Source organism: Acinetobacter sp. GRABPA_MV_2 (assembly GCF_056725885.1).
Window position 1 is genome coordinate 57,672 of record NZ_JBWZNA010000004.1, and the last position, 57,671, is coordinate 115,342.

Consider the following 57,671-nt stretch of genomic DNA (forward strand, 5'->3'; position numbering starts at 1 on the left):
ATGGTGGCGTGGATGAACCGTGAATCACTTGCGCTCACAGCAGAAAAAAATCAGGCGGTGTATTTCTCTCGCTCTCGCCAAAAACTTTGGCACAAGGGTGAAGAATCAGGTCATTTCCAAACGGTTTATGAAATTCGTTTAGACTGCGACGGCGATGTAATCGTATTACAAGTTGAGCAACACGGCGGTATTGCATGCCATACAGGTCGTGAGTCTTGTTTCTACCGTAAACTTACCCCACAGGGCTGGGAAATTGTCGATGCACAATTAAAAGACCCTACTGCAATTTATGGCGATAAAGCCAAAACTGAAAGCCACGATCATGATCACACGACAGAACAAGTGGATGTACTTGCTCACTTAGGGCAATTAATGCAAGAGCGTAAACAAGCAGAAGCGGATACGTCATATGTTGCAAGCCTCTACAAAAAGGGCATCAATAAAATCTTAGAAAAAGTCGGTGAAGAAAGCGTAGAAACCATTATTGCTGCGAAAGACTACGCTGCTCAAAATACAGAAAGTAATTTAAATGACTTGATTTATGAAACTGCCGATTTGTGGTTCCATAGCATTGTCATGTTGGGTTATTTCGATCTTAATCCACAACTTATTATTGACGAATTAGCTCGTCGTCAGGGTTTATCTGGTTTAGTTGAAAAAGCTAACCGCAACAAGGTTTAAAATCACTCAGTGTCGAATATCGAAAAACCTAAAGCCACCTATGAGCAAGCAATTGCCATAGATAACGCACGTCTTGGGCAATCATTTAAAGTGATTGCTTATGCGGGTACAGGTAAAACTACTACCTTACAAATGATTAGTGATGCCATGCCTGAACGGCGCGGTATGTATCTAGCATTTAACAAGGCAATTGCAGGCGAAGCACAAAACAAATTTCATCGTAATGTAGATTGTCGTACTTTTCACTCCCTCGCTTTTCGCAGTGTGCCACGAGGTGTGACTGATAAATTACGCTTACCTCGCTTAAGCCCAAGCTTTATTGCAAAAGAATATCGACTACAACCTATAACTTTGCGACGCATGATGGGTGGACGTTATGAAAAATACGTCTTAATGCCAAGTCGCCTCGCAAGTCTTGTCGCCAATGCTGTCAGCTATTTTTGCTCGACCAGCTCGCAATACCCTGCTCCTCGACATATTCAGGCACCAAACTGGTTACATCCAGACGATATTACCGAGTTACAAACTCATCTTTACCCTGCTGTTGAACGCCGCTGGTTAGAGTCGATCGACCCAAATCATCAGGCAGGAATTGGTCACGATATTTACCTCAAACTTTGGGCATTGTCTGAACCGAACATTCCAGCCGATTATGTACTATTTGATGAAGCACAAGATGCCGATCCTTTAATGTTGGGCATTTTGCTTCGTCAAAAAAATACTCAGGTTATCTATGTTGGCGATGCACATCAGCAAATCTACGCGTGGCGTGGTGCAATTAATGCCATGCAGCAATTACCATTGCCAGAGTCTCGCCTCACCACTTCTTTTCGTTTTGGTGAAACGATTGCCGATGTTGCCAATGCATTGCTGGGCGGCTTAAATGAAACTGTTCCTCTGCTTGGTAATCCAAACCAGAAATCAAGTGTTGTAAATAAACCACACACTAAAATGCGTGATGCGATTTTGTGCCGTACCAATGCTCGTGCAATGGAACTTTTATTAGCTGGTTTAGTTCACGGCGATAAAGTAAGTTTGCAGGCTGACCATCAAAAACTAAACCGTTTTGTAGATGCTGCAAGCCTCTTAAAGCAAGGAAAACGGGTTACTGATGTACCTGAATTAGCATGGTTTAATTCATGGCATGATGTTCATGAATACTGTGAAACTAATGAAGGTAGTGATATTAAGCCATTGGTTAAACTTGTCGATGACCACGGTACCGACCCACTAAAAAAAGCGCTTGCAAAGATTACACCACTTGAGCAAGCTGATTATGTCATCTCTACAGCCCACAAAGCGAAAGGCTTAGAATGGAACCGCGTTCATATTGAAGATGACTATCAATTTAAAATTAATGGGTTAGAACACAAGATTACCGATGAAGAATTAAGATTACTGTACGTTGCCTGTACTCGTGCTAAAGTAAGTCTAAATATCCATCATCTTTATGATCTGATACAACAATTAAAACTAAGGGCGCCTTTAAGTCTTCGTCAGTCGGTTGGTTGAAGCGCTCATATTTAGGTGAGCCTATGAAACTTGAATCTGTCCAATTTAAACATATTGCTCTGTTTCACGACCTTAAAATACACTTTCACTATGAAAAACAGCCAATCACCTTAATTTTAGGTGAACAGGCAACTGGTAAAAGTATGTTGCTCAAACATACTTACCATGCTTTAACTTGGTTCCCTGCTCGCCTTAAAGATTTGCGCAGTCCCGGTATTGTCATGCCTGATCAAGACATTACTCAGTCACGTCTACAATCAAAAATTGAAGTGACTATTCAAGTTCCTTCAGAAATTGGTCATCTGCCAGAAAGTACCTCTGCTCAGCAGGTAGATTCTTCGCTGTGTAGCTGGAAACTTTTTAAAACCTTAAATGCAAGTGGGATTGGAGTGAGCCAAGTTGAAACTCAGCAACTTGACCAAACCATGGCTCTTTATCAACAAGTCATAAAAAAAGATCCATTACAAGGACTTCCCTTAATCGCTTACTACCCAGCCGAGCGATTTGTAAATGATATTAATCTGCTTAATAAAAATTTACCTGGCATTACTCAAGCCATTTCAGCCTATGATATTAGCCCACTACCGTTTACAACTTTTACACGCTTTTTTGAATGGCTACGAGAAATCAGTGATATTGAAAATGCTCAAGCTGCATATCTAGTACAACGGATTAGATCTAAACAGTCAGATCAGCAAGATCAAACAGAATTATTAAATGAGCTCCAAAAAGAGTTAGCAGGGCAACCTAAACAGCTCACTTCACCCAATCTCTATGCCCTCAAGAATGCATTGAATATAGTTTTGCCTGAGCTTAAAGACCTCTATCTACAGTATCAGCCTCGACTACAACTCATGGTCGACTATGAAGATCAAACTTTACCTTTTCAGCAACTTTCAAATACAACAAAAACTTGGATTGCTTTAGTAGGCGATATAGCCCGCCGACTTTGTTTACTCAATCCATTAAGCTTAAACCCTTGCCTTGAGGGGGATGGCGTTTTACTCATTGACCAGATTGATGCACAGCTCGACTCGACTCATTGCTCCGAGATCTTAAATCGACTTCATCAAGCCTTCCCACGCCAACAAATTATTGCAACAGGAAGTCGTGAAGAGCTCCTTGAACATGCTTCGACCTATCAATGTCTAAAATTAGAACACGGTAAAATTAGCCATCTTGATCTAAACACCACCAAACAACAGCTTGAACATATCTATACCTTACTTCAAAGAAGCGAGCCTTTAACACCATCTATAGAAGCACAGCCTCTGAGCTTAATAGACCCAACACCAGCACAGATTGAGGTTTTATTTCAGCAGATTCAGGGTTTGAATGAACAACAAAAAAATGAATTATTAAGAATGATTCATGCGGGAGACACACCGGAAGAGAGCCCTTCGGTTTAAGTTTTATAATCGAAAAAACCGCACTCACAAAATATATAGTTGAGTGAGTTTTTTGGGCACTAAAACAACTAGATGTTGTTACTACATGTAATAACATCAGATTTTTAATGCTTTTTTAGTGTACAATAAATTTCATTTTGCGTTTTTATTCTTCAAGTTGCGCAATACAACTTGTTTCTCGCTTTATTTTCTAATTTGGTTGGGTTTTCGGAATAATAAGCTTTGGAACTCTCTTTGAATTCCTATCTATTCTGAAATTAAAATTTCACCTTTAGGTTTCGGCCTAAATCATATATGGATACGAGTGTGCTACCGATAATTATCTTATTACCGTTAATATTAGGCACCACCCTTGTTTCATTGCTTCAACGGTTCTCGCGTGGAGTAACGGCTTTAGGGGCAATTGGAGTCAGTTTAACCAGTTTTGGTTTATTACTGACTCAAGCTAAAACTGTGCTTGGTGGTGCAAGCATTCAACAAAGCTGGGATTGGTTACCTCAATTAGGGATCAATCTGAGCTTCAGGCTCGATGCTCTTGGTTTATTATTTTCTCTTCTTATTACCGGTATCGGTACACTCATTTATATATACGCCTATTATTATTTAGGCCCTAAAAATTCATTAAGTAAACTCTATACTTTACTCATGCTGTTTATGGCAGCAATGCTGGGTATTTCGCTCTCTAATAATCTTATTATTTTATTAGTCTTTTGGGAGCTCACCAGTATTTCATCTTTCTTGTTAGTGGGTTATTGGAGCCATTATGAAGCTGCTCAACGTGGCTCTCGGATGGCGCTTACTATTACAGGAATGGGCGGTTTAGCAATGCTAGGTGGATTTGTTCTCTTGGGACAAATCACTGGGACCTATGAAATTAGCGAAATCATGGGCATGAAAGATGCAATCCAAGCTCACACTCTTTTTATTCCAATGTTATTGCTTATTTTGCTTGGCGCATTTACGAAGAGTGCTCAGTTTCCATTTCATTTTTGGTTACCTAACGCAATGGCGGCACCCACACCAGTGTCTGCTTACCTACACTCTGCGACCATGGTAAAAGCCGGGATTTTTCTACTTGCCCGCTTACTTCCAATCTTTATAGGCGCTGCGATCTATCACAATATCGTTACGTTTGTCGGCCTATTTACGCTCTGTATGGCAGCGTGTTTTGCCATTTTCAAAGAAGATTTAAAAGGACTGTTAGCCTATTCAACCATTAGTCATTTAGGGCTTATTGTTTGTTTACTTGGGATCGGTTCTCCTTTAGCGGTTGCCGCTGCTATTTTCCATATTATTAACCATGCAACATTTAAAGCAGCGCTGTTTATGCTTGCAGGGATTATTGATCATGAAACTGGCACACGTGATCTTCGAAAACTCAGTGGTATTTGGCAATTACTTCCTTTCACTGCCACACTCACCATGATCACCGCTGCCTCTATGGCAGGTGTACCACTTACCAACGGCTTTATTTCTAAAGAAATGTTCTTTACCGAGCTATTGGCAAATCTTTCAGGCTCAACGGTTATCTTTGCCAGTATCATTGCAACTCTGGCTGGTATCTTTGCAGTAAGTTATTCAATTCGCTTAGTGCATGGTGTGTTCTTTGACGGTCCAATCGGTAAACAAGTGCCAAATAAAGATGCACATGAACCACCAATCGGGATGCGTGCTCCAGCCATTCTTCTTGCTGTACTCTGTATCTTGGTCGGCATTCTGCCTTCGTTATTGGTAGAACCACTGGTCAATAGCGTAACTAGAGCAAGCTTAATGCAACCAGAATTTGCAGGTACACACCTTGCAATTTGGCATGGATTCAACGCTCCTCTTGTGATGAGTATTATTGCTTTAGTGGGCGGTACGCTGTTCTATTTTGCTTTAGCAAAAGACGGCATGATTCGTAAAATTGACCTTGATCCGCGCCTAGGTAGATTACAAGGCCGCATCTTATTTGATTTATTTTTAAAACATCTGTTGCTAACAAGCCGAAAAATCAAACAAAAAACTGAAAATGGCTCATTGCAAAGTTATTTGTTCTGGATCATCGCTTTTAGCATCATCATAGTGACAATGCCTTTACTCAATCAAGGCCTGAGCACAGGTACACGTGAACTCACCCATGCTCCATGGATTGCTGTAGTTCTTTGGCTGACGCTGTTTTCAGGCTGTTGGATGATGCTCTGGTTTCATCATGAACGTATTAAGGCGGTACTTATTAGTGGTGCAATTGGTCTAGTTGTAACGATGGTATTCGTTACTATGTCAGCACCAGACTTAGCACTGACTCAAATTACAGTAGATGTAGTAACCACTGTTCTCTTACTAATGAGCTTATCGTTACTTCCACAGCTAACACCGTATGAGTCTCTTCGTTCTAGACGTTTAAGAGATGCAGCTTTAGCAATTATTGGAGGTTTAGGAATTGGTTGGATTACGTGGCTCATTTTAACCCGTGATCACAATTCGATTTCTTGGTTCTTTGCCCAACAGTCTCTACCACTTGGTGGTGGCTCAAATATTGTAAATGTCATTTTAGTTGACTTCCGTGGCTTCGATACCTTCGGTGAAATTACAGTATTAGGCATCGCTGCGATTGGTGCTCTATGCCTTATGGATGGTATGCGTGTACACGGCACAACAATGACGCAAGGTCTCACCTATCGTTTTAATCCATCACCGCTTATGTTCCGTATTACAGCCTCTTGGGTATTACCACTAGCGCTTGTGGTCAGTGTTTATATCTTTTTGCGAGGACACAACTATCCAGGCGGTGGCTTTATTGCAGGTCTAATCACCTCAATGGCGCTAATCATTCAATATATTGCACTAGGTCAAGATCAAGCAGAACAGTTGTTAAAAGCGAAGTCTGGCCGCCTTTATGAAGTCTGGATTGGCATAGGATTAACGATTGCAGGTCTGACTGGTATAGCAGCATGGTTCTGGTTACGTCCATTCCTCACCAGTGCTCATGTCTATGTTGAATTACCAATCCTAGGAAAACTACATCTAGCTTCAGCTGCAAGTTTTGACTTGGGTGTCTATATCACCGTTGTAGGCGCGACAATGTTGCTCATCTCTGTATTAGGCGACTCTCGTCATTCGAGTATGTCTGGTCCTGTACCACATCGGGAGGAATCATCATGATCAGTTTAGAATTCTTATTGGCTTCTGCTATTGGTTTACTTGTTGCCACAGGTATTTATCTGATTTTACGTGCTCGTACTTTCCCTGTTGTGCTTGGATTGGCTGTAATCGGCTATGCAGTAAACCTATTTTTATTTGCTATGGGTCGATTACAAATCAGCTCACCGGCAATTTTAACTGAAACAACAAAAATAACCGATCCACTTCCTCAAGCGCTGGTGTTAACTGCTATCGTGATCGGTTTTGCAACTACAGCGTTTATTGTGCAACTAGCGCTACGTAGCCGTTATGAGTCAGGTAGTGATCATGTTGATGCTAAAGAAGATATATCCCCGACATACGACCCACGTGAGGATGAGCCGTGATGTTTGATTTTTTATCTTTTTGGCAACAACACACGCCTATTTTTAGCATTCTCATCCCAGCGTTTACTGCTTTTATCTTATTACTGTTAGGTAACCCAGGGGCAGGTGCTTTAAAAGATGACTGGCGCCAACCTTGGCGTCGTGGCATTAGTCTTGTCTCAGCAATTGCCGGATTAATTACAGCTATTGTTTATCTTAGTTACGCCAGCACTGGCCAGATTACTGTTTACCAACTAAGTGAATGGTCAGCGCCATTTGGTATTGTGCTTGTACTTGATCGTCTTTCAGCCTTTATGCTGGCACTGACCTATGCATTAGCAGTACCAGTTCTATGGTATGCAAGCGACAATTGGGACACCCGTGGTCGCTATTTCCATGCCATGGTACATTTTCTATTAATGGGGATCTGTGGAGCATTTCTAACAGGCGACTTATTTAACCTTTTCGTCTTTTTTGAAATCCTATTGATGGCTTCGTATGTGTTGCTCTTACATGGACAAGGCAAACCTCGTTTTCAGCTTGGTGTTCACTATGTCATTATCAATCTTTTAGCCTCTGCCCTCTTCTTAATTGGGCTTGGTATGATTTATGGCAGCGTGGGTAGCCTCAACATGGCGGATGTCTCACGCCTTATACCGACACTCGAAGCAGATCAACACAAATTAGCAGTCGCTGGTTCGCTACTTCTCTTTGTTGTTTTCGGTATTAAAGCAGCAATGCTTCCTGTCGGTTTTTGGCTACCAAAAACCTATGCTGTTGCAAGTACGCCTGTAGCTGCAATTTTCACCATCATGACTAAAGTCGGGATCTACTCTATTTTACGTGTAAATGGAACAGTATTTGACGATGCACTTAGTCAAGAAATCTTAAAAAGCTGGTTACTTCCTATTGGCTTAATTACTTCACTCTATGGTGTGATTGCCGCAATTGGGGCAGATCGTTTACGTCGCTTTGTCGGCTTTATGGTCCTTTCTTCAATTGGCACCTTGCTTACAGCAATTGCCATGTCTAATACACAGGCATGGTCTGGCGCTTTATATTACTTAGTACACAGTACATTGATCGGAGCAGCTTTTTATCTATTTTGTGGATGGATCACTTCACAACGTGGAGATTTTAAAGATCATTTAAAAGTTGCCCCAAGAATTAAACAAGAAAAAGCGGCTATGCTGACTTATTTCTTGATTGCTATGATGCTCGCAGGTTTACCACCTTTTAGTGGTTTTCTTGGAAAAGTATTCATTTTACAAGCGACAGTTGAAGCTAGTTATCAAGGCTGGATTATTGGTATTGTGCTTGTGGTGAGCCTATTAAGTATTATTGCTCTCACACGTGTTGGTTTTATCTTATTCTGGCGCGCTACTCCTCCAGAAGAAGATCCAATCCAGCCAGCTTATATCCTTTATCGTGCTTTACCGGAACGCGCACCGCCACGTAACGATCAAGTCATTTATCTATTACTGGCTGGTTTAATCGCTTATGTTGTTTTTGCTGCACCAATTCAGCATTACACATTAAGCACCGCACAACAGATCCAAGACCATGCGCTTTACCAACACTCTATTCTTAAAGTAGATCAAAACGGTGAGTTCATTAGTGTACAGCCATATGACCCAAGTTACTTACCGGAAACGAAGTATGGCGGTGAGGTTGAAGATCATAATGCTTATCTTGTTCCAGATATTATTTCGAAAGATACGCTCAATGGCGAACATATTTCTGAATATAAACAACGACAAATTCAGCAACAGGACAAACTCCAAACGCCTACCATTGTTGATGAAAGTCAATTGAAACCTATGGAGCCATAACAATGCAGTTATCTCATTTGCTTGAACGCTGGTTTCCACATCCATTTGTTTCGGTTCTCATCATTTTATTTTGGTTGATGCTGGCGCATAGTCTTGATGCGAGTGATCTTTTGACTGCTATGCTTTTGGGCTTAATTATCCCTCGCTTAGTCAAACCGTTTATTACCCGCACACCGCATATTCACTGGAAACCTGCGGTTAAACTATGTTTTGTGGTTCTTTGGGATATTATTATTTCTAACTTTAAGGTCGCAAAACTTGTTTTGGGACCTACTAAAAAATTACACCCTAAATGGTATCGCGTACCTTTAGAAACAGAACATGAGCAGGTTAATACCTTACTGGCAATGATCATTACCACAACACCAGGTACAGTTTCTGCAGGTATCGATCAAGAACGTGGGGATATTCTGGTTCATGCTTTAAGCACGGATAATACTGAATCTGATATTCAAGACATCAAACAACGTTATGAAATTCCTCTTATGGAAATTTTTGATGTGAAAAGTAAAACGGAGGCAAGTGCATGACAATCCTACCCTATGCTCTAGGTATTAGCTTGATTGCCATTACAATCTCGATGCTACTTTGCCTTTTTAGACTGGTTATGGGGCCTTCAATTGTAGACCGCCTTTTAGCGCTCGATACGCTTTTCCTCAATGCAACTTGCCTGATTGTTGTGTTAGGCATTTATTGGATGACGACTGCTCTATTTGAAGGAGCACTGCTGGTTGCGATGCTAGGTTTCGTATCTACAGCTGCCTTAGCACGCTACTTCACAACCGGTCATGTTATCGATTAAGGAGAGGTCAAATGCAATTTACAATGGAAATTATTGTTTCGGTCTTTCTGGTTTTTGGCGCCTTCTTCATGTTAGTTGGCTCAATCGGTATGGTCCGTCTACCCGACTTATTCATGCGGTTACACGCGCCAACTAAATCGAGTACGCTTGGCTTAGGAAGCTTTCTGATCGCTTCAATGATCTTTTTTGCTTTCCAAGGGCGGTTCGGTTTTGCTGAGCTACTCATTACCCTTTTAGCTTTCATTACCGCGCCAGTTTCGGCTAATTTGATTGCACAAGCTGCGCTACATTTACGTTTACGCTCACTGAGTGGTGAAGTACCTGAAGCTATTGAACGTCCTCTACCTTGGGATCGTTATAAAATTGGTCAGCGCTTTTCACAAAACAAACCGCCAATGGAACCTCCTAAAGAATAAAAAATTGAATCAATAAAAAAAGCCACCCGGAGGTGGCTTTTTTTATTTTGAGTTTTAATTACTCTTCATCATCTGACTTATTACGTTCTGGTAAATCTTGTACCGCTTTTTCGATTAGACCAAACATATAGTTACCATATGCATTCGTCTTATCGTAATGGAAACGTAAGCGAGGCGTAATACGAGTCTTAATGCGACGGCTCAATTCATGACGCAAGAAACCAGAAGCTTTATTTAATACATCTAAAGTTTCTTTATTTGCTGCTTCACTTTGCTCATCGCCTAGTTCACGTCCCATAACGGTGACATAAACTTCAGCATAACCCATATCCGCACTGACTTTTACCGCAGAGATGGTCACTAGACCACCTAAGCGAGGATCTTTAAGCTCTTGACGGATTAGATCAGACAACTCACGTTGTACTGAATCCGCCATGCGCTTTAAGCGTTGGCTACCCGCCATTAAAGACTCCGTTTAATCAATTGAACATCATACACTTCGATCTTATCTTGTGGTTTGATGTCTTTATAACCTTTCACTGCAAGGCCACATTCCATACCAGCACGAACTTCATCAACAACGTCTTTATAACGACGAAGAGATTCGAGCTCACCTTGGAAAATTACAACATCATCACGTAATACGCGAATCGGTTTATTACGATGTAATGTGCCTTCAAGTACCATACAGCCTGCTGCTGCACCAAACTTACTTGAGTGGAATACTTCACGTACTTCCGCAACACCCAAGATTGTTTCACGATGTTCAGGAGCAAGCTTACCGCTCATGGCATCTTTCACATCATCAATCAATTCATAGATGATGCTGTAGTAACGAATATCGATACCATCTTGGTCACTTCTCTGACGAGCAGTCGTATCGGCACGAACGTTAAAGCCTAATAATACAGCTTCTGAAGATTCAGCAAGAATCACATCAGACTCGGTAATCGCACCGACACCTGAGCTAATTACACGAACTTTTACTTCATCAGTAGATAATTCATGTAGAGCTGCATTCAATGCTTCTAAAGTACCACGTACGTCTGTTTTCAAAACAACGTTCACTGTAGGAACATCTTTTTTGCCCATTGACGACATGATATTTTCAAGGCGCATTGCACTTTGACGATCAATACGTTTTTGACGCTCACGGTCAGCACGAGCATCGGCAACTTCACGCGCTTTCTTCTCGTCATTTACAACAAGAACTTCATCACCAGCCATCGGAGCATCTGGAAGACCCAGAATTTCTACTGGAATAGATGGTCCTGCTGATTTAATTGGCTTACCGTTTTCATCAGACATTGCACGGACACGACCATATGATGAACCTGCAAGAACAAGGTCACCAATGTTTAATGTACCGTTTTGAACAAGAATCGAAGTTACTGCACCACGGCCTTTGTCAACACGTGCTTCAATAACAACACCTTGCGCAGCACCTTCAGCAGATGCTTTTAATTCCATCAATTCTGATTGAATAAGAATTAAATCAAGGAGTTCATCAATACCTTGTCCGCTGTGTGCAGAAACCTTAGCAATCGGAACATCACCACCCCATTCTTCTGGAACGATTTGTTTCGTTGTTAACTCATTTAACACACGGTCTGGATCAGCAGATTCTTTATCCATTTTGTTGATTGCAACAATAATTGGAGTACCTGCCGCGCGTGCATGGTCAATTGCTTCTGCAGTTTGCGGCATTACACCATCATCTGCTGCAACAACCAATACAACGATATCCGTTGCTTTAGCACCACGTGCACGCATTGAAGTAAATGCCGCATGTCCCGGTGTATCAAGGAATGTAATAATTCCTTTATCTGTTTCAACGTGATATGCACCAATATGCTGGGTAATACCACCTGCTTCTCCAGCCGCCACTTTCGAACGACGGATACGGTCAAGCAATGATGTTTTACCATGGTCAACGTGACCCATAATGGTAACAACTGGCGGACGAGTTGTTTGCTCACCACGAGCTTCTTCAGCTGCTTCAAGCAAGTTATCTTCCGCTTGTGTATCAGAAACTAAAACAGGGTTGTGGCCCATTTCTTCTACAACAAGTGCCGCTGTGTCTTGATCAATAGCTTGATCTTGATTAACCAATTCACCCATTTTCATAAGTGTCTTGATAACTTCACGTACTTTAATCGCCATTTTTTGAGCAAGATCGGCAACAACAATGCTTGAACCGATTTCTACATCATAAACTTGCTTTTTAACTGGCTTTTCAAATCCATGCTTATTCGCTTGGCTTGATTTTAAACCACGTTTGTTATGGTTAACAAAGCTTTGCTCTTCTTGACCACGACGACCACCTTTCTTCCCAGCACGTGGGTTAGTGGTTGCGCCACCGCGTTTAATTTCACGGTCTTCTTGCTTAAATGAATCTTCATAAGCTTGGCCAACTAGACCTGAAGCAAGTGGAGAATCATCAATCACACGAATTGTCGTAGTAGCATCGTCATTTGAATACTTAGACGCCATTTTGCGCATTTGTTCAAGTGTACGTTGCTGAGCTTCTTCAGCCGCTTTACGACGTGCAGCTTCTTCAGTTGCTTTTAACTGAGCTGACTGCTCTTCACGAGCTCGTTTCTGTTCTGGAGTTTCAGCTGGTTTTGGTGCAGGTTTTACTGTACCACCACCACGCTTTTTCACTACAACAGCAGCTTTTGGAGCTGTCTGTGCAGCACTATCTTGTTGATGAGCAGCACGCATAGCATCTAAAGTTGCTTTAGCTTTTTGCTCTGTTTGAAGACGCGCTTTTTGCTCGGCAGTTTCACGCGTTTGCTGTTCTACACGTGCTTTAGCTTCGGCTTCTGCACGTGCTTTAGCTTCAGCTGCAATTTGTTCAGGGTTTGGTTTAGCAAAAACCTGTTTTTTACGTACTTCTACGTTAATTGTTTTTGCTTTGCCTGAAGTACTTGCAACTTTAGCGGTACTGGTTGTTTTACGTTTCAACGCAATTTTTCCTGTGTTACCACTTTCCTGACCATGAACTTTTTTCAAGTGATTGACCAAAGTATCCTGTTGTTCAGTGGTAATAATGTCGTCTGCTGTACGTTGAGGCAAACCTGCTTCACGAGCCTGTTCTAGGAGCTTCTCAACAGGACGTCCTACACTGAGAGCTAACTCTTTAATCGACTTGTCCGTCATATTTAATCTCCTAGTTAAACCATGATTCGCGAGCTTTCATGATCAATTGACCTGCTTTTTCATGACCAAGTCCTTCAATATCAGAGATATCATCAGTAGCCTGATCTGCCAAATCGTCGACAGTAATAATACCGCGAGCGGCAAGCGAGTAAGCGATCTCAGAAGTCATGCCTTCCATAGTAAGAAGGTCTGCGCTCGGTTCTTGAATATTTTCTTGCTGTTTCAAAGCATCAGTAAGGGCTGCTTCTTTTGCACGACTTTGCAATAACTCAACCAACTCAGCATCAAGCTCAATTTCGTCAAAAGTTTCAGCAGGAACATAAGCAATCTCTTCTAAAGAAGTGAAGCCCATTTCCACCAATGCCATTGCTAAATCTTCTTCAATATCGAGACGTGATACAAACATATCAAGATATTGCTGAGCTTCATTTTGCTGACGAGCACGATACTCTTCTTCAAGCATCATGTCGAGTTTGTAGCCAGTTAAATCAGAAGCTAAACGAACGTTTTGACCTTGAGAGCCAATCGCACGAGCTAATTGATCACTGGTTGCAAAAATAATGTCGGCACTTCTTGCATCTTCATCAAGCACGATGCCTGAAACATCAGCTGGTTCTAATGCGCTAGCAATGTATTGAGCTGGATCATCAGACCAGACCACTACATCAATACGTTCACCATTCAACTCTTGTTGTACAGCTTGAATACGCGTACCACGCATACCAATACATGCACCTACAGGGTCAATACGGTGATCATTTGTTTTCACTGCAATTTTAGCACGAACGCCCGGTTGACGTGCCGCTGCTTTAATTTCAATGATTTCTTCAGAAATTTCTGGAATTTCTTTTTTCATTAAAGCAATTAACATTTCAGGCTTAGCGCGTGATAACAACAACTGAGCGCCACGACCTTCACGGTTAACATTATATAAAATAGCGTTTACACGTTGTTTTGGACGAAGAATTTCTTTTGGAATCATCTCTTCGCGTGCAAGATAAGCTTCTGCATTGTCGCCTAAGTCGATAATGAAGCCATCTTTGGTTTGTTTTTTCACTTCACCGTAAATTAACTCACCAACTTTAGACTCGTATGCATCAGCAACTAAAGCACGCTCAGCTTCACGAATTTTTTGTACGATAACTTGTTTTGCAATTTGTGCAGCAATACGACCAAACTCAATAGATTCTACTTCGAGTTCACGCACGTCACCAATTGACCATTTAGCTGGATCAACGTCAGAAATTGCATCTTGGCAAGCTGGCATTTCATGATCTTCATCTGCCACAACAGTCCATTGACGGAACGTACGGTAATCACCAGTTTTACGATCAATTTCTACACGAAGTTGAGCTTCTTCAGCATGCGTACCTTCGTAAAATCTTTTCTTCGTTGCAGCAACTAGAGCTTGTTCTAAAGCTTCGAAGATCGCTTCACGACTAACACCTTTTTCATTACTAACCGTTTCAACAACGGTAAGAATTTCGCGGCCCATAAGTCACCTACCGATTTCTTATAAAATTTAAATAAATTTAATCTTGATAGATCAAGTTTGCTTTATCGATATTGTTGCTGTCGATCACAAGCAAATGCTTCCCATCAACTTCAACCTGAATTTCTTCATTTTCAAGGTCTACTGCGATAAGTTTTGCTTGAAATTTACGACGGTTTTCTACTGCTGCAATTAAACGCAAAGCAATTTGTTGTCCGATGTAGCCTTGCAACTGTTCTAGCTGAAAAAATGGACGGTCCCAACCCGGTGAAGAAACTTCTAATGAATACTCACCTGAAATTGGATCATGAACATCCAACATTGCGCCAACTTGTTGTGTTACACGCACACAATCTTGTACACCAATACCACGGCCTAGTTCTACTTCGCCATCTTCATTAATTACAGGCTCAGCATCTTCACTTACCGCTTTATCGATATAAATACGCAATAATGAACGTTTACCTTGTGGGAGAAACTCGATTCCCCAAAGGTCGACACCACATGCTTCCACTGCAGGAACAATTAAGTCATGCAATGCTTGGGATTTATTTGATAATTTCATTTACTCTCGTCATTCTCGTGCGATTCAATCGGTTGTTTTAACCGACACAGACCTACTATAGTGAAGCATGACTATTTGACCAATTGATGTCGACACTACACGATAGCGATACGATAACCAATAAAAAAGGGCGTTAATCGCCCCTATTTAGCACAGAAAACAATAGTCCACTGTGCAAAAAGGCCCACCTGTCTGTGAGCCTCTTTTAAGAAACTTGGTAGCGGGAGCTGGATTTGAACCAACGACCTTCGGGTTATGAGCCCGACGAGCTACCAGACTGCTCCATCCCGCATCAACGTGCAAAAATTATATACAAATATCGAAAAAAGTCAATGTAAACTTATCCAATATTCGCTTGATTAAGTTGCACCTTAATCAAATTGGTAGCGGGAGCTGGATTTGAACCAACGACCTTCGGGTTATGAGCCCGACGAGCTACCAGACTGCTCCATCCCGCATCAAAAAACTGCTTGCACTCAACTTTCTGGTTCAAAGTTGGTGCGGAAGGGGGGACTTGAACCCCCACGCCCGAAGGCACTACCACCTCAAGGTAGCGTGTCTACCAATTCCACCACCACCGCAGCTTGTGGGACGCATTCTAGTCCTTCCCACTGCAAAAGGAAAGCCCTATTTCGAATTATTGACTCGATTTCGGTGCATTTGGTGAAGTTTCAGGCGATGTCGTTTGAACTGGTGCCGTAGTTTGTACAGTTTTCAAACTATATGCCTCAGTCGTCTGTTTTTTTGCGAAAACAGCGAGAGTTAAACTCGTCACAAAAAACAACGCTGTTAAGATAGCAGTAAGTCGAGTAAGGAAGTTACCTGAACCTGAAGCACCAAATACAGTTGCTGCTCCGCCACCGCCGAAAGAAGCACCAGCATCAGCACCTTTACCATGTTGCACTAGAATCAAGGCAATCATCAGTACCGCTAAAATAATATGTACGATCAGTACAAAAGAGTGCATACCCTATCCTCGTTATTTACTTTGTGCAAAGGCTTGTACAATTTGATAAAAAGATGCTGCATTTAACGAAGCACCGCCTACCAACGCACCATTAATATCTGGACATGCCGCCAATTCAACCGCATTTTCAGCTTTTACACTACCGCCATATAAAATCGCAATGTCTGAACCCGCTGAGGTAATCTGACTTAAACCTTCACGAATCTTAGCATGCATTGCCTGTGCATCTTGTGGAGAAGCAGTTTTACCTGTCCCAATTGCCCAGATTGGCTCATAGGCAATTACAATTTGCTTTTGCCACTGCTCAGCAGTCACTACAGGAGCAATATCACAAATTTGTTGCAATACAACTTGTTCTGCCAAACCTTGTTCACGTTGGTCGAGGCTTTCACCGACACAATAAATGACAGTCAAGCCCGCATTTAATGCATTTTGGAGTTTAGCTTTCAAAATTTCAACGTTATCGCCAAAAATATCACGGCGCTCAGAATGTCCAACAAGTACAAAATTAATTTGGCTATCTTTTAATAGTTCTGCGCTGACTTCGCCAGTATACGCGCCAGTACCCGCTACACGCGATACATCTTGTGCAACTGTATATACTGTTCTTGCAGCATCTTGCAATTGTGTTTGTACCATTGCAAGTGCAATAGAAACCGGAGCAACCCCTACATGACAGCTTTCATCTGCAATTTGGTTTTGTTGCAATAGTTGTTTAAATTCTTCTATAAGTTGTTTGGCATTGGCACGCATTGGGTTCATTTTCCAGTTGCCAACTACCCAAGGCGTAATCGTCGAACCCGACATACGGCTCACCTTTCATCAAAAATGCAGCACATTCTACACGCATTTATACAAATTTCAGATACTTTTCTTTAACGGCTTTGCCCATATCTTTTCTACTAATTGAAAACAGTTATAAAACTTTATTGAATCTAAAGAATCGTCTTTCAAAAATTAATGAATAAAAACTTCGACTAGTTCAAGCTTTGGCGAGTGGATCAAGACCAGAGCATCATTTTCTCAGGTAGTAATTTTAGATAACAAAAGTATAATTTTTTATATACCAATTATAAACATATGAGCACAGGTAGGCAGATGTCAGTCTTAAATACATCTCCAAAATTTTCGGGGTTTTTTCGGCGATTAGTCGAAGAAAAACATGTGTCGGCAGCGACCATGCAAACAGCATTAGATGCAGCAAAAAGAGCTAAACGGGATACGGTGGCGTACCTGATTGAAGAGGTTCATCTCTCCCCTTCTTTATTAGCAGAAACAATTTCTATTGAATTTGCTGAACCATATTTTGATCTGGATGTTTACGACACAAACCAAATTCCCAAAGATTTGGTTGATCAGAAACTTGTTTTAAAACATCGGGTCTTACCTCTTATACAAAGAGGACAGATTTTATATGTCGCGACCAGCAATCCAAGTAATATTGAAGCGATTGATGCCATTCGCTTCAATAGCAAGCTCATGGTTGAGCCAGTTATTGTCGAGCACCATAAGCTTGAGAAAATTCTGGCACAGCAATTTACCGAAGAAAGTAGCTTCGAATTTAGTGATGAAGAGTTTGATCTTGATGTAGATCTTGAAGCTCCACCCTCACAAGAGGATGAGGAAGAAACGCCTCAAGGCGATGAAGCACCTATTGTTAAATATATTAATAAATTACTCATCGATGCAATTCGTATGGGGGCTTCAGACTTACATTTTGAACCCTATGAGAAATCATATCGGGTCCGTTACCGAGTCGACGGCGTGTTGCGTCAGATTGCAAATCCGCCTTTGCAATTGGCTAACCGTTTAGCTTCTCGTTTAAAAGTCATGTCTCAAATGGATATTTCCGAAAAACGAGTGCCTCAAGATGGTCGTATCAAGCTTAAGTTATCAAAAACTAAAGCCATCGATTTTCGTGTGAACTCACTTCCAACTTTGTTTGGTGAAAAATTGGTTCTGCGTATTCTAGATCCATCTAGCGCAATGCTCGGCATTGATGCTCTAGGATATGAAGAAGATCAGAAAGCTCTTTTTTTAGAAGCACTCGATAAACCACAAGGTATGCTTCTCATTACAGGCCCTACAGGTTCTGGTAAAACGGTATCTTTATATACAGGCTTAAATATTTTAAATACTGAAAGCTCTAATATTTCCACTGCCGAAGATCCAGTCGAAATCAACCTTGAAGGTATTAATCAGGTTAACGTTAACCCGAAAGTAGGTCTTACTTTTTCGGCCGCACTGAAATCTTTTTTACGTCAGGACCCTGACATTATTATGGTCGGTGAGATTCGTGACTTAGAAACGGCTGAGATTGCGATTAAGGCTGCACAAACCGGTCACATGGTAATGTCCACACTGCATACCAATAGTGCTCCAGAAACACTTACTCGCCTACGTAATATGGGTGTTCCATCCTTTAATATCGCGACGTCTGTCAATCTGGTGATTGCGCAACGTTTGGCGCGTCGGTTATGCCCGCAGTGTAAAATTCCTGCCGACATCCCTAAACAGAGCCTAATAGAAATGGGGTTTACCGAACAGGATTTAACCCACCCCGATTTTCAAGTTTTTCAACCAGTCGGTTGTACTGAGTGTCGTGAAGGCTACAAAGGTCGAGTAGGTATTTACGAGGTGATGAAAGTTACACCTGAAATTTCCAAGATTATTATGGAAGATGGCAATGCTTTAGAAATCGCTGCTGCTTCTGAAAAACTGGGGTTTAATAATCTGCGTCGTTCAGGGTTAAAGAAAGTCATGCAAGGCGTCACTTCCTTACAAGAAGTCAACCGCGTGACTAGTGAATAAAAGACAATTTAAAATAAGGATAATTCATGACTATCAAAAAGGCACAAATGATGCCGACTTTTGCTTATGAAGGGGTTGACCGTAAGGGCGTAAAAATTAAGGGCGAACTTCCAGCTAAGAATATGGCCTTAGCCAAAGTCACCCTACGCAAACAAGGTGTAACTGTCCGTAACATTCGGGAAAAGCGTAAAAATATTCTTGAGGGTTTATTTAAGAAGAAAGTATCAACACTCGATATCACAATTTTTACTAGGCAACTTGCAACGATGATGAAAGCAGGTGTGCCACTGGTACAAGGCTTTGAAATTGTAGCGGAGGGTCTAGAAAACCCAGCCATGCGCGAGGTGGTACTCGGGATTAAAGGTGAAGTTGAAGGTGGTAGTACCTTTGCTTCAGCTTTAAGAAAGTATCCTCAACACTTCGATAACTTGTTTTGTTCTCTCGTAGAGTCTGGCGAACAATCTGGTGCGCTTGAAACCATGTTGGACCGTGTAGCAATTTACAAAGAAAAAAGTGAATTACTTAAGCAGAAAATTAAGAAGGCTATGAAATATCCAGCAACGGTTATTGTTGTCGCTGTGGTTGTTACCATTATTTTGATGGTTAAAGTAGTTCCTGTTTTCCAAGACCTGTTTTCTTCTTTTGGTGCAGATTTACCTGCATTCACCCAAATGGTCGTGAACATGTCGAAATGGATGCAGGAATACTGGTTCATTATGATTATTGTGATTGGGGCAATTATTGCCGCATTTCTGGAAGCCAAGAAGCGTAGTAAAAAATTCCGTGATGGTTTAGATAAACTTACACTGAAACTACCTATCTTTGGCGATCTGGTTTATAAGGCGATTATTGCCCGTTATAGCCGTACTTTAGCCACTACGTTTGCGGCTGGTGTTCCGCTCATTGATGCGCTTGAGTCAACGGCTGGTGCAACCAATAATGTCATTTATGAAGAAGCCGTCATGAAAATTCGTGAAGATGTTGCTACAGGCCAACAACTCCAATTTGCAATGCGTGTTTCAAATCGTTTTCCATCTATGGCTATACAAATGGTCGCAATTGGTGAAGAATCTGGTGCACTAGACAGCATGCTCGATAAAGTTGCCACTTATTATGAAAATGAAGTTGATAATGCCGTTGATGGTTTAACTTCAATGATGGAACCTTTAATCATGGCAATTTTAGGGGTGCTCGTAGGCGGTCTAGTGATTGCGATGTACCTTCCAATTTTCCAAATGGGCTCAGTCATATAATGCAAGAAATTATTGCTTATTTTATTCAAAACTTAACTGCACTTTATATTGCAGTTGCACTATTGAGCCTATGTATTGGTAGTTTTTTGAATGTGGTGATTTATCGCACCCCGAAAATGATGGAGCAAGATTGGCAGCAGGAATTTCAAATGTTGCTTAATCCCGAACAACCCATCATTGAGCATGAAAAGCTGACATTAAGTAAACCTGCTTCATCATGTCCAGAGTGTCATCAACCTATTCGTTGGTATCAAAATATTCCTGTCATAAGTTGGTTGATGTTAAGAGGAAAATGTGGCCATTGCCAACATCCTATTAGTATTCGTTATCCAGCGATTGAATTACTCACCATGCTATGTTCATTAGTCGTGGTTATGGTATTTGGCCCAACCCTACAAATGCTTTGGGGACTAGTGCTCACTTGGGTTCTGATTGCTTTGACATTTATAGACTTTGATACTCAGCTGCTACCCGACCGTTTCACTCTACCTTTGGCTGCTCTCGGCTTAGGTATTAATACCTTTAATATTTACACCTCGCCTAACTCAGCTATTTGGGGATATTTAATCGGCTTTTTATGTCTTTGGATTGTGTATTACTTATTTAAAGTGATTACAGGCAAAGAGGGTATGGGCTACGGCGACTTTAAATTACTTGCCGCATTAGGCGCGTGGATGGGGCCATTGATGCTGCCATTAATTGTGCTATTGTCATCTTTACTTGGTGCAATTATTGGCATCATTTTACTAAAATTACGTAATGATAATCAGCCTTTTGCCTTTGGACCATATATTGCCATTGCGGGTTGGGTTGCCTTTTTATGGGGTGATCAGATTATGAAAATTTATTTGGGAGGTTAAGATGGCTTTTATTCTGGGAGTCACAGGTGGTATTGGCAGTGGAAAATCTGCTGCAACACAATGGTTTGAATCCCAAGGAATCCAAGTCGTCGATGCCGATATTGTTGCTCGCGAAGTGGTTGAAAAAGGCCAACCCGCCCTCCAAAAAATCCAACAAACTTTTGGAGATTGGGTGCTTCAACCCGATGGCAATCTAGATCGTCGTGCCCTACGTGAATATATTTTTCAAAACCCTGAAGCAAGACAAACACTTGAGAAAATCACGCATCCAGCCATTCGCCAATCCATTATTCAACAGCTACAAAACCCAAAAAGTCCTTATGTGATTTTAGTTTCACCACTACTTTTTGAAACCAACCAGCATGAATTGGTTAATCACACTCTATTAGTTGATGCGAGTGAACAAACTCAAATTCAACGTGCAAGCCAACGTGATGGGCAAAATCAAGAACAAATCCAGAAAATTATTGCAGCTCAAATGCCGCGCGAGCGTAAACGTGAACTTGCCAATGACATTGTATTTAATGACGGATTACTCGAACATTTATATCAGCAATTAGAGCCTTTACATCAAAGCTATTTGAAGCGCGCCAACTAGTTTTGCTTATTTTGCTGCTGAATCTTTTGTGCCAAGCTATCTTGTCGAAACCAGCGCCAAGGTTGTAAGGCACCGATTCCCATTCCAACCAAGCCCACAACAATTGATGGACTTAATAACTCGCCAAGTAAAGGTACAGCTAAAATGGCAGCAATAAACGGCGCCAAAGTGACAATACTTCCCGTTTTAAAAGCACCAAGTCGCTGAATGGCTGCCACATAAGTCAAAGTTGCGATAATAACGACAAACACACCGTGGAAAATGCCCTGTATCGCTAAATGAACAGGACTCACTTCCATGAAGTGTTTAGGCAAAAATAACGCATAGATGGGTAAATAAATAATTGCAGACCAAATCGCAACACTTGCCATAGAGTGCCATGCAGAAAGTTTCCACTGTTTAAGTAATACAGTGAAAATGCCCCACCAAATCGCACTAATAAAAAGAAGCAAATCCCCCACACCAAAGGCCGAAGCATTACCTTGCAACATCAACACACTCATGAGAGCCAAGGCAGTGATCATAATTGCCAGGCTAGCCCATGTATGCTTATCAAATGGTTGTCTAAATAAAATATATGCTGCGAACGCAGTACAAATTGGAATACAACCATTTAAAAAAATGGCAGCATGCGCAGCGGGAGCATAGAGAAACGCAGTGTAGACGGTAAGACAATAAATGACCCCACCAATAAGCGCCAAAATAACAGCGTGCTTACTCCACAAAAAAGCGAGATCTTTCTTATAGATCAGAATCGGCATCAAAATCAGGAAGGCGATAGCAAAGCGCAGTGCAGCAATGTCCCAAGCACTGATGTGCCACTGTGCATTTAAACGGGCAAAAAGTGTAAACCCGCCCCAAATGCACATGGTCACCAATACAAAAAAATAACCTTGCTTACGGGGAGACATATCAAGACTGCTTACAAAACTAGAAAGGCAGCTAGATTATACCTCAGAACGCTGACGACAAGCCTCATAAAGTGCCATACCCGTTGCCACACTCACATTTAGGCTTTGTAAATTTCCAGACATCGGAATATAAACTTTATGATCACACTGTGCCTGTGTAATTGGGCGTAAACCCGTATCTTCTGCTCCCATCACGATCACGACTGGACCAGAGAAATCACATTTTTGAATTGGCATTGCACTTTCATCAAGCATAGTGCCAATAACACGTGTATGAGTTGTCTCTTTGAGATGGGCTAATGTACGAGCCAAGTTTGTTACTTGGATGAATTTAACTTTCTCAGCTCCACCCGCTGCAACTTTACGAGCTGTTGGGGTTAAACTTGCCGAACGATCACGAGGCACAATCACCGCTTGCACGCCCATTGCAGCAGCGGTACGAATGCAAGCTCCTAAGTTATGCGGGTCTGTTACCTGATCTAATGCCAGCAATAAAGCATCTGGAGTTTCAGCTAAGATCTGATCTAGATCTTTTTCATTTAAAGTCGGATGCGGACGTACTGCTGCAACCACGCCTTGATGAAACGGTAGACCTGCAAGCTTTTCGAGACTATCACGGCTTGCTTTTTGTACACTAATTCCAAAAGGCTCTGCCAATTGCAAAATCTTTTGCAAACGCTGGTCATCCCGTCCTTTTAAAGTAAACAGGGTTAGCACACGTTCCGGCTCAAGTTCTAACAATGACTCCACTGAATGAACGCCATAATAATATTCCGGTTTTGCCATGCATGACCTCTAACAACGTTTGAGCAAAAAAATAAAAATCCTGCAAAGCCAACTTCACAGGATTTCTTTGGGCATAGTGTACCCGATTTGAATAGGAATTTCTTAGCCTTCTAAATGGCACACGTAATCGAGCACTTCATCAGTTTCGATTTTAAAAAGACTATTACCAGGCACATAAAATGATTGGCCTGCACGGAACAACTCACTTTCATTACTGTCCGCAATTGTTACACGGCATTCACCTGAAATAATTTCCATACGCTCAGGAACATGAGTTTCAAAAGTTAAAGCTTGCTCAGTCGGCAAAATAACACCTAGTGTTTTCTTCGTTCCATCTTCAAATTGCACGGTATGGCTGATACATGCTCCACCAAAATAAACGTTTGATTTTTTGATGACCGTTACATGATCAAATTGGGTTGAACTCATGCACACTCTCCAGATAATGCCGTATTTATATAAATTATGATGAATGTAGTTTAATTGTGCCTAAATAACTAATCAATCAGTTTTCATACGGATAGACTTGTAATTTCCACTGCTGTGCCTGAATTTTTTTGGCAAAAGCATAAGGTAAGTTAATCTCAATATTTCGACTACTCGACACAATTGCATCGTATCTGCAAACTTCGACCTGATTTTCATCTAGAAGTATCCAACATACTCTTTGTGCCGTTGGATGGGCAACTGCAGTAGCAATTATTGGTGAACCGTCATTCATTCCTACATGAAAATTTTCACTGTCGTTTTGCATTAACGCCAGATCATAAGCTGGAAAATCGATAGCATCTGAATCAAATTGCTGACTATCGTGTATAAGCACACTTTGTTTTAAAGTCGGCCAAATACAATAGCGCAAATAATGTTGATCCATCACCCGATTATCGAGATAACGTCCGGTGGCAACATAATCCCTGATATGTGCTTCAATATTATGAAAAATCCCTGTACACCCGCCCCACATTCCAGCCAAAATTAACTCAGTATGAGAATAATTATCTCGCATTAAGTGAAACCATTTATCACTCTTGAGCCAAGCATCGACAGCAGCCTTTTCGCGATGGGACACAATAGAGTCGGCATCACGTATCAGAAAACGCTTAATTGTCGAATCATCCATCACCAAAAAGCGCCAAAACAGACCCGATAGCTGTTTTTGAGAATCTGTAACTTGAATAACTTGCGCGCCTTTCTCTTTTAAGCGCTGTTGCACCAATACTGGCACCGTATCATCGACATAAAAGCGACACGTCCATTCAGGATAAATTTGTTTGGCTAACTGAGTATTTAAAATAGAGGTTTCACAATAGCGAGGATTTGCCCCAAACAAAGAAAAAGCAATAATATTTTCTTGAGGATTTGCACTAAAGGTTGGTGGTGCATGATCTGGAATTGCCAAAACAGGTTCGCTCTTCGCTAGTTCTTTTTTGGTTGCAATTGCCAAGCGTCCAAATTTGATTGTTTCTTCTTTTTTCTTTAAATGATGACAAACTTCTGTGAGTCCATCATATAAATTTGTATTTACGTTAGCTCCACTTGCTTGAATCGCTTGTAAATAATGTTGATGGGCATCGTTATAACGGCCTAAGCGCAATTCGGTATAAGCTAAATCTGATAAGGCGCCAGCATGCTTGGGAACCAAATTAACAGCTTGTTTAACATGTTGATAAGCTTTGGCATAATCCCCTTGTGCTGCTGCCTGTTTAAATGCATTAAAATGCTGATTTAAAATTTTATTCATTTCTGCAGGATTATTTTTTTTATGGCGGTTGATCATCCCTATTGGTGGTTTCGGTAAGCTTAATGTTTTTTTCATTGTAAATATCCGCAATCTTGCTGTTCTATAATTTCAGTTAGAATAATAGATCACTTGTAGCAAATTCAAAACTTCTCTATCTTTAACCCATAATTTGGCGCGTTGGATGCGTTTATGCTCACACATTTAACTTTAATTAATTTTGCATTAGCTGATCATTTGGCTATTGATATAGAACAAGGATTTAATGTTCTAACAGGCGAAACAGGTGCCGGAAAATCATTATTACTGGATGCACTCTCTGCCTGCCTAGGGGAACGTACAGATACAAATTATGTCCGTTATGGTTCGGACAAAGCGGATATCACCGCTGTTTTTACCTATCAGAATAATAGTCCTGAAGCAAAATGGCTCCAAGACCATGAGCTAGATGATGATTCTGGGGAAATTCATTTACGTCGTGTTATTTTTGCAACCGGACGCAGCAAAGCATGGGTTAATGGTCGCCCGAGCAGTCTATCTGAACTTAAAGAGTTAGGCCGTTTGCTGGTTCAACTCTATAGTCAGCACAGCCAGCAGCAGCTGCTTGAACCGCCTTATCCAAAGCATTGGCTAGACCGTTATAACAATTTTTATGCTGAAGCGAACGATGTACGTGAAGCCTATAGCACATGGCAACGTACCATCCGTTTGCATCAGGCAGCCTTAGATGCACAAGCAACCCGACTGCAACGTATTGGTACTTTAGAGCATCAAATTGAAGAACTCGAAGAGGTCATTCAAACTGACTATAAAGAAATTGAGCAAGAGTTCGATCGCCTCAGTCATCATGAACATATCATGCAAGACTGTAGCTATAGCTTAAATGTTTTAGATGAAGCTGAGCAAAACATTACTCAAGAAATGTCTTCGATTATTCGCAGATTAGAATCCCACGCGGGCCGCAGCGAACAACTTTCTGAGATTTATAATTCTTTATTGAATGCTCAAAGTGAAATAGATGATGCAACGGCAAACTTGCGTCAATTTATTGATCGACAAAGTTTTGATCCAGAACGAATGGAAGAGCTCAACTCTAAACTTGAAGTTTTCCATCGTTTAGCACGTAAATACCGAACTCAACCAGAAACGCTTAAAGAAGAATATGAAGCATGGCAAAATGAGCTTGAGCAATTACATCAACTTGAAGACCCAGAAACATTGGCAGAGCAAGTTGAAAAGTCTCATGAGGAATTCTTAGAAAAAGCTCAGCATTTAGATCATATTCGTCGTGAAGCTGCTGCCCCACTTGCTAAACAATTAACCGAACAAGTTAAACCTTTAGCGCTGCCAGAGGCACATTTCGAGTTTAAGTTTGAACCACTAGAGCAACCTAGCGCTGAAGGCTTAAGCTTTATTCAACTATTATTTACTGCCAATAAGGGTATTCCTCCACAACCATTAGCACGAGTAGCTTCAGGTGGTGAACTTTCACGTATTGCACTTGTCATGCAAGTCATGAACGCTGAAAAAACCGAAGCAGAAGTGTTAGTGTTTGATGAAATTGATGTCGGGATTAGTGGTGGAACCGCAGAAGTTGTGGGTCGTTTACTTGCTGACCTAGCCCAACATGTTCAACTTTTATGTATTACTCACCAAGCACAAGTTGCTGCTCAGTCAGATCAGCATTTATTAGTGAAGAAACAACAAACTGATCCAGCAAGCAGTACCATTGTACAACTTGATGAAAATCAAATTATTTCTGAATTAGCACGCATGTCAGGCGGTGTAGAAATTAATGAAACAACCTTGCAACACGCAAAACAATTACGCCAACTTAAATTTCAGGCTTCTTCAAATTAATAAAGAAAATGAGAGAAAAAGATTGGCGAAAACCGATTAACTCTTGTATGTTGATAAAAAGAACCTATATAGATAAAAGGGTCGAGAGACCCTCTAGTGACATTTTTTGAGGGAGAACCGCTTAGGTGACCAAACAATATCTGACTCACCGTTGTCTGATTGCCCCGCCAGAAATGGCAGATGACTTTTTCGCAAACACTGTAATTTATCTTGCCCGTCATGATGAAGAAGGTGCTCAAGGCATTATTATTAACCGCCCTTCCGGCATTCAAATTAAAGAATTACTCAATGATCTCGACATTGAAGCAGATAATGTAAATCCACATGTGGTTTTACAAGGTGGGCCATTACGTCCCGAGGCTGGATTCGTTCTTCATACTGGACAACCGACATGGCATTCATCTATCGCTGTAGGTGAAAATGTTTGTATTACCACCAGTAAAGATATTCTTGATGCGATTGCCCATAATGAAGGTGTTGGTCGATATCAAATTGCTTTAGGTTATGCGAGCTGGGGTAAAAACCAGCTAGAAGATGAAATTACACGCGGTGACTGGCTCATTTGTGATGCCGATATGGATCTGATTTTTAACCTGCCTTATGACGATCGTTGGGATGCAGCTTATAAAAAAATCGGTGTAGATCGTGCTTGGTTAGCATCTGAAATCGGACATGCTTAATGACCGAAACACAATCAAAATCGATTATGGCTTTTGACTTTGGTACTCAAAAAATGGGAATGGCGATTGGCCAGTCTTCAATTGAAAGTGCCAATCCTCTCCCTCTATTTGTGATGAAAGATGGTATTCCAAACTGGGATCAACTCTTAAAAATCGTGAAAGAATGGCAACCTGATCTATTTTTGGTTGGTTTGCCTTTGAATATGGATGATAGCGAGTCAGAACTTTCTACACGTGCTCGCAAATTTGCGAGACGTTTACGCCATCAAACCAATATTGAAACATTAATGGTAGATGAGCGTTTAACTACACGTGAAGCACGAGAAGAACTCGGTTTCTACCAAGAGCAAGGTCGAGCAAAAAAACTTTCTGCAGATAGTTTTGCAGCCGCTTTACTCATTCAGAGTTGGTATCGAAATCCAGTCGGTTTAACCCCGTAATATTAAAAAGGAAGGCTAAAGCCTTCCTTTTTTATTTTTCGATAATATGCACAGTTGCCGTACGTCCAGAGACAAAAGCAAGCTGGTTCTTTGGTGTTTCATCTAATACGATTTTCACAGGCACACGCTGCGCTAAACGAACCCAACTAAACGTTGGATTTACATTGGCAAGAAGTTTAGAGCTGCTTGAGCGTTCACGATCTTCAATACCCGATGCAATACCTTGTACATGGCCTTTAATTTTCTGGCTATCACCCATTAACTGTACACTGGCCTGATCGCCGACATGAATACGGTTTAACTTCGTCTCTTCAAAATAGCCCACAACATAGAGTTGTTTACGGTCAAGTAGTGCCGCAACAGCCTGACCAACTTGAACATAGTTACCTGGACGCATATCAAAGTTAGATAAAGTACCATCAGCTGGAGCAATTACCGCAGCACGATGCATATTAAGCTCGGCCAAATGCAAGTTGCTCGTTGCCGCCTCAATCAGAGCCTGTTGTTGCTTAACAGTTGCTTCCGCTTGTTGAATAGCAGCTTGGAGTTGCTCATGTTCAGCGTGAGATTGATCACGTGTTGCGAAAACCTGATCTTGTTCTTGTTTAGAGATAGCGCCATCCATAAGATTTGAATAGCGGCTTGCGTTTTTCTCGGCTAACTTAATATTCGTATCTGATTTAATCAGGTTCGCTTTTGCTTGCGCTAAACCAGCTTGCGCTTGTGCAAAGGCTGCATTTGCTTTTGCTAAATCAGATTTTGCTTGCTCTACGTCTAAAGCTCGGCGAGAAACATCAATTTTAAAGAGCACCTGACCTTTTTTTACAGTCTGGTTATCTTGAACCAATACTTCTGTCACAAGCCCCGCGACATCCGAAGATACTTGAATAACGTCACCACGAACTCGACCATCACGCGTCCACGGTGCTGCATTATAGTAATTCCATAAATGCACAATGGTATAGACCGCCACCATTAATGCGACAATCAAAATTACTGGACGGATGACTTTTTTCAAATCCACCTGATTCATTTCACTCACCTAACTCAATCTTTAATTTCGCAAACATCTCTACGCACCGACCCCAACAAAAATTTGATGTATTACCAAAAGTAATAAGAGGTAAAAACACAAATTAAAAATACTAGGTAATGCAATCCAGCCTTGTGCAATCAACTTATTTGTTAAAGGACTTAACCCACGGAAACAGATATATGCCAAGAGTGCTTGAACGAGCAAAGAAGGCACATAAATACCATAAACATTAAACTCACCCATTTGCTGTGGCTCCTCTTAGGGTGCTGCTTTCATTCATTTGCTCTGATGAAACATGGCACATGCTATAAGCAATATTGTTCAGTGAAATGAGTAGTCTTTGTCGCATAGTCATATCTTCAACATTTGAAGCAAGCTGTTTTAATTCAAATAATGCTCGGTAGATTTTCTCTACTAAAGCTGTCGTATCATTTCCGTCATTTTCTTTAGCTCTAAACAGCTCATCCAGATTTTGTTGCAAATCACCAATATGCTGAGTGAGTTCGGATGTTTGAGGAAACTGATTAGCCAACTCTTGTAATCGGCTTAAATCAACAATACTACTTGACTCAATTAGTGCTTGTTGAATTGAGGCTTTAATCTCATCCGATTGCACCATTTTGCTGTTCAGAATCCCAATCCGATCTAACATACTGCGTAGATGAACTTTAAAATCAAGGCCATATGGCAGATAGATCGCTTGTCGCATGGCGCGATAATGCAAGGCTAAAATACGGCTAGCACTCGTGTCTGGTGACATGGCACGAACAACATCAATGACAATCAAAGACACTAAAACACCTAAGATCATGGCAAATGAACTATCAAGATAAGACACCGCATCCATGCTATAAGCATTGTGCAGGTTTAGTCCCATCATGGTATTAATACCCAAAACCATTCCTACTGGCATTAGCATCTGGTTAGCCATCATAGACACTGCGAATAAGAACATCGGTAATAAAACCAGTCCAAGTTCCCAAAAAGTTGTGACATGTGGAAAAATACCGAACGCATAAACGAAAACTAAAACGGCTGAAGCAATACTGCCCCAGATAAAAATACGCAGAACCGGAACGGGGTTATCTAAGGCCGTTAAAATACAGGCGGTTACTGCACCCATTTGTGCCATCATAAATCCAGCTTTCCATCCCGAAACAATCCAGACTCCAGTCACAATAAATGTAATAAGAACTGCACTAATACCGCCTCGTATTGCCACACCATGGTCACGGTGCAAACTTGGATATTTGGTCGTCATTGGGGTAATGTTGTCAGGAATTTCTTTATTACCTTGCTGAATTCGCTGCCACAAGACTTTAACGGCCAACACATTGCTAATGAAATGGCGCACATCCATTTTCATAGCTGCAACCAAAACTTGTTGATGTGTCGAAGCCGATTCCATCAAACTTGCAAAATCACTTTCAAACTCATCAGGCAACTGCAAAATATTTTCATCAATAATCAGATCTTTTTGCTCTAAAAACTGTACAACATGAGCTGAAAGCTGTTGCAGTTTTTCTGCATGAGTCTCGATGAATCGCAGTTCTTGGAGCTGCTTGATACGCTCAGATAAAGCGACTAGATTAGCGACCACCATTGAGATTTGATGAAGCATTTCCTGCAAGGGTTTGGTCATGCCATGCAGTTCACCCTTTTCATAACTCAAATGTACTGCCAAGGCATGAATATCTGTGGTGTCGCGAGTAATGGCAGCCAAAAGCTGGGTATTGTTCTGCTGCGAATCTGTATTTAATAAATTAGCAAACAGATTTTCTGTATCTTTTAGGGCTTTTATCACCCGCTGTTTAATTGCTGAGCCAATATGCATTGGAAGAATCGTGGCAGAAACCACTGCACTTGAAATCACGCCAATCGAAATTTCTATAACCCGAGCTAAAGCAATATCGAATATATTGTATTGATCAATATAGGTAATCGCATTGAAGACGATCATGGCTGTCGAGTAACCCGCCAGCATAAAAGCATAACTACGTGGAGTACGATCAAGTAACGACACATAAAGCGCAAAACCCACCCACAACGACAACACCACGGTAAATATCCAAGGTGTATTAATTAAATGTGGTGTTAGAGTTAAGGCAATCACAGCTCCACCAATTGTCCCTACCACCCGATAGACACATTTAGAGGACACCATTCCTGAATATGGATTGGCAATAATCAGGACCGTACCAATCGACCACATCGGATTAATCAGATCTAATTCAAATGAAACAAATAGTGCCAACATTCCGGCAATAAATGTTTTTAAGGCAAAGATCAGATCAAGCCTACTCGGGCGGAACGCCAGTATTTGCTTTAATAACATGAACTCATCTCAAATACAGATTTGAACTGATGAGCATGCCCTTCAATATTTGATTGTCTTTCTAAAGACAACACAACTTTGCCATTTGCCTCAAAGCAAATGATATGAGGAGCATCCTTCAATACAATGATTTTTCCACATCTCGCCTGATTGGCCGAGATGATTTCAGTTTGGGCGCCATTTAAACGGCCAAGCTTTGGAAAGAAGAGGTATCAAGAAATCAATCTGGAACCGACCAATTTCTCAATTAGATATTTTGTTTGTCAATTTTTTCAAAATAAAGCGATTTAGTCAACTAAAATATCTCTATTTGATAATTTGATATATTTTTTAATTATCGTATATGATGTATAAGCCAAGAGAAGTTTTCTCTTTGTCAGAGTAAAATACTCAAATCAGGCATTTATTTTAGAATTGAGACAAACCTTCTTTTTTTCTGTTATAAAAACTCAAAGATGACTCGTTGTTAAAGGATACGAACAAGACATTATGGCAATTTCAAGTTTTGGCAAAATTTTAACAGTACTGGATCTATTTTCAGTTTCGCGTCCAATCATTAATGTCGATATTATTTGCGAAGAACTTGGCTTGTCCAAACCAACGAGTTACCGTTACCTCAAAGAACTAGTATCGGCTGATCTATTAAAGCGTATTAATGGAACCTCTGGCGATTATACCTTAGGCTCAAAAATTGCTGTTCTTGACTATATATCCAGAACAACCGATCCATTAGTTCAGATCAGCACACCGTTTATGCGAAATATTGTAGAACGTACCGAACTGTGCTGTTTGCTTACCTATTTAAATGATGACTATTGCATTGACATACATCATGAAATATTTAAAGACACTGAGCTACTTTCATATGGCCGAGGGTGCCCAAGACCGATTTACGTTGGATCATCTCCAAAAACAATGGTTTCGCATTTAAGTAAGCAGCGCATGCAAGACTACTACCACCGTTATCAGCAAGAATTAAAACAATCAGGTTTTGCTGAAGATGAACCAAGCTTTATTCAGCGTATGCGTAAAATTAAAAAACAAGGGTTCTATTTCTCACAAGGTGAGATTGACCCAAATGTTTCAGGTCTAGCGGTTCCTGTCCGTTTTTCAAACAAAGAAGTACCTTTGGCTTTGACCTTAGTTGCCTCTAAAAATCGTTTTGATTTTTTAAATGTTGAAAAGCTCATCGAAATTTTGCAAGAAAATGCAGCACTTATTGAACAACGTTTTATGGAGTTATCTGAAAAAGGGGAAATCTAAACCCCCACCTTATGATAATTTAAACTTTTCTTACACTTTAAAACATTGAATATATCACAATATTCTCATATTATGATTTTAGCTCCTATTGATGATTCTTTTCATCAGCAGCTCATCAATAGAAGCATCCCCCTCAGAGGAATAAGCTCATGCTACCATCATGAGCTTTTTTCTTGCCCTATTTTTATAACAACTTAAATTGCCGAAAAGTAAGATTAATACGTGGTTGTAAAATCTTTGTTGAGCGATTTAAACGGTGTTGCCAATATTGTTGAGTCTCACCACGCATCACAATGAGTTGGCCTGGCTGTAGCCACAATTCAACTTTCTCTTTACTTTGAATATGCCTAAAAGAAAATTTACGGGTAGCACCAAAGCTTAAAGAAGCGATTGTTGTCGTTCTTGCCAAAGAAACATCCGAGTCACTGTGCCAAGCCATTCCTTGGGTTCCATCTTCATAAAGATTTGCCAAACAAGAATTAAATTTTTCTGAAAGTATTTGCTCTACCTGTTGTTTTAGTTTGGCGAGTGCTTTGTCCCAAGGCAAAGAGTCACGTGCGACACCCGAATATTTATATTGATAGTAGTCATCTCCATACCATGCAACTTTTCGAGCTGTAATAAAGTGCTTGCCATACAACTTAGCCTCGTCATGTTTCCATGCGAGGTGTTGATAAAGATAATGAAAATATTGTTCAGCTTCTTCTGGGCTTAAAATACAACCATAGTCCTGAACTTCACCATCGTAGGGTAATAAATTCTCACAAGGCTCTGGAGAAAATAAATCCAAGGTCATACAGTTTCTCCATGTTGCTTTGACATCTCCCAAGCTAACAATGCCAATTTACGCCCCTTTTGCCAATGATATTCTCCAACCATCCCTGTGGCACGGATCACTCGATGACAGGGAATCAGATATGCAATCGGATTTTGTCCAATTGCTGTAGCAACGGCTCTAACTGCTTTAGGCTTCCCAATTTGCTCTGCAATATCTTGATAAGTCCGCAATTGGCCTTCTGGAATGGTGAGCAAGGCCTCCCATACTTGTAGCTGAAATGGAGTTCCAGCCAAATTAAGAGGAAGTTTTTGCTGTAAATGTTCTGAAAAATCCTGTTCAAACCACTTTGAAATTTGTTGATGCCAAATCGGTGACTGATTTTTCAATTGAGCTTTCGGAAAGTACTGCTTAATTAGTTGTTCAATATTCTCGTGAGTTTCGATAAACCTTATAGAACATATCCCTTTTTCACTACTGACAACCAACAACTCACCAAAGGGGCTTGTCTCAACCGAATAATTAAGAATAACGCCTTCGCCTTGTTGTTTATATTCACCAGGCGTCATCCCTTCAAGCTGAATAAACAGATCGTGTAAACGTCCTGTGCCAGATAAACCCGTATTTAAAGCAGTTTCCAATAAACTCCGTTGTTGCAACAGATGATATTTGGCCTGTTGCAAACTCATATATTGCACAAATTTTTTGGGGCTAATCCCTACCCATTCCTGAAACTGGCGTTGAATATAGCTTGGGCTTAAATTCATATGACTCGCAACATCGTCAAGACTGGGTTGCTGATCTAAATGTTCATATAAATATTCAATCACAGTGGCAATTACAGCAAATTGCCGAGAAGAAAGCATTTGCATGTGTCACCTCCTTAGCACTTATATCTTACATTAAAGTAGCCAAAGCCCTATGACGACCCGATTCTTGCACTCTTTAAAAATAAAAAAAGCCTTTCATTGTAGAAAGGCTTAATCATTCAATATGCAGCACTTAAGGTTGCTTTAAATAAGGCCAAGCTGCTTTAAGATAAATAAACATTGACCATAAAGTTAAAATGACTGCTGTATATAACAAAGCATATGCGAGCATTTCTAAAGGCTGCCAATTAAGTAAGAACACACTAATGGCAATCATCTGAAAGGCTGTTTTATATTTACCTACAGTCGATACTGCCACACTGGTTCGTGCGCCAAGTTCCGCCATCCATTCACGTAAAGCAGAAACTGTAATTTCGCGTGAAATAATCACAATTGCTGCAAAGGCCATTGAGATCGTTGGATTCCACTGTACTAAAACGATCAGTGCAGCCGCCACCATGAGCTTATCTGCAACTGGATCTAAAAAACGGCCAAATGCTGAAGTTTGGTTTAAAGTTCGTGCCAAATAGCCATCAAACCAATCGGTAATAGCAGCAAACACAAAAATAGCCGTCAAGATAATATGACGACTCATACTTCCTTCATGCTCACCAATACCCATTGCAGGCGGCCAATATGCGATCACCAAAAATACAGGAATAAGCGCAATACGCGCTAATGTTAGGATATTTGGGATATTCAGGATTCGCCCTGTGGTCATAAACACCGCCAATTAAGTCTTCATGCATCTTGTAACAGACAAAAATACTTTCTTCAATATTGTATCTATCTGTAACAGCCACTTTATACGAAATATATGAATCGAGGAAGTGGACTGCTTAGGTAAATACCGTAACAGTTTGCCGTAAAATTGCAATTAAATGATCATTTTGGTCCCAAAGATGGGCATATTCTGTGGAATAACCTTCACCTGCATATTCAGTTACCACTTTATATTTAAACCAGTCACACAATTGATGTGGAAACGGATGTACATAGGTAATGTGCCAAGTTAAAGAGCTCGCAGGAGCAACTTGCTTAAACATTGGCAAGACACCAGGCGGCCAAATATCCATCAAAACAATTAAATCTGGCAAAGTCATTTGACGATTTTCATGCTTATCGGGATTAAACCTTGACCATCCTCCAAAGTCAGCATACTGACTTCCTGTAACAGGATAATGACCTTCTGCCCAACATACATCAAAATGTTGATAGCATTCTGGCATTTGTCTAGCAAAAGGAATAGGTTGCAACTCTTCAGGTTGCCTATAAACTGGAACGATAGGCTCATGTCGCACTTCAATATTCGATGCACGAGGCACACCAAAGCTTGCGACCAAAATCGTTTGTACCGCCCCATCTTGCCATAAACGTGTTTCAAGTGTAGTGACCGACTTTCCTTCTCTTAAAATTTCAATAGTCAATTGGGCAGGTCCCTGCTGTACAGGGCCCACGAAAGTAACACTACAACTTAATAATCTTTTATTTGGATCTTGAATATTGCAACAAGCTTTTTGCATGAGTAGTCCAGCAACAAGACCACCAAAAACAGTTCGTCCTTGTAACCACCCTTCAGGTATTTCAATCGATTCCTTTTGCTTTATTTCTTCAAACAATTGCAGTAATGACATTTACTTCCCTAAAGCACTCCGACTCTTGATGAAACATCTTTCATCATTTTAAAGGGAATGTGAATGATCATTCTTCTACTTATATACCAACTATTTGGTCACTCGGCATAGAAACCTATCGTTATTCATGCAGAATTTTATAAATCGTTCTTGCCATCATTTCACCAAAACCAGGCACAAGGGTAAGCTCTTTTTCAGATGCTTTTAAAACACCTTGAATCCCACCAAAATGGGTTAATAAATCTCGACGGCGCTTTGGCCCTAACCCTGGAATTGCTTCTAAAACTGAGGTACTTCGACGTTTGTCACGTTTAGCACGATGCTTGGTAATCGCAAAACGATGGGCTTCATCACGCACCTGCTGAATTAAATGCAATGCCTTATGGTCTTCCGGTAACTGGATTTTTGTGCCATCGGTAAAATGCAGAGTTTCAAGTCCGGGTTTACGCCCTTCACCTTTAGATACACCTACCATAAAAGCGTCCAGCCCAAGCTCTTGCATGACTTCCATTGCCATATGGAGCTGGCCTTTACCACCATCAATCAACAGCAAATCAGGCAATATGGCCTTTTTATAACGTCGTGTTAAAGCTTGACGCATAGCAGCATAGTCATCGCCTGCTGTAATGTCTTGAATCGCAAATTGGCGATAGTCACGCTTACGAGCGCCCCCTTGATCAAACACAACACATGAGGCAATTGGGGCTTCCCCCATGGTATGACTAATATCAAAACACTCAATACGATCGACAGGTCTTCCCACTACTTGCTCTAACTGATGGAAACGCTCATTAAGTTCTAAATGATTACTCAACTGCCCCTTAATGGCATGTTGAACGTTCATTTCAGCTAACTCTAGCCACTCGGCACGAGTTTCTCGAACATTACTCTTAATCTGAACCTTTTTGCCAAATTGCTGTGCCAACGCTTCTTCTAATTCTTTACAGTCAGGCAAAGCAATATTTACGATAAGCTCATTCGGTACTTCATCTGCGACCTGAAAGTAAAAGTTCGCCATAAAGTCACTCAGCATTTGCCCAAGATCATCACCGAGCATGTCTGGGAAATAACTTTTTCCACCCAGCATTCGCCCATTGCGTACATACATAATTTGCACGCATGTCACACCTGCCTGATATGCAATTGCCAGAATATCCGCTTCGCCTTTGACTTTAAACACGGCTTGTTGCGCTTGAACTTCACGCAGTAAAGACAATCGATCACGGTAAAAAACAGCTTTTTCAAATTCAAGCTCAGCCGCTGCTTGTTCCATTTTGGCAATGAGCTCTTGATTAAGCTCTTTGGTATCACCTTGCAAAAAGCGAATACTATTATTAACGTCTTCTTTATAATCTTCGGGTGAAATCAGACCTACACAAGGGGCGGAACATCGCTTGATTTGATATTGCAAACATGGACGCTTGCGCTGTGAAAAATAACTATTTTCGCACTGACGCACATTAAAAAGTTTTTGCAAAACCAGTAACGTATCTCGTGCACTATAGGCACTTGGGTACGGGCCAAAAAACTTACCAATTTGGTGCTTACCTTTACCACGCCCACTGGCAAGCCGAGGATAAGGCTTATCAGCCGAAACAAAAATATAGACATAAGACTTATCGTCCCGCAGCATAATGTTATAAGGCGGGCGGTGTTGTTTAATTAAGTTTTGTTCTAAGAGTAAAGCTTCGGTTTCTGAACGAGTAACCAAAGTTTCAATATCATAAATTCGCGCAACTAAAGCTTGTGTTTTAGGATGCTCAATCGTTTTAACAAAATAACTCGACACCCGATTTTTTAGATTTTTTGCTTTACCGACATATAACAATTCACCCTCTTTCCCTAGCATTTTATAAACACCTGGAAGCTGGGTCATGTTGGCTAAAATTTTTTCAATATGAGGACGAGCGTTTTGATTCACTATTGGCATGCATGGCTTAATACTGAATACCTAATGTGATGTTTTCATCCTTACTTTTCAAGTGCTTTACTGTGCCAGAACATAAATTTGGAAATAGATTTAGATATGATCCGACAGACTGTGTCGTACTTGCTTAAGAATCTAGACGATAGTAACTATATTTAACGTCTTTTTCTTTATACACCGCATAGGTTTTTTGACGAAAATCCGAGAACCAACCATTGCCCGTATAGCCTGCAATATGACCATAGGTGTGACCACTTGTTCGCTCAATAATGTAAATGTCACCTTCTTGTGGACGGTTAAAAGCAGGTTTAATTTTCTTATAACCATTCTTTTCTAACGTTTGCCCCCAATCAGAAGCAGCTACAGGATGCTTTGACACATCTGCTCCAGCCGCTTGTAGAGCAATACGGATATTTTTGGCGCATTTCTCTTTACTATGGTTGGCAGAGATACTTTCGAGCTTACTCGAGAACTTATGCAAATTAATATTTTGGTCTTCAGTTTTATGATTTTTAGTTCTAGATCGTTTAGATTTTTCAGTCGTCGAAGCGGCTTGTCTTAACATCACTTTTGTTTTTAAATCGCCTTGAGAACTGTCTTCTTTTCTCTCTTCGATATGATGAACATGTGCATGAGCTGTGTGATGAGCATGAGCCATTTTAAAACCTACTTCCGCTGACCAGTCTTCGAAAAAACCGCGCCATTGTAGAATCAAAATTACCTGTTGGCTTTTAATAGTTGTAACAAATTGCCAGCACTGTGAAATAGGTCACAAAATTTAATAAAGGTTAATTTCTATGAATAATAAAGAATTTGTCAAAGAACTTATAAATACTGTTTCAGATGAATATATCGATACTTATCAACAGATTTATTCATCTACCTTAATGGATAATAAAATTAAAAAAGATCCCTACTGGTTTGATGCTCTCACTTTTTATCAATCTTTATCTCAAAAAGATAAGGAAACCTTATTTAAAATCATTAAACAGACGACTATTGATACTACAAGTACAATTTTAGGGATTATTGATGGTCCTGTGAGCTTAAATCAGATCTCTGGTGACTTTACACTGACATATACAGAAAATAAGAAGACAGTAATTTTAAATGGAGATCTACAAGATGAATTCCTTACCCAAATAACAGAAAGAAACAGATCACAATGATATATAAGGAATTATAACGAGGGAGATATAGTTATGAGATTAAAACAAAAGATTATTTATAAAAACTCAAAAAACGAGAAAATAAAATTAATACTAGAACCTTGGGCAGAAGAATATAATATTGAATCAAATTCTGAAGTGAGATTATTGTTGAAGGCGATATAGAAAAAGGATATTTAATGATTGAATCAGAGATAGATCGTGTTGTCATCTATGGTTGGCAAGGAAGTCTTATTCAAGTTTTCAAAAATGGTAAACTTATTGACTAATCATTTTATTAATAATCTATTCCTTATAACAGGCTATTTTAGCTCAAAATAAAAAACGCCCTTTCGGGCGCTTTAATTAAAATACATATGGTCGAACAAAAATCAGGAAGAAAATCCCAAGCATCAAGAACCATTTTAAGAAGTAATACAACTTACGGTTTTTAGCTTTTAAAGCCTTAGCTTTAATACGAATTTGATAGACATAACCAAAAGCTTTATTTAGACCACCTGTTTGGTCGCCTGTTTCATTCGGTGAGCTTGCAGCAGTCATCACATTACGACCAAACCAATGGTTGAAACGCTCCATCCATTTTACTTTCATTGGACGTTCAACGTCTGCAAAGAAAATAATACGGTTTTGATCAGTCTTATTTTCAGCATAGTGAATATAAGTTTCATCAAACACAACACTTTGACCATCGCGCCAAGAATATCTTTCGCCATCGACATCAATAAAACAACGGTCATCATTTGGTGTAATTAAACCTAAATGATAACGCAGTGAACCTGCATAAGGGTCGCGGTGTTTCACCAAACGGCTATCAGGTGCAAGTTCGGTAAACATTGCTGCTTTAATTGTCGGCAATGTTTTAAGAAGTGCTGTAGTTTTTGGGCAAAGCTCAGCAGCAGATGGATGACTAGATTCATACCATTTGAGGTAAAAACGCTTCCAACCTGTTTTAAAGAATGAGTTAAAACCTAAGTCGTTATAGGTACTTGAAGCTTTAATCCCACCTTGGTCATATAAAGCTTTCGCTTCATCACGAATCATTTCCCAATTTTCATCCAGCACTTTTAAATCTTTAAAATGCTGTGTGTCGATATAAGGCTGATTCGGCACCTTTGAAAAGATGTACATTAAAAAGTTAATCGGTGCGAGTAAGGTTGAATGGTCAAAAAATTGACGATAAAACGAGTGACGCACTTTGCCGCGATGTTGGATATACAATGCTGATATCACAAAAATCGCTAATATGATCCACTTAATCATATTGCTACTCTTTCAAAAGATTAGGGGCAACTTCACCTTATATTTAAGGAGAGAGAAACCGGAAGTTTATTTAATTGGCGCAAATTTTAACAAAATTGACTTAGAAAAAGCGAATGTAAAAAAATTAAGTCAAATAATAGACAATACTGTTGTAATAAAAATTTTAAATATAGTGTATTTTTCCATAACTTTAAGGAAGTGAAAATTTATCACTATTGCTACTGTTATTTAGAGATGATCCTACTAACAATTGACATTTTTGACAAAAAATTAACTTTTAAAAGTTACTCGTTTTTATATAAAAATTTGATAATCGCGATGCGTTATAAAGAAAAAATTAAATTAAAACAAATGTGTTGGACTAGCACCTATCTTTATGATTTCTTTTATGCATTTCATATAGATGAATTGAATAGTAAATAAGATGACCCTTGCGTCACGGCTTGATACAACTTGTCAGGTTTTTTTTAGATATAGTTATCGTAAGATTAGCGAAGCATAAATGTGTACCTAAGATGTGCACACGCTTCATAACATCAACTTAGAAGTCCTCCAAAACTAAGGAGATCAGGCATGATCCACGCTGGCAATGCCATTACCGTCCAAATGCTTTCGGACGGAATTGCAGAATTCCGCTTTGACTTACAAGGTGAGTCGGTCAATAAATTTAACCGTGCAACAATTGAAGATTTCCAAGCTGCTATTGCTGCGGTAAAAGCAAATAATGATATTAAAGGCTTAGTTGTTACCTCAGGCAAATCGACATTTATTGTTGGGGCAGACATTACCGAGTTTGGTGAAAACTTCGCACAAGGCGAAAAAGCGATTGTTGACTGGCTTATGCCTGTTCACGAAATCTTCAATAGCTTTGAAGATTTAGAGATTCCAAAAGTAGTTGCTATTAACGGTATGGCGTTAGGTGGCGGTTTTGAAATGTGTTTAGTTTGTGACTATCGTGTGATGTCAGAAGCTGCACAAGTGGGCTTACCAGAAATTAAACTCGGTATCTACCCAGGTTTCGGTGGTAGCGTACGTTTAAGCCGTCTGATCGGTATCGACAACGCGGTAGAATGGATGGCGATGGCTACTCCTAAAAAACCGGCTGCTGCTCTAAAAGATGGTGCTGTAGATGCGGTTGTAGCTGCTGATAAATTACTTGAAGCTGCAACTGACTTAGTTAAGCAAGCAATTTCTGGTCGTTTAAACTGGAAAGCAAAACGTCAAGAAAAACTTGAAGCTGTAAAATTGAACCCGCTTGAACAAATGATGGCGTTCAATACTGCAAAAGGTGCAGTGCTTGCAAAAGCAAATCCTGCTCAATACCCTGCTCCAAAATTATTACTTGATTCATTACAAGCAGGTGCAAGCCTTGCGCGTGACGAAGCATTAAAAGCTGAAGCTGAAGGCTTTGCAAAAGCTGCGATTACACCACAAGCTGGTGCATTGATTGGTTTATTCCTCAATGATCAAGTTGTTAAGAAAACTGCTAAAAAATATGAAAAAGGTGCACACCCTGTAAACCAAGCAGCTGTACTTGGCGCTGGTATCATGGGTGGTGGTATTGCTTACCAAGCGGCAAGCAAAGGTACACCAATTATCATGAAAGATATTGGTAATCCACAACTTGCTCTAGGTATGAAAGAAGCGAACAGCTTGTTAACTAAACAAGTTGAACGCAAGAAAATGAAACCTGCGCAAATGGGTGAAACGCTTGCACGTATCCGTCCTACTTTAAGCTACGATGAGTTTAAAGAAGTTGATATCGTGATCGAAGCAGTTACAGAAAATCCAAAAGTAAAAGAAATCGTTCTTGCAGACACTGAAAAGAATGTTCGTGAAAATACGATTATTGCTTCTAATACTTCTACGATTTCAATCACGCGTTTAGCAAAAGCATTACAACGTCCTGAAAACTTCGTTGGTATGCACTTCTTCAACCCAGTTCACATGATGCCGCTTGTAGAAGTGATTCGTGGTGAAAAGACTTCTGAAGAAGCGATTGCAACTACTGTTGTTCTTGCTCAAAAAATGGGTAAAACACCAATCGTTGTAAACGACTGCCCAGGGTTCTTGGTTAACCGTGTATTGTTCCCTTACTTTGGTGCATTTGACCTTCTTGTAAAAGACGGCGCAGACTTCCAGCAAGTTGACAATGTAATGTCTAAGTTTGGCTGGCCAATGGGCCCTGCTTACCTTATCGACGTTGTAGGTATCGACACAGGTGTACATGGTGCAGAAGTTATGGCTGAAGGTTTCCCAGACCGTATGAAGCCAGACTTTAAAGGTTCTATCCAAGCAATGTACGAAGCTAAACGTCTTGGTCAAAAGAATGACGTTGGTTTCTACAAATACGAACTCGATAAGAAAGGCAAGAAAGCAAAAACTGTTGATCCAACAGCATATGAAATCATTGCTCCTTTCGTTACTGGTGAAAAACGCGAGTTTGATAACCAAGAAATCATTGACCGCATGATGCTTGCTTTCTGTAACGAAACAGTTCGTTGCTTAGAAGACAACATTGTTGCAACTGCTGCTGAAGCAGACATGGCAATGATTATGGGTGTAGGTTTCCCTCCATTCCGTGGTGGTCCATGTCGTTATATCGACCAAACAGGTGTTGCTGAATACGTTGCACTTTGCGACAAATATGCACACTTAGGTAAGGCTTATGAAGCGCCACAAATGTTGCGTGACATGGCTGCTAACAACAAAAAATTCTACGGTTAAGGAGCAACGTGAATGGCTACTTTAAATCCACGTGACGTTGTCATCGTTGATGGCGTACGTTCTGCAATGGGTAAAACCAAAAACGGTATGTTCCGTAATGTACGTGCTGACAGCTTATCTGCTGAATTGGTTCGTGCACTCGTTGCTCGTAACCAGTTTGATGTAAACGAAGTTGAGGACCTGATCTGGGGTTGTGTAAACCAGACTCTAGAACAAGGTATGAACATTGGCCGTAACATCGGCCTATTGGCTGACTTACCAAAAACTGTTGCTGGTCAAACAGTAAACCGTCTTTGTGGTTCTTCTATGCAAGCGCTTCATACTGCTGCTGCACAGATTGCAACAAACCAAGGTGATATTTTCATTATTGGTGGTGTAGAGCACATGGGTCACGTAGGTATGATGCATGGCATCGACCTAAACCCAGAAGCATCTAAACACTATGCAAAAGCATCTAACATGATGGGCTTAACTGCTGAAATGTTAGGTCGCATGAATGGCATTAGCCGTGAAGAACAAGACGCTTTTGGTGTTGAATCTCACCGCCGTGCTTGGGCTGCGACTCAAGAAGGTCGTTTCAAAAATGAAATCGTTGGTGTTGAAGGCCACGATGCAAATGGTTTTAAAATCCTTTGCGACATCGACGAAGTAATTCGTCCAGATGCAAACCTTGAAGCGTTCAAAGCATTACGTCCTGTATTTGACCCGAAAGGCGGTACTGTAACTGCGGCTACATCTTCAGCTTTATCTGACGGTGCTTCTGCAATGTTACTTATGTCTGCTGAACGCGCACAAGCGTTAGGTTTAAAACCACGCGCTGTAATTCGCTCTATGGCAGTTGCAGGTTGTGACGCAGCAATCATGGGTTACGGTCCAGTTCCAGCAACTCAAAAAGCGCTTAAACGTGCTGGTTTAACGATGGCTGATATTCAAACTATCGAGTTAAACGAAGCATTTGCTGCTCAAGGCTTATCAGTAATGAAAGGCTTAGGTATTTATGACAAGCAAGACATCATTAACTTAAATGGTGGTGCGATTGCTTTGGGTCACCCACTAGGCTGTTCTGGTGCACGTATCACCACTACGTTGTTGAACGTAATGGAACAACAAGATACTCAAATCGGTCTTGCGACCATGTGTATCGGCCTTGGTCAAGGTATTGCAACAGTAATCGAACGTGTTTAATTAACACCAAGATAAAAAAATCCCCGCTCAATGCGGGGATTTTTTTATAAAGCAAACTTTTCACCAACATTCATTTCATAAATTTTTTTAGTTAAAATTCCTTTTAACCTTTCATATTCATTTTTAATTTCACTAATCGAAATGTAACAATCAACATTATTATTAAAAACTATTTCTGATAACAAAGATAAATCCATTAACTCTATGTTTGAATTAATTATTTGATAAGGACTAATAATTACATTAGTGTTTTTATAAGAAATTACTAAAATTGGAAAAAGTTTCAATATAAGTTTATCTTCTATCAATATTGATGAATTACCCCACCATTGATTATAGTGACTTCTTACAATCTCAAAAATATGATCATTTTCATGTTGAGCTGGGTCAACAAAGTTGTTTATTTCTATTTCTGACCAATCAAAATTATATTCATAAATTTGATCAAATGGCTCACTTTCAACTTTCGTCAAAAACATAATATCAATATATTCTCTATCATATTGCTCAGTATCAGCACATTCATTTAACTCATAAAAATTTATTTTAAAATCATTATCTCTAACATACTTAACTTCATTTAAGAAATCAAATAAAATTCTTAGCTGTTTATAAGATTCACCATTTATTATTAATACTTTTTCATCATCAATATAATTTAATACTTTTCTTACCACAGAGTTATTATTAGTTAGAATATATACATCATCGTATTCTAAAATGTCTAAAATCGACAATTTAGTATCTTTAAATTTGAATTTATACTCTTCCCAGCCAGAGATATTTGTCTTATCTCTAAACACTAACTTATTTAACACTTTTGCTTCTATATTTTTGTCCTGATCATGATTCAAATTCAAATACTCAGTCATTAATTTAATTACATCAGACTTATGTTTTTTTTCAAAACTAGACTTCCATTTATCTCTATTAACCTCTAAAGCATCATTAGCTTTTTCACCAAAATAATCTAACATAATAGAAAAAGGAAAATTAATAAATGTGTTTTTAGTATTTTGCCCTCTAAAACCAACAAACCGATCACTGACCTCATTATATTCAAGTGAAAAATTGTATGCTACATTCCGTTCATTACTCCAATTAAAATGGAACTCTAATTTTTTTGAGTTTTTTATAAAAATAGGTGAGTAAGAAAAAATTTTATAGATACTTTCTAAAAAAACTCTCTTAGATTCTTCAAAAATTATATTCATATCTAATTTTGAATTATTTTTCTTAAGACTTTCAAAAAAATTATCCAAAATTAGTCCAGTTGATTTAATATAGAATGATAACTCAGTACCAACTTTACTTTTAAAATCATATTTTTTTGTTATAAAACAATAACCTTTCTTTCCTCCTAAAGGGCTACTCATTTTAATATCTAAGCTTTCATTAGTATAAAAGCTTTTAGTTACAAAGTGAATATCTCTATAATCTTCGGGTAGATCTTTTGATAAAAGAAAACAACTATGCAAACCTATACCAAATTCACCAGATGGTTTCATCCAAGTAGGCATTTCTTTAATTAGCTTATTCTTATTAATATTATTTTTTGAACCAGCCATACTTTGCATATATTTTAAATCATCAGATGATATACCAATACCATTATCTTTGATAGTAACCTGCCAAACTCCAATACTTTTATTATTTTCATCTTTAATATCATTAATTAATATTTCTAATGGATATTTTTCTAGAATTTTCCTAAACTCATCATTATAAGGATTCATATTCTTCAGAAATTCTTGATCCTCTTCCAACCAGATTCTAAGCATAGTTGCATCAATAGAATTTTGGATCAATTCACGATAAATACTTAAATCACTACTGTATAAATTTGCTCCCTGCAATAATTCCATGCCATTTTTTTCATCAATAGTAAACTTCATCGGTTTATTATTTAAAAGTATTTTTTCTTTTTTCACACCTTCATCATATTTTACCTCCATCCTCACTTCTAATTGCTCAATTGTCGGTAGTGAACCAAATTTTAAACTTGGTACGATTAAATTCCATTGAGACATCTGATTTTGGAATTCTTCACGTATCCATCCAAACCAATTTTGAGTTTCGACATAAGACATCTCATCAGGACATTCTGCAACTAGCTTTACTGTTCGTTTATCAAGCTGAAATTCACGCAATGACAGATGTTTATTATTATGATGTTTACTTACTGAAGGCATATTACTGACATGCTTTGCCATAACAGGGCAAAAACGGTTGTCATCTAAATCAAATAAATCACCTAAACGAAGTAAACATCCTATAAAGCGCGGATGACAATCTTCTGTACCTAAACCTGTCTGTTTATAAGGTAACGTTTCCATTAAAATATCAAAACTCATACCATGAGAAACACAAATTTGTCCTAAATAACGATAAATTCGGTTCGGTAAAAGTTCTGTTCTAGGTGATGTTATTCCTAAATCTTTGAAAGGGTCTTCAACCAATTTTCCAACTCTTTTGTCATGCCCTCTTCTAAACCATTCCGCAATTAGTTGGCGATATTTTTCCACCCCATCAAAAGGATGATCTACAGTACCAATTGCTGATAACCAATTATTTTCGACATAAGCTTGGCAAAATTTCTGTAAATCATGTCCTTTTTCATTCGCGATTGTTTGGATCATAAAATTGAAGTCAGGATTTGAATGCACGTCTTTAGCATTTTTTGCATCTACTAACATTCCTACGTCATGCCAATATGCAGCTTCAAGAATTAACCATGCATCTGTGGCACTTAACAAATCAACATCTTCACCAAGAACACGTTCGATATTCACTAATATTTGTTGTGAGTGTGATGCATTATGATTACTAAAGTGCGGATAAAATCCCCCAATATTTTCTAATGCCTTTCCTACTAACTTTTGATCGAACTCCCACTGAGCATATAAAATTGCAACGTTAGCATCTGCTTCGCATTTATTCTTGAGGTGCTGAATTAATCTTGTACTCATATCTTTATTTTTAAATAAGTATAGTTACACCCATAATAACGCAACTTTTACTTTTCGATCAAAATAACAGATTCTTTTTAAATAAAAATCCCCGCTCAATGCGGGGATTTTTTTATCGACCAGCTAATCCATTCTCGATTTTCTTCTGCAAATCTATAATGTCATCAATATTTACTTTCATCGTACCTTCACGAAAAGCATCGACATTACTTCGGTAAATTTTCAGAGGCTCTAACATCTTAAAAATACCATTGGTTGGATCAGAAGACTGTATCCCACCCGCTACCGCTAAAATGTATTGTTGTAAGAACGGAGAAAGTTGAGACAAATCAGGCTGTGCCATAACTGGCTGATAATCTACCGTAGTCATGCCTTCAGGGACTAAAGCATTTTGTATATCGTAATGTGTTTTATACTCATGTTGTTGCAGCGCCTGGCGCACTTTTTTATCTTCCTGGAAAGGTACAAAACCCACCTCTTCACGTAACTCAGATTCAGCCATAACGCGAATTGTTGGTAAAGTAGCCACTTCTTCTGCTTGAACAGTCGGTAAACCCATAAAAGCAAATGCAGCAATTAAGGCTGATTGTTTTAGAAAGTTCATAACTTGCTCCAAAAATCAGTCACCCTATTTCAATTAAAAGATGATGATTAAATTAAAAGTATCTATAAATAGGCTACAACAAAGTCGAATTTGATTCAGTAAGGCTCAGATAAACGGTAAATATAATTAAAATTTTTAATGTAATAGTAGGGTTCTTCTATTTATTAAAACCTGCAAGCTATATAAAGCACACTATAAATTAGGCAAAAGTGTCTAGTTTATAGTGTGCTATTCATCTTATAAGTTTTATTTACTGTCTAGCATCTCTTTTAGAGAATTCACGACTTGTGGAAACGACGTATAACCTTCACGACCTAAAAAATGTCCACCATTAGGAACGGTAATGTACGGCGCATCAATTTCTTTCGCCAATTGAATCGTCAGTTTGGGCGGAACCAAATCATCATTATCAGACAAATACACCAGCTTTTTCTTTATGTCCTTAAAGTAATCCGTGTTGACTTTACTTTTTGTTATATAAGCATCGAGTGGAGAAAAGTCTGAGATTGGTCCAGAAAATCCAGATACTAAAATCATTCCTCCAATCTTTTGGTAATCATGTCTTTGTAAAAAGTGCAGTAACGTAATCACCCCTAAACTGTGCGCAACAAAATAGGTATTTTCATCCACCTTAGGGACCTGTTGATCTAAAACCTTTTGCCATGCATTTACATCAGGATTCTCAGAATCTGGAAATGGAATTAAAGTAACAGTTGTATGCTCATCTTCTATTTGATGTTTTAGGTCTAAAAACCAGTGATCATCTATAGAAGCTGAATAACCATGAAGTACAAATATTTGACGCATGCTCTTCTCCTGAAGTTCAATTGTTTTGGCATTTGCAACAAATGACATGAAGCCGAATAACACCAATAAAATGAGTTTTCTAATCATGGAACAAGTACCATTTTGAAAGATATAAACATGCTAAACTATGACACCACTGTTAAAGTCAACCCTATTTTATGAACCTTGCCAAAGTTGCCGAACTCACAAAGGTAAGCCCTCGTATGCTGCGTTATTATGAGAGTTTAGGGCTTATACAGCCTCATCGAGCAAGTAATAACTATCGAAGTTATACGCAAAAAGATATTGAAAATATTAAGAAAATTAAAATATTGAATGATGCAGGCATGAACTTAAAAGATATTCAGGTCTTGCTGCCTTGTTTTGATTTAGATGAACGCGTATTTACGCTATGTTCAGTAGTTCAAGAAAAGCTGCAAACTGAGCTCATGCATGTGTCTGAGCAGTTAATCAAACTACAATCTTCTCAAAGTTTATTACAATCTTTTTTAACCAAAGGAAAAGTCGAAAGCACCAAACCATAATTTTTGATGCTCATGCTTTGCTTATTCTTTTAAATCTCCTTCGAGCGCGGCCACATTCTTTTTCTTAATTTTTTCAATTTTTGCATTTAGTTTTAGAACATCTTGATAAAGCTCATTAAACTGTTTGACCTGAGCATTTTCATGAAAAAGAATCATCTGATCTTTTTTTTGCCATTCATAATTTTTTAGAAGCTTAAACATTTGTTCAGCTTTATCTAAAATTTCTAGTTCAATCATAAAAATTGCATGATCTTGATCGGCTTTTTGCTGTGTTCCCAATTTCATTTCAAGGAGTTGTCTCATCTCTGCATCAACAGATAATTCCTGAACCTTTGCTAAGAAAGTTTTATGAATCTTTTCATATTCAGTCTGGTACTGATCTGAAGCTTTACGAACATCAGCTAGCATTTTTTCGGTTTCTACAAATTTTTGCTTTTTATCAAGATCTAAACGATCCACATTTAAAAAAGTATCCCATTTTGCTGCTTTAAGTTCTCTCAAGTATGCGTTTCGTGCATTTATATTTTGAATCCAATAACTTAAAAGGAATTCTGAAATTTGCTTATAGTGCCCTGCCAAACGCTTATCATGAATATCGAGCTGGACGGGCTTAGACCAGTCTTGTGCTTGGTCATAAAGCTGGTTCATTTTTTCAGTCATGACCACATCAAACATTTGACTACTGTCTTTGGCCTGCTGCTGTTTGATATGTTGATAGGTGAAAAAAATAATACTTGTGATAACAACCAGACTTGCAATCGCAATCAAAACTCGGCGCATACACACCTCCTATTTCCATTCTTATAGTTTTGCTCTTTATAGTTATAAAATAGAGCTTATTCTTCTTTATATGCCATTTATTTCACAATACGCAACACTGTATTCGCTACTCAAAGCTTTAAATCCTTGTGCATCATCCCTATTATGATGGGTAATTAAAATTTATGAGATTCTCCCATGCGTGTTGATGTCTGGTCTGATGTAGTTTGCCCTTTCTGTTATATCGGCAAAAAACGCCTTGAAAATGTCGCTGCGGAAGCAGGTATTGATCTTGAAATTCACTGGCATAGTTTTGAATTAGATCCTGATGCGCCAGCAAAACATGACACTTCAAATACTGAGCGTTTAGCTAAAAAATATGGCCGTACCTATGAAGAGATGGAAGAAATGGAACGCAATATTGCGGCCATGGCTGCCTCTGAAGGTATTGATTTTCAATGGCAAAAAGCCAACTCAGGCAATAGTTTTAATGCACACCGTATTATTCACCTTGCACAAAGCAAAGGTTTAGGTAATGAAGCTAAAGAAGCCTTTTTCCATGCTTATATGACCGAAGGTCTCGCAATTGGCGAACGTGAAGTCGTAGAAGAAATTGCATCTCGTATTGGTTTAGACAATGCTGAAGTTGAATATGTATTAGATACCAATGAACTATCTGACTTTGTCCGCCATGATGAAAAAATTGCCCAAGAGCAGCTCAATGTAACTGGTGTGCCATTTTTTGTATTCGACCAAAGAATCGCGCTTGCTGGCGCTCAGCCACGTGAAGTCTTTTTACAGGTTTTAGAAAAAGCGCAAATCAAAGCAAATACTGAAGAAGTCGAGCAAGATGATGCAGCTGTTTGTACTGATGAATCATGTGATATTCCACAGAAATAGATCAACACAATTAAAATGTGATCAAATCGTATGTTTTATCACCATTTTAGCAATAGAGCGTTCTAAAAAAAGAACTATCTAATTGCTAAAAATCAGTTTATTATTGCCGCTTAGAATATTCGCGCTGTAATGTTCTGTTTTTTATGTGTTTAATGATCGGAATTTAAAGTTTCCTTGATCTATCATCCCCCTTCACTGGGGGATTTTTTTGGCTAAAAATAACCGCTACTAGCTTAAACTTTTTCATTTATTTCAAATATGTAAAAAAAGTTAAATTTACTTAACTTTTGTGTCTCCCTCTTGATTTTATTAGAAAAATCAACAAAAGTGGAAACAACAACAAAACATAAAGATAGATATGAAAACATTTCATGTAATGCCATACCGGCAGCTTTTTGCACTTTTAACTATTGGATTTGGTTCAGTATGCATCGCTCATGCAGAGACTGCCTCTTCTTCTACAAACCAACAAGTAGGAAGTACATCATCTGGAGTACAAACCGAAGTTAACTCAGATGAAAATCTGTTAGATCAAATTCCGCGCTGGGTGGACGCGACTCCAACTATTTTTCCAGAGCAGTCTAATCAACCTATTGTTCCACCTACCGAACAAACAGAAGATCAAACCTGGGTTGACCGTAAGCAAAAGAAAATTCGTAATTGGGCCGATCGTACTTCTGAAAAAATTGATAATTGGTTTGGTGAAGTCGATCCACAAAAGCCAGCTACCGCAACCATTCGTGTCATGGTCGATAACTATTGGAATGAATACGATAACTATGAAATCAAACCCAGAATTCGCGGTAAGATTAAATTACCTACTCTAGAGAAACGCATTAGCGTGGTATTTGGTGATGACTCTTTAGATGACGAATTTAATAATAGCCCAGCCAATGTCAATCAGAATCCCAATCAAGATCCAAATAAAAAGTTAGATGGTAAACGAACTCGAGATGACAACAGCTCGATCGCTTTACGTTGGTCAAATTTCTCGAAAAAGTTACCTTTTGAAACAGATGCTGACTTAGGTATTCGTTCTGGAGACGATATTTATGTTCGTTTAAAAGCATCAAGAGACTGGCAACTTCGTAATGATTTTAAGTTTTATGCAGAGCAAATTTATCGTTACGGCATAGATAGCGAAAACTATCTGCGTACCAATCTTGAACTTACACATGCTAGGCCAAATCAACCGTTTTTATCGAATCAGTTCAGCCTGACCTATGCTGATGATCAAGACGATGATCTAGCTTGGGAAAACCGAACTTTCCGTGAACACAGTTTCTTTGCAAACAATCGTTTTAACTATGGTATTTATACTAGTGGTTATTACAACGACAATGACTTACGTTTAAACAGTTGGGGACCGTTTGTTTCATGGCGCCAACCCGTTTTACGGGAATGGTTCTTTGTACAAGGAGATGTAAATTACTTTAATGACCACCGTGAAGATCGCAATCATTTTGTTAGTACCTTCTTACGCTTAGAAGCACTCTTTTAAGCTAAATAGCATCACCTTGGAACCTTATCCAAGGTGATGAAGAATAAAATACTTTTAAATAAAATTTTAAGATTAGCCTTTTAAAGTTTTGTTCTAATTTTATTTTTGATTCCTTATCTTTAAAAATGAATCAATTTTCTTCTTCTCCATTTCAAAATAAATCGACAGTCTTCATTTGTATTTATAGTTTAGGTCTATTAGCTTTACTTCCACATACTCAATTTTTTTATAACTCTTTAAAACACCAACGGTCACGGCGTTACCCCTATTCTTCTACAAGCTTCGCTAAAGTAAAAAGACAATCACTTTCACACTCACCTTGTGAAGTAGAAGCACACAATGCTTTATCTGATGCTGGTTTAATTCAAGAACTTATGGCTGTATTTGGAAATAATACGTTATGGAAACGTGCGACTCAGCCTGAACAAACTTATAAAGCCTTTGGTAAGAAAAAGAAGAAGACCTCATCGGCACAGGTTTCGGCTACTAATCCGCTGAGTGCAAGCTGGACCACCATTTCAACATGGATGCCTTTTGAAAATGACCTTGATTTAGGATCTAACTCTGAGAGTGATGTGTATGTCCAGTTTCTGGCAAAAAAGAAATGGAATTTGAGACATAACATTAGCTTTGATACAGAGCAGATATTTCGCTATGGCTCTACTAGCCGAAACTACACTGAAACCACGCTAAACCTAACGCAAAAAATGCAAGATAACACATTATTTTCTAATAAATTTAATGTGAACAAGAGCGAAAATGAAGATTACAACTGGGGCAATTGGACTTTTCAACAATTTGAGTTTGTAAAAGATAATAGTCTGACTTACGGTATTTATAGCGGTGGTGTATATACCAAAAATGATATTCGACTAAATAGCTGGGGTCCTTATATTTCATGGCGTCAGCCCATATGGCGAGATTGGATTTTTATGCAAAATGATCTTAATTTTTTTAATCATATTGATGATGATCCTAAGCATCAACTTAGTGTGCAAATGAATCTTGAAGCTAATTTTTAACCAAAAATCATCAAGTTGTGGATAACTCTTTCTTTATCCACAAAAAAGCCCCTGACAGTTCAGAGGCTTTTTTATATCAAAAAATTATTTCAACAATAAGCTATTAATACGCTTCACATAAGCTGCTGGGTCTTCTGGTAAACCACCTTCTGCAATCACAGCCTGATCAAAAATCACGTTTGCCAAATCATCAAACTGTTCTGAACCTTCAAGTTTTTTCACCAAAGGATGCTCAGGGTTAATTTCTAAAATTGGCTTGATTTCAGGTACAGCTTGCCCCGCTTGTTTAAGCATACGAATAAGTTGAGGAGACAACTCACCCTCACTTGTTACTAAACATGCAGGAGAATCTACCAAACGAGTTGTTACACGTACTTCTTTAGTTTTAGCCTTCAACGAATCACTTAATTTCTCAACCACAGGCTTAAACTGTTCAGCCGCTTGCTCAAGTGCCTTCTTCTCTTCAGCATCTTGCAAATCACCTAAATCAACCGCGCCTTTAGACACGTTCTTTAATGGCGTACCGTCAAACTCTTGGACAAAATTCATTGCCCATTCGTCAACACGCTCTGCCATTAATAACACTTCAATACCTTTTTTCTTAAACAACTCAAGCTGCGGCGAGTTTTTCGCTGCTGCTAGACTGTCAGCAGTCACATAATAGATGGCTTTTTGCCCCTCTTTCATACGTGCCTTATAGTCAGCAAAAGAAGTCGTTACTTCATCATTTGTTGAAGTCGCATAACGTAATAATTTTAAAATACGTTCACGGTTACCAAAGTCTTCGCCCAAGCCTTCTTTAAGTACTGAACCAAATTCACTGTAGAAAATCTTGAATTTTTCTTGGTCTTTTTCATCTTCCGATTTAGCCAAACCATCAAGTACAGTTAATACACGGCGTGCATTACCTTCACGAATCGTTTTGACATCACGGCTTTCTTGCAACAACTCACGGCTAACATTAAGCGGCAAATCAGCACTGTCCACTACACCTTGAACAAAGCGTAAATAGTTCGGAATTAAATTATCCGCATCGTCCATAATAAAGACGCGTTTTACATATAGTTTAATTCCCGCTTTTGCTTCACGAGTAAAAATGTCATGTGGAGCTTTACTTGGAATATAGAGTAATTGGGTATATTCCGTACTACCTTCAACACGGTTATGTGCCCAAGCCAGTGGTGCTTCAAAGTCATGAGTTAAGTTTTTATAAAACTCAATATATTGCTCTTCAGTCACTTCACTCTTGTTACGTGTCCATAAAGCACTTGCCGAGTTAATCGCTTCCCACTCGTCAGTTTTGACCATTTGGCCGCCTTTAGGCTCTTCACCTTCAGCAACCTCTTCTTCTTGCCAAACTTCTTTTTGCATTTCAATTGGCAAGCTAATGTGGTCAGAGTATTTATTAACGATTTGCTTAACTTTGTAAGATTCTAAATAATCAAGCGCATCATCGCGTAAGTGAAGAATAATGTCGGTACCACGGGAAGCCTTATCAATTTGCTGAACTTCAAACTCGCCTGTACCACCACTAATCCAGCGCACCCCTTCAGATGCATCTAAGCCTGCACGGCGTGATTCAACCGTAATTTTGTCGGCAACAATAAAACCAGAATAAAAACCCACACCGAATTGACCAATCAACTGAGCATCTGCTTTTTGATCGCCAGTCAATTTTGACATGAAATCTTTAGTGCCTGACTTAGCAATTGTACCCAAGTTATCAATTGCTTCTTGTTGGCTTAAACCAATACCGTTATCAGAAATCGTTAACGTTTTATCTTCTTTATTTAAGCTGATTCGTACATGTAAGTCTGGATCATTTTCATAATATTCAGGATGATTAATTCCTTCAAAACGTAACTTATCACATGCATCTGATGCATTAGAGATAAGCTCACGTAAGAAAATCTCAGGGTTAGAATAGAGAGAATGCGTCACTAAATGTAAAAGCTGGGCTACTTCTGCTTGGAAACTATAATTTTGTGATGCTTGTTCACTCATAAATCACTCCTTAAATTTTGAAGCTGTTTGTTCTCGAATGCTTTATGAATGGAGTACTTCTAGAATTTTTCAATCCTGAATATTAAAAATTTTTACTCTAATTAAAATGGGCCCTGGCTTAACACTCTATCTTGCAATATCGTATCTAACTGCTTTTGACGTTGTTGGTAAGCTTTGCTAATACAACTGACATTGGCAGCACAGGCATTTCTTTTTTTCAGCCATTGCTGCTGAGTATCTTTCTGATTATCTCGCCCACCCATAGGTAAAGCATGCAGAACGATTTGATACGTCGTTACCATTTTTACATCTGCATCATTTAAAGAACGGTTTTTACAAATACTTTTTTCCGTTTTCGTTTTTGCAGCATCGCAAGAAAAACTTGCAGCTTGTAAATTTTGAGTAAAAGCAATACCGCTCAAGAGTGCTAAACAAATCGCTAATTTGTTATTCATGTTTTTATTCCCATGCTTGTAATGAATAGAAATTAGTTTAGAAAAAAACTTGCAGAAAATATGTGTAAAACTGTCTGTTTTATGCTTTTTTCGTGCAAATAAAATCCATAAAAAAACCTCACATAAAATATATGTGAGGTGCCTGAGTCTAGGTTTATTATTATATTTTTCTATTTATTATTATGCTTAAAATTTATAGCTATAACCTAAAGTGTAAACAAAAGGATTAATATCTAGATCAAACTTGTAGTTAGCAATTGATGGATCAATTGTTACTTCAGGACTAATATCAGCATAACGTACATCTACAAATACACCCCAGTTTTTAGCATCAGCAGGTTGGAAATTAAAACCAACTTGACCTGCCACGCCAAAATCTTCTTTAACTTTTACTGCCGCCCCTTCTTCATCCCAAGGAATAAATGCTGTAGCACCAATACCAATATACGGTGTGAAACGAGTCGAATTTTTAAAATGATATTTTGCAGTAATTGTTGGTGGTAATTGTTTTATACGTGCTGCATTTTTACCATCTAGCAATACATCATGATTAATAGGTGTTGCTAATAATAATTCTGCAGAAAATGGAGATTGACCAAAAAAGTATTCTACAGATGGTGTAAATGCATATTCATGATCTGCTTTTACCACGCCTAAAGGTGTTGTTGTATCTTCCGATGGAGCAATAACGCTACCACCAAATTTCACTTGCCAGTTACCAGCAAAAGTAAAAGAAGACATCCCCATTAATGCAATAACCAAAGCTTTTTTGAACACTTTAATATCTCCAACCTTATTTATATTTATAATAAACATTTATTTTAAAACCATGCAATACTCATTATAAAATTATTTTATAGTTTATTTTTAAACCACTGTTTTAAATAAAATTATATATTATCCAACTATTTTAATAGGTTTTTATTCCAACCTCATTAATCAAGATTATTTTATATTACCAACCATTTTAATATACTTTTAAATTCCGAGTATTTTAATATAATTTATTTTGAATACATGTTTTATTTAGACAATAAAAAACCTTCTTAATTTAAATCTAAAGATCATTATTAAGAAGGTTTATACTTTAATATTTTATAAAAACTTTATAAAACCATTGCAGCGATCCAGCCAAAAATTAATAGTGGAATATTAAAGTGAATAAAGGTAGGTACGACTGTATCCCAAATATGGTCATGTTGCCCATCTACCCCTAAACCAGCTGTTGGCCCTAAGGTTGAGTCAGAGGCTGGCGATCCAGCATCACCTAATGCTGCTGCTGTACCAATAAGTGCAATCGTTGCTAATGGTGAGAAACCAAACTGCACACATAAAGGCACATAAATAACAGCTAATACAGGAACACTTGAGAAAGATGAACCAATACCAATGGTGACAAATAAACCAATACAAAGCATTAAGAATGCTGCAAGCGCGCGGTTATCTCCAATAATCTCAACCACACCATTTACTAACTGATTAATATCACCAGTATGAGTCATTACTGATGCGAAACCAGCAGCAGAGATCATGATAAAGCCTACTAAAGCCATCATTCGCATGCCTTGTACAAAGACATCATCTGCATCTTGCCATTTAAAAATTCCGGCAGTAGATAGAACAGCAAAACCGACTAAACCACCCAAAATCATCGAACCTGAATACAGCTGCGCAGCGAGCGTT

Annotated in this window: 54 protein-coding genes and 3 tRNA genes (2 of these 57 cut by a window edge); 25 read left to right on the plus strand and 32 right to left on the minus strand. The window is 39.1% G+C overall.

The features are described from left to right. From hisIE to ACXM0J_RS05160, 9 genes are all read left to right on the plus strand, one after another. Nucleotides 1–681 carry the 3' portion of a bifunctional phosphoribosyl-AMP cyclohydrolase/phosphoribosyl-ATP diphosphatase HisIE gene (gene hisIE, locus ACXM0J_RS05120; RefSeq protein ID WP_086264334.1) on the plus strand. It extends 93 nt beyond the left edge of the window, so only the last 681 of its 774 coding nucleotides appear in the window; its start codon lies beyond the left edge, outside the window; it ends in the stop codon at nucleotides 679–681. 9 nt (nucleotides 682–690) lie between these two features. Next, on the plus strand, nucleotides 691–2,193 hold the full coding sequence (locus ACXM0J_RS05125) for a UvrD-helicase domain-containing protein (protein ID WP_032062860.1): 1,503 nt from the start codon (nucleotides 691–693) through the stop codon (nucleotides 2,191–2,193). A 23-nt stretch (nucleotides 2,194–2,216) separates the two neighbouring features. Beyond that, the gene (locus ACXM0J_RS05130; RefSeq protein WP_086264335.1) at nucleotides 2,217–3,602 is read left to right on the plus strand and encodes an AAA family ATPase; all 1,386 of its coding nucleotides are present in this window, start codon (nucleotides 2,217–2,219) and stop codon (nucleotides 3,600–3,602) included. 294 nt (nucleotides 3,603–3,896) lie between these two features. Further along, nucleotides 3,897–6,746, plus strand: a complete 2,850-nt coding sequence (locus ACXM0J_RS05135; protein ID WP_086264336.1) for a monovalent cation/H+ antiporter subunit A — start codon at nucleotides 3,897–3,899, stop codon at nucleotides 6,744–6,746. Then, nucleotides 6,743–7,111, plus strand: a complete 369-nt coding sequence (locus ACXM0J_RS05140; protein WP_003654595.1) for a Na+/H+ antiporter subunit C — start codon at nucleotides 6,743–6,745, stop codon at nucleotides 7,109–7,111. Before ACXM0J_RS05135 ends, ACXM0J_RS05140 begins: the two co-directional genes overlap by 4 nt. Then, a complete protein-coding gene (locus ACXM0J_RS05145) occupies nucleotides 7,111–8,922 on the plus strand; it encodes a monovalent cation/H+ antiporter subunit D (RefSeq protein ID WP_086264337.1) in 1,812 nt (603 codons plus the stop codon). Before ACXM0J_RS05140 ends, ACXM0J_RS05145 begins: the two co-directional genes overlap by 1 nt. 2 nt (nucleotides 8,923–8,924) lie before the next feature. Then, on the plus strand, nucleotides 8,925–9,452 hold the full coding sequence (locus tag ACXM0J_RS05150; RefSeq protein WP_004794999.1) for a Na+/H+ antiporter subunit E: 528 nt from the start codon (nucleotides 8,925–8,927) through the stop codon (nucleotides 9,450–9,452). Beyond that, complete coding sequence (locus ACXM0J_RS05155; protein ID WP_086264338.1) at nucleotides 9,449–9,724, plus strand: monovalent cation/H+ antiporter subunit F; 276 nt, start codon at nucleotides 9,449–9,451, stop codon at nucleotides 9,722–9,724. The genes ACXM0J_RS05150 and ACXM0J_RS05155 overlap by 4 nt, the downstream gene beginning before the upstream one ends. Nucleotides 9,725–9,735: 11 nt before the next feature. Further along, nucleotides 9,736–10,140 carry a Na+/H+ antiporter subunit G gene (locus ACXM0J_RS05160; RefSeq protein WP_005065884.1) on the plus strand — a complete coding sequence of 135 codons (405 nt, stop codon included), beginning with the start codon at nucleotides 9,736–9,738 and terminating at the stop codon, nucleotides 10,138–10,140. 58 nt (nucleotides 10,141–10,198) lie between these two features. Here ACXM0J_RS05160 and ACXM0J_RS05165 read toward each other — a convergent pair whose 3' ends face one another. The 9 genes from ACXM0J_RS05165 to tpiA form a co-directional block, all read right to left on the minus strand. After that, entirely contained in the window at nucleotides 10,199–10,603 is a 405-nt protein-coding gene (locus tag ACXM0J_RS05165) for a ribosome-binding factor A (protein ID WP_086264339.1), read from the minus strand. Continuing rightward, the gene (gene infB, locus ACXM0J_RS05170; protein ID WP_002114697.1) at nucleotides 10,603–13,302 is read right to left on the minus strand and encodes a translation initiation factor IF-2; all 2,700 of its coding nucleotides are present in this window, start codon (nucleotides 13,300–13,302) and stop codon (nucleotides 10,603–10,605) included. Before infB ends, ACXM0J_RS05165 begins: the two co-directional genes overlap by 1 nt. A 10-nt stretch (nucleotides 13,303–13,312) precedes the next feature. Continuing rightward, nucleotides 13,313–14,797, minus strand: coding sequence for a transcription termination factor NusA (nusA, locus tag ACXM0J_RS05175; protein WP_002115134.1), 1,485 nt, complete (start codon nucleotides 14,795–14,797; stop codon nucleotides 13,313–13,315). 37 nt (nucleotides 14,798–14,834) lie between these two features. After that, complete coding sequence (gene rimP / locus ACXM0J_RS05180; protein ID WP_086264340.1) at nucleotides 14,835–15,359, minus strand: ribosome maturation factor RimP; 525 nt, start codon at nucleotides 15,357–15,359, stop codon at nucleotides 14,835–14,837. A gap of 215 nt (nucleotides 15,360–15,574) precedes the next feature. Then, nucleotides 15,575–15,651 (minus strand) — tRNA-Met (locus ACXM0J_RS05185). Between the two features lie 89 nt (nucleotides 15,652–15,740). Continuing rightward, a tRNA-Met gene (locus ACXM0J_RS05190) sits at nucleotides 15,741–15,817 on the minus strand. Nucleotides 15,818–15,855: 38 nt separating this feature from the next. After that, nucleotides 15,856–15,940 (minus strand) — tRNA-Leu (locus ACXM0J_RS05195). A gap of 56 nt (nucleotides 15,941–15,996) precedes the next feature. Then, complete coding sequence (secG, locus tag ACXM0J_RS05200; protein ID WP_032005670.1) at nucleotides 15,997–16,326, minus strand: preprotein translocase subunit SecG; 330 nt, start codon at nucleotides 16,324–16,326, stop codon at nucleotides 15,997–15,999. A gap of 12 nt (nucleotides 16,327–16,338) precedes the next feature. Next, on the minus strand, nucleotides 16,339–17,133 hold the full coding sequence (tpiA, locus tag ACXM0J_RS05205) for a triose-phosphate isomerase (RefSeq protein WP_005065878.1): 795 nt from the start codon (nucleotides 17,131–17,133) through the stop codon (nucleotides 16,339–16,341). A gap of 291 nt (nucleotides 17,134–17,424) precedes the next feature. Between tpiA and pilB the strand changes: the two genes are divergently transcribed. The 4 genes from pilB to coaE are packed head-to-tail and all read left to right on the plus strand — an operon-like array spanning nucleotide 17,425 to nucleotide 21,848. Continuing rightward, nucleotides 17,425–19,137, plus strand: a complete 1,713-nt coding sequence (gene pilB / locus ACXM0J_RS05210; protein WP_086264341.1) for a type IV-A pilus assembly ATPase PilB — start codon at nucleotides 17,425–17,427, stop codon at nucleotides 19,135–19,137. Between the two features lie 26 nt (nucleotides 19,138–19,163). Continuing rightward, nucleotides 19,164–20,390, plus strand: coding sequence for a type II secretion system F family protein (locus tag ACXM0J_RS05215; RefSeq protein WP_005065874.1), 1,227 nt, complete (start codon nucleotides 19,164–19,166; stop codon nucleotides 20,388–20,390). Further along, nucleotides 20,390–21,250: a prepilin peptidase gene (locus ACXM0J_RS05220; protein ID WP_086264342.1), complete on the plus strand. Its 861-nt coding sequence runs from the start codon at nucleotides 20,390–20,392 to the stop codon at nucleotides 21,248–21,250. Before ACXM0J_RS05215 ends, ACXM0J_RS05220 begins: the two co-directional genes overlap by 1 nt. Nucleotide 21,251: 1 nt before the next feature. Beyond that, entirely contained in the window at nucleotides 21,252–21,848 is a 597-nt protein-coding gene (gene coaE, locus ACXM0J_RS05225) for a dephospho-CoA kinase (protein WP_005065869.1), read from the plus strand. On the opposite strand, the gene ACXM0J_RS05230 is transcribed toward coaE, so the two are convergent. The 4 genes from ACXM0J_RS05230 to ACXM0J_RS05245 form a co-directional block, all read right to left on the minus strand. Next, nucleotides 21,845–22,759, minus strand: coding sequence for a DMT family transporter (locus ACXM0J_RS05230; protein WP_240282410.1), 915 nt, complete (start codon nucleotides 22,757–22,759; stop codon nucleotides 21,845–21,847). The genes coaE and ACXM0J_RS05230 overlap by 4 nt on opposite strands. A 36-nt stretch (nucleotides 22,760–22,795) precedes the next feature. Beyond that, complete coding sequence (gene rlmB, locus ACXM0J_RS05235; RefSeq protein ID WP_005079348.1) at nucleotides 22,796–23,545, minus strand: 23S rRNA (guanosine(2251)-2'-O)-methyltransferase RlmB; 750 nt, start codon at nucleotides 23,543–23,545, stop codon at nucleotides 22,796–22,798. A gap of 102 nt (nucleotides 23,546–23,647) precedes the next feature. Further along, nucleotides 23,648–23,974, minus strand: a complete 327-nt coding sequence (gene ppnP, locus ACXM0J_RS05240) for a pyrimidine/purine nucleoside phosphorylase (protein WP_002115102.1) — start codon at nucleotides 23,972–23,974, stop codon at nucleotides 23,648–23,650. 76 nt (nucleotides 23,975–24,050) lie between these two features. Continuing rightward, nucleotides 24,051–25,361, minus strand: coding sequence for a tetratricopeptide repeat protein (locus ACXM0J_RS05245; protein WP_086264344.1), 1,311 nt, complete (start codon nucleotides 25,359–25,361; stop codon nucleotides 24,051–24,053). Nucleotides 25,362–25,475: 114 nt separating this feature from the next. Between ACXM0J_RS05245 and recN the strand changes: the two genes are divergently transcribed. The 3 genes from recN to ruvX all read left to right on the plus strand — a co-directional run bounded on the left by recN (nucleotide 25,476) and on the right by ruvX (nucleotide 28,263). Continuing rightward, nucleotides 25,476–27,143: a DNA repair protein RecN gene (gene recN, locus ACXM0J_RS05250; RefSeq protein WP_086264345.1), complete on the plus strand. Its 1,668-nt coding sequence runs from the start codon at nucleotides 25,476–25,478 to the stop codon at nucleotides 27,141–27,143. Between the two features lie 125 nt (nucleotides 27,144–27,268). Further along, on the plus strand, nucleotides 27,269–27,823 hold the full coding sequence (locus tag ACXM0J_RS05255) for a YqgE/AlgH family protein (RefSeq protein WP_002114753.1): 555 nt from the start codon (nucleotides 27,269–27,271) through the stop codon (nucleotides 27,821–27,823). Then, nucleotides 27,823–28,263: a Holliday junction resolvase RuvX gene (ruvX, locus tag ACXM0J_RS05260; protein ID WP_002115066.1), complete on the plus strand. Its 441-nt coding sequence runs from the start codon at nucleotides 27,823–27,825 to the stop codon at nucleotides 28,261–28,263. Before ACXM0J_RS05255 ends, ruvX begins: the two co-directional genes overlap by 1 nt. A gap of 31 nt (nucleotides 28,264–28,294) precedes the next feature. Here the strand turns inward: ruvX and ACXM0J_RS05265 are convergent, their stop codons facing one another. The 4 genes from ACXM0J_RS05265 to ACXM0J_RS05280 are packed head-to-tail and all read right to left on the minus strand — an operon-like array spanning nucleotide 28,295 to nucleotide 31,756. Continuing rightward, nucleotides 28,295–29,296: an HlyD family secretion protein gene (locus ACXM0J_RS05265; RefSeq protein ID WP_002114928.1), complete on the minus strand. Its 1,002-nt coding sequence runs from the start codon at nucleotides 29,294–29,296 to the stop codon at nucleotides 28,295–28,297. Between the two features lie 39 nt (nucleotides 29,297–29,335). Further along, nucleotides 29,336–29,542, minus strand: a complete 207-nt coding sequence (locus ACXM0J_RS05270; RefSeq protein ID WP_002115096.1) for a DUF1656 domain-containing protein — start codon at nucleotides 29,540–29,542, stop codon at nucleotides 29,336–29,338. Next, on the minus strand, nucleotides 29,535–31,634 hold the full coding sequence (locus ACXM0J_RS05275) for an FUSC family protein (protein ID WP_086264346.1): 2,100 nt from the start codon (nucleotides 31,632–31,634) through the stop codon (nucleotides 29,535–29,537). Before ACXM0J_RS05275 ends, ACXM0J_RS05270 begins: the two co-directional genes overlap by 8 nt. Beyond that, on the minus strand, nucleotides 31,625–31,756 hold the full coding sequence (locus ACXM0J_RS05280; RefSeq protein WP_002115031.1) for a hypothetical protein: 132 nt from the start codon (nucleotides 31,754–31,756) through the stop codon (nucleotides 31,625–31,627). The genes ACXM0J_RS05275 and ACXM0J_RS05280 overlap by 10 nt, the downstream gene beginning before the upstream one ends. Nucleotides 31,757–32,123: 367 nt before the next feature. Here ACXM0J_RS05280 and ACXM0J_RS05285 point away from each other — a divergent pair, with 367 nt between their 5' ends. Beyond that, nucleotides 32,124–32,897, plus strand: coding sequence for an IclR family transcriptional regulator (locus ACXM0J_RS05285; protein ID WP_002114686.1), 774 nt, complete (start codon nucleotides 32,124–32,126; stop codon nucleotides 32,895–32,897). Nucleotides 32,898–33,081: 184 nt separating this feature from the next. Here ACXM0J_RS05285 and ACXM0J_RS05290 read toward each other — a convergent pair whose 3' ends face one another. From ACXM0J_RS05290 to ACXM0J_RS05315, 6 genes are all read right to left on the minus strand, one after another. Beyond that, a complete protein-coding gene (locus ACXM0J_RS05290; RefSeq protein ID WP_032012481.1) occupies nucleotides 33,082–33,693 on the minus strand; it encodes an alpha-ketoglutarate-dependent dioxygenase AlkB family protein in 612 nt (203 codons plus the stop codon). Further along, the gene (locus ACXM0J_RS05295; protein ID WP_139841452.1) at nucleotides 33,690–34,544 is read right to left on the minus strand and encodes a methylated-DNA--[protein]-cysteine S-methyltransferase; all 855 of its coding nucleotides are present in this window, start codon (nucleotides 34,542–34,544) and stop codon (nucleotides 33,690–33,692) included. The genes ACXM0J_RS05290 and ACXM0J_RS05295 overlap by 4 nt, the downstream gene beginning before the upstream one ends. Nucleotides 34,545–34,674: 130 nt before the next feature. Further along, on the minus strand, nucleotides 34,675–35,262 hold the full coding sequence (gene pgsA / locus ACXM0J_RS05300) for a CDP-diacylglycerol--glycerol-3-phosphate 3-phosphatidyltransferase (RefSeq protein WP_002114808.1): 588 nt from the start codon (nucleotides 35,260–35,262) through the stop codon (nucleotides 34,675–34,677). Between the two features lie 118 nt (nucleotides 35,263–35,380). Then, nucleotides 35,381–36,175, minus strand: coding sequence for a thioesterase family protein (locus ACXM0J_RS05305; protein ID WP_032053002.1), 795 nt, complete (start codon nucleotides 36,173–36,175; stop codon nucleotides 35,381–35,383). A 121-nt stretch (nucleotides 36,176–36,296) separates the two neighbouring features. Next, nucleotides 36,297–38,096, minus strand: coding sequence for an excinuclease ABC subunit UvrC (gene uvrC, locus ACXM0J_RS05310; RefSeq protein ID WP_002114749.1), 1,800 nt, complete (start codon nucleotides 38,094–38,096; stop codon nucleotides 36,297–36,299). Nucleotides 38,097–38,229: 133 nt separating this feature from the next. After that, on the minus strand, nucleotides 38,230–38,760 hold the full coding sequence (locus ACXM0J_RS05315) for a CHAP domain-containing protein (RefSeq protein ID WP_086264365.1): 531 nt from the start codon (nucleotides 38,758–38,760) through the stop codon (nucleotides 38,230–38,232). A gap of 139 nt (nucleotides 38,761–38,899) precedes the next feature. Here ACXM0J_RS05315 and ACXM0J_RS05320 point away from each other — a divergent pair, with 139 nt between their 5' ends. Further along, nucleotides 38,900–39,271, plus strand: coding sequence for a transposase (locus ACXM0J_RS05320; RefSeq protein ID WP_086264347.1), 372 nt, complete (start codon nucleotides 38,900–38,902; stop codon nucleotides 39,269–39,271). Between the two features lie 345 nt (nucleotides 39,272–39,616). Here the strand turns inward: ACXM0J_RS05320 and lpxO are convergent, their stop codons facing one another. Next, the gene (lpxO, locus tag ACXM0J_RS05325; protein ID WP_000598895.1) at nucleotides 39,617–40,531 is read right to left on the minus strand and encodes a lipid A hydroxylase LpxO; all 915 of its coding nucleotides are present in this window, start codon (nucleotides 40,529–40,531) and stop codon (nucleotides 39,617–39,619) included. A gap of 306 nt (nucleotides 40,532–40,837) precedes the next feature. On the opposite strand from lpxO, the gene ACXM0J_RS05330 reads away from it, so the two are divergent. From ACXM0J_RS05330 to fadA, 3 genes are all read left to right on the plus strand, one after another. Beyond that, entirely contained in the window at nucleotides 40,838–40,954 is a 117-nt protein-coding gene (locus ACXM0J_RS05330) for a hypothetical protein (protein WP_086264367.1), read from the plus strand. A 150-nt stretch (nucleotides 40,955–41,104) separates the two neighbouring features. After that, nucleotides 41,105–43,258, plus strand: coding sequence for a fatty acid oxidation complex subunit alpha FadB (gene fadB, locus ACXM0J_RS05335; protein WP_086264348.1), 2,154 nt, complete (start codon nucleotides 41,105–41,107; stop codon nucleotides 43,256–43,258). A gap of 12 nt (nucleotides 43,259–43,270) precedes the next feature. After that, nucleotides 43,271–44,443: an acetyl-CoA C-acyltransferase FadA gene (fadA, locus tag ACXM0J_RS05340; protein ID WP_005065826.1), complete on the plus strand. Its 1,173-nt coding sequence runs from the start codon at nucleotides 43,271–43,273 to the stop codon at nucleotides 44,441–44,443. Between the two features lie 44 nt (nucleotides 44,444–44,487). Here fadA and ACXM0J_RS05345 read toward each other — a convergent pair whose 3' ends face one another. From ACXM0J_RS05345 to ACXM0J_RS05355, 3 genes are all read right to left on the minus strand, one after another. Continuing rightward, nucleotides 44,488–47,412 (minus strand): HD domain-containing protein, encoded by a 2,925-nt coding sequence (locus ACXM0J_RS05345; RefSeq protein WP_086264349.1) that lies wholly within the window; start codon nucleotides 47,410–47,412, stop codon nucleotides 44,488–44,490. A 112-nt stretch (nucleotides 47,413–47,524) separates the two neighbouring features. After that, complete coding sequence (locus ACXM0J_RS05350; RefSeq protein ID WP_213034365.1) at nucleotides 47,525–48,016, minus strand: hypothetical protein; 492 nt, start codon at nucleotides 48,014–48,016, stop codon at nucleotides 47,525–47,527. Nucleotides 48,017–48,262: 246 nt separating this feature from the next. Then, nucleotides 48,263–48,910: an RBBP9/YdeN family alpha/beta hydrolase gene (locus ACXM0J_RS05355; RefSeq protein ID WP_086264351.1), complete on the minus strand. Its 648-nt coding sequence runs from the start codon at nucleotides 48,908–48,910 to the stop codon at nucleotides 48,263–48,265. A 71-nt stretch (nucleotides 48,911–48,981) separates the two neighbouring features. On the opposite strand from ACXM0J_RS05355, the gene ACXM0J_RS05360 reads away from it, so the two are divergent. Continuing rightward, nucleotides 48,982–49,347: a MerR family transcriptional regulator gene (locus ACXM0J_RS05360; RefSeq protein WP_032063681.1), complete on the plus strand. Its 366-nt coding sequence runs from the start codon at nucleotides 48,982–48,984 to the stop codon at nucleotides 49,345–49,347. 21 nt (nucleotides 49,348–49,368) lie between these two features. Here the strand turns inward: ACXM0J_RS05360 and ACXM0J_RS05365 are convergent, their stop codons facing one another. Beyond that, complete coding sequence (locus ACXM0J_RS05365; RefSeq protein ID WP_086264352.1) at nucleotides 49,369–50,127, minus strand: hypothetical protein; 759 nt, start codon at nucleotides 50,125–50,127, stop codon at nucleotides 49,369–49,371. Nucleotides 50,128–50,304: 177 nt separating this feature from the next. Here ACXM0J_RS05365 and ACXM0J_RS05370 point away from each other — a divergent pair, with 177 nt between their 5' ends. From ACXM0J_RS05370 to ACXM0J_RS05380, 3 genes are all read left to right on the plus strand, one after another. Then, nucleotides 50,305–51,006 carry a DsbA family oxidoreductase gene (locus tag ACXM0J_RS05370; RefSeq protein WP_479750315.1) on the plus strand — a complete coding sequence of 234 codons (702 nt, stop codon included), beginning with the start codon at nucleotides 50,305–50,307 and terminating at the stop codon, nucleotides 51,004–51,006. Between the two features lie 358 nt (nucleotides 51,007–51,364). Next, nucleotides 51,365–52,507, plus strand: a complete 1,143-nt coding sequence (locus ACXM0J_RS05375; RefSeq protein ID WP_086264354.1) for a hypothetical protein — start codon at nucleotides 51,365–51,367, stop codon at nucleotides 52,505–52,507. Nucleotides 52,508–52,632: 125 nt separating this feature from the next. Beyond that, nucleotides 52,633–53,529, plus strand: coding sequence for a selenocysteine synthase (locus ACXM0J_RS05380; protein WP_086264355.1), 897 nt, complete (start codon nucleotides 52,633–52,635; stop codon nucleotides 53,527–53,529). A gap of 84 nt (nucleotides 53,530–53,613) precedes the next feature. Here the strand turns inward: ACXM0J_RS05380 and htpG are convergent, their stop codons facing one another. From htpG to ACXM0J_RS05400, 4 genes are all read right to left on the minus strand, one after another. Next, nucleotides 53,614–55,533, minus strand: a complete 1,920-nt coding sequence (gene htpG / locus ACXM0J_RS05385) for a molecular chaperone HtpG (RefSeq protein WP_086264356.1) — start codon at nucleotides 55,531–55,533, stop codon at nucleotides 53,614–53,616. A 101-nt stretch (nucleotides 55,534–55,634) separates the two neighbouring features. Beyond that, complete coding sequence (locus ACXM0J_RS05390; RefSeq protein ID WP_086264357.1) at nucleotides 55,635–55,988, minus strand: lysozyme inhibitor LprI family protein; 354 nt, start codon at nucleotides 55,986–55,988, stop codon at nucleotides 55,635–55,637. 186 nt (nucleotides 55,989–56,174) lie between these two features. Further along, a complete protein-coding gene (locus tag ACXM0J_RS05395; protein ID WP_057077303.1) occupies nucleotides 56,175–56,765 on the minus strand; it encodes an OmpW/AlkL family protein in 591 nt (196 codons plus the stop codon). Between the two features lie 329 nt (nucleotides 56,766–57,094). Further along, nucleotides 57,095–57,671: the 3' end of a Na+/H+ antiporter family protein gene (locus ACXM0J_RS05400; RefSeq protein ID WP_032005724.1), read on the minus strand. It continues 848 nt past the right edge of the window; 577 of the gene's 1,425 nt are visible here — the last part of the coding sequence; its start codon lies beyond the right edge, outside the window — the gene reads right to left on this strand; the stop codon is at nucleotides 57,095–57,097.

Coding starts and splice junctions, on each gene's coding strand:
- ACXM0J_RS05130 (WP_086264335.1), top strand. CDS start 2,217: ATGAAACTTGAATCTGTCCAATTTAAACATATTGCTCTGTTTCACGAC.
- ACXM0J_RS05135 (WP_086264336.1), top strand. CDS start 3,897: ATGGATACGAGTGTGCTACCGATAATTATCTTATTACCGTTAATATTA.
- ACXM0J_RS05140 (WP_003654595.1), top strand. CDS start 6,743: ATGATCAGTTTAGAATTCTTATTGGCTTCTGCTATTGGTTTACTTGTT.
- ACXM0J_RS05145 (WP_086264337.1), top strand. CDS start 7,111: ATGTTTGATTTTTTATCTTTTTGGCAACAACACACGCCTATTTTTAGC.
- ACXM0J_RS05150 (WP_004794999.1), top strand. CDS start 8,925: ATGCAGTTATCTCATTTGCTTGAACGCTGGTTTCCACATCCATTTGTT.
- ACXM0J_RS05155 (WP_086264338.1), top strand. CDS start 9,449: ATGACAATCCTACCCTATGCTCTAGGTATTAGCTTGATTGCCATTACA.
- ACXM0J_RS05160 (WP_005065884.1), top strand. CDS start 9,736: ATGCAATTTACAATGGAAATTATTGTTTCGGTCTTTCTGGTTTTTGGC.
- ACXM0J_RS05165 (WP_086264339.1), bottom strand. CDS start 10,603: ATGGCGGGTAGCCAACGCTTAAAGCGCATGGCGGATTCAGTACAACGT.
- infB (WP_002114697.1), bottom strand. CDS start 13,302: ATGACGGACAAGTCGATTAAAGAGTTAGCTCTCAGTGTAGGACGTCCT.
- nusA (WP_002115134.1), bottom strand. CDS start 14,797: ATGGGCCGCGAAATTCTTACCGTTGTTGAAACGGTTAGTAATGAAAAA.
- rimP (WP_086264340.1), bottom strand. CDS start 15,359: ATGAAATTATCAAATAAATCCCAAGCATTGCATGACTTAATTGTTCCT.
- secG (WP_032005670.1), bottom strand. CDS start 16,326: ATGCACTCTTTTGTACTGATCGTACATATTATTTTAGCGGTACTGATG.
- tpiA (WP_005065878.1), bottom strand. CDS start 17,133: ATGTCGGGTTCGACGATTACGCCTTGGGTAGTTGGCAACTGGAAAATG.
- pilB (WP_086264341.1), top strand. CDS start 17,425: ATGTCAGTCTTAAATACATCTCCAAAATTTTCGGGGTTTTTTCGGCGA.
- ACXM0J_RS05215 (WP_005065874.1), top strand. CDS start 19,164: ATGACTATCAAAAAGGCACAAATGATGCCGACTTTTGCTTATGAAGGG.
- ACXM0J_RS05220 (WP_086264342.1), top strand. CDS start 20,390: ATGCAAGAAATTATTGCTTATTTTATTCAAAACTTAACTGCACTTTAT.
- coaE (WP_005065869.1), top strand. CDS start 21,252: ATGGCTTTTATTCTGGGAGTCACAGGTGGTATTGGCAGTGGAAAATCT.
- ACXM0J_RS05230 (WP_240282410.1), bottom strand. CDS start 22,759: ATGTCTCCCCGTAAGCAAGGTTATTTTTTTGTATTGGTGACCATGTGC.
- rlmB (WP_005079348.1), bottom strand. CDS start 23,545: ATGGCAAAACCGGAATATTATTATGGCGTTCATTCAGTGGAGTCATTG.
- ppnP (WP_002115102.1), bottom strand. CDS start 23,974: ATGAGTTCAACCCAATTTGATCATGTAACGGTCATCAAAAAATCAAAC.
- ACXM0J_RS05245 (WP_086264344.1), bottom strand. CDS start 25,361: ATGAAAAAAACATTAAGCTTACCGAAACCACCAATAGGGATGATCAAC.
- recN (WP_086264345.1), top strand. CDS start 25,476: ATGCTCACACATTTAACTTTAATTAATTTTGCATTAGCTGATCATTTG.
- ruvX (WP_002115066.1), top strand. CDS start 27,823: ATGACCGAAACACAATCAAAATCGATTATGGCTTTTGACTTTGGTACT.
- ACXM0J_RS05265 (WP_002114928.1), bottom strand. CDS start 29,296: ATGAATCAGGTGGATTTGAAAAAAGTCATCCGTCCAGTAATTTTGATT.
- ACXM0J_RS05270 (WP_002115096.1), bottom strand. CDS start 29,542: ATGGGTGAGTTTAATGTTTATGGTATTTATGTGCCTTCTTTGCTCGTT.
- ACXM0J_RS05275 (WP_086264346.1), bottom strand. CDS start 31,634: ATGTTATTAAAGCAAATACTGGCGTTCCGCCCGAGTAGGCTTGATCTG.
- ACXM0J_RS05285 (WP_002114686.1), top strand. CDS start 32,124: ATGGCAATTTCAAGTTTTGGCAAAATTTTAACAGTACTGGATCTATTT.
- ACXM0J_RS05290 (WP_032012481.1), bottom strand. CDS start 33,693: ATGACCTTGGATTTATTTTCTCCAGAGCCTTGTGAGAATTTATTACCC.
- ACXM0J_RS05295 (WP_139841452.1), bottom strand. CDS start 34,544: ATGCAAATGCTTTCTTCTCGGCAATTTGCTGTAATTGCCACTGTGATT.
- pgsA (WP_002114808.1), bottom strand. CDS start 35,262: ATGACCACAGGGCGAATCCTGAATATCCCAAATATCCTAACATTAGCG.
- ACXM0J_RS05305 (WP_032053002.1), bottom strand. CDS start 36,175: ATGTCATTACTGCAATTGTTTGAAGAAATAAAGCAAAAGGAATCGATT.
- ACXM0J_RS05315 (WP_086264365.1), bottom strand. CDS start 38,760: ATGGCTCATGCTCATCACACAGCTCATGCACATGTTCATCATATCGAA.
- ACXM0J_RS05320 (WP_086264347.1), top strand. CDS start 38,900: ATGAATAATAAAGAATTTGTCAAAGAACTTATAAATACTGTTTCAGAT.
- lpxO (WP_000598895.1), bottom strand. CDS start 40,531: ATGATTAAGTGGATCATATTAGCGATTTTTGTGATATCAGCATTGTAT.
- fadB (WP_086264348.1), top strand. CDS start 41,105: ATGATCCACGCTGGCAATGCCATTACCGTCCAAATGCTTTCGGACGGA.
- fadA (WP_005065826.1), top strand. CDS start 43,271: ATGGCTACTTTAAATCCACGTGACGTTGTCATCGTTGATGGCGTACGT.
- ACXM0J_RS05345 (WP_086264349.1), bottom strand. CDS start 47,412: ATGAGTACAAGATTAATTCAGCACCTCAAGAATAAATGCGAAGCAGAT.
- ACXM0J_RS05350 (WP_213034365.1), bottom strand. CDS start 48,016: ATGAACTTTCTAAAACAATCAGCCTTAATTGCTGCATTTGCTTTTATG.
- ACXM0J_RS05355 (WP_086264351.1), bottom strand. CDS start 48,910: ATGATTAGAAAACTCATTTTATTGGTGTTATTCGGCTTCATGTCATTT.
- ACXM0J_RS05360 (WP_032063681.1), top strand. CDS start 48,982: ATGAACCTTGCCAAAGTTGCCGAACTCACAAAGGTAAGCCCTCGTATG.
- ACXM0J_RS05365 (WP_086264352.1), bottom strand. CDS start 50,127: ATGCGCCGAGTTTTGATTGCGATTGCAAGTCTGGTTGTTATCACAAGT.
- ACXM0J_RS05370 (WP_479750315.1), top strand. CDS start 50,305: ATGCGTGTTGATGTCTGGTCTGATGTAGTTTGCCCTTTCTGTTATATC.
- ACXM0J_RS05375 (WP_086264354.1), top strand. CDS start 51,365: ATGAAAACATTTCATGTAATGCCATACCGGCAGCTTTTTGCACTTTTA.
- ACXM0J_RS05380 (WP_086264355.1), top strand. CDS start 52,633: ATGAATCAATTTTCTTCTTCTCCATTTCAAAATAAATCGACAGTCTTC.
- htpG (WP_086264356.1), bottom strand. CDS start 55,533: ATGAGTGAACAAGCATCACAAAATTATAGTTTCCAAGCAGAAGTAGCC.
- ACXM0J_RS05390 (WP_086264357.1), bottom strand. CDS start 55,988: ATGAATAACAAATTAGCGATTTGTTTAGCACTCTTGAGCGGTATTGCT.